Source organism: Yeosuana aromativorans (assembly GCF_014646655.1).
GTDB classification, from domain to species: Bacteria; Bacteroidota; Bacteroidia; order Flavobacteriales; family Flavobacteriaceae; genus Yeosuana; species Yeosuana aromativorans.
In genome coordinates, this window is the sequence record NZ_BMNR01000001.1 from 57,672 (window position 1) to 115,342 (window position 57,671).

The following is a 57,671-nucleotide window of genomic DNA, read 5'->3' on the forward strand; positions in this document are numbered from 1 at the left end:
AATCAACCAATTTATGATAGGTTTGATACCCTACATAAGAAATATAAAGATTAGCAGACGCATCATTTGTTTTGTCTTCCAATTTAATTTTTCCGTCTCTGTCAGTTATAGTATAAGCAATCAAAGAACTATCTTTTACCCGTTGCAAATAAACCGTTGCGGCCTCAAGAGGCGTTTGGTCATCTTCAGATATAAGTTTTCCAGAAATTTCAAAAGGATTGTTTTGAGCAAAAAGGTTGGTAAAAAATAGCAATAAAATAACTCCAAAATAATATTTCTTCATTGGTTTTTTGGCTTAGCTTGTTTGACCAATTAAAAATTAAATGGTTTAATGCTAATATTCGTTTTATGAAAATATTAACATTTACAACTAAAAAATATAAAGTTTAGGGAAACCTATTTTTTTCGCATATAAACACTTATGGGCACTCCCGTAAAATCAAAATGCTCTCGTAGTTTGTTTTCCAAAAAGCGCTTATATGGGTCTTTTACATATTGTGGTAAGTTACAGAAGAATGCAAACTGTGGCTGTGGTGTAGGCAATTGCATGATGTATTTTATTTTAACATATTTTGCTTTATACGCCGGTGGCGGATAATTTTCAATAATAGGCAACAAAATTTCATTGAGTTTGCTGGTCTTTATTTTTTTTGTTCGATTTTTATATACCTCAACAGCTGTTTCAATGGCTTTATAAATACGCTGTTTTGTAAGTGCCGACATAAATATAATTGGCACATCGGTAAACGGTTCCATTTGCTTTTTGATGGCTTTCTCATATTCTTTGACAGACTTATGGTCTTTTTCAACCAAATCCCATTTATTGACCAAAACTACAATGCCCTTACGATTGCGTTCTGCCAGCCAAAATATATTTTGCACCTGTCCGTCAAAACCCCTGTTGGCATCTAATACAATCAAGCAGACATCGCAATGCTCAATGGCACGGACACTGCGCATCACAGAATAAAACTCCAAATCTTCTTTAACCTTGGCTTTTCGTCTAATTCCAGCTGTATCAACTAAATTAAACTCAAAACCAAAACTGCTGTACTTGGTGTCAATGGAATCACGTGTGGTTCCTGCAATATCTGTTACAATATATCTATCCTCACCCATCAACGCATTGATAAAAGATGATTTTCCGGCATTAGGTCTACCTACAACTGCAAATCGCGGCAAAGCTTCTTCAACCACAGTTTCTTTTTCCGGTAAAGCTTTCACCAAATCATCCAGTAATTCTCCCGTACCACTTCCACTTATACTGGCAATAGAGTAATAATCTCCCAATCCCAGTGAATAAAACTCAACGGCATCTTCGGCTCGTTTGGCATTATCAACTTTGTTGACTACCAAAAAGACTGGTTTATTGACCTTTCTCAATAAATTAGCAACATCCTCATCCATGCCGGTAACTCCTGATTCCACGTCTACCATAAAGATAATGGCATCGGCTTCATCAATGGCCAGTTCTACTTGCTTATCTATTTCAGCTTCAAAAACATCATCACTACCCAACACATAGCCACCGGTGTCAATAAGGGAAAACTCCTTGCCGTTCCAATCGCTTTTTCCGTAATGCCTATCTCTAGTAACGCCGCTAACAGCATCTACAATAGCTTCCCGCCGTTGGATTAAGCGGTTGAAAAACGTTGACTTACCTACATTGGGACGTCCTACTATGGCAACTATATTACTCATAATCATTAAATTGTTTGCAAACAGTTTAAAACTGATTTATTGAAAACTGTATTCTAGGATATTTTGCAAAAATAGGAAATATACCTAACGAATCATCTTTTTTAATAAAGATTAGTTCTGTTTACAATTTGAAGAAAAAATACTATTTTACTGTTCGCTAAACAAACTTGTATGTCAACTACTAATACCATCGTATTGCGACCTCGTTTTAAAATGGAACTTAAACGGGATAATGAATCGGTCTTAAAGGAATTTGAAATGGCCAAATTCACACAAAACAATTTTATAATCACGAGAATAGACGACCACGTTTTTATTAAATATCCAAAACACAAACAGCACTTTTGGTCACCCCAACTTCATCTTGAAATCAATGAAATATCAAGTAATTCATGTTTGGTGTATGGGTTGTTTGGCCCAAACCCTACGGTATGGACACTGTTTATGTTTTTACACTTTATGGTTGCAGGGTTGTTTATAGCCTTTAGTATTTGGGCCTATACAAATTGGAGGTTACATTCCAACTATGCCTTACAAGTAAGTTTAATGCTTTTTATGGTGATTGCTTGGTTTGTACTGTATTTTGCGGGAAGTATTGGCAAGGCATCCAGCAAAAAAGACATGCATGAACTACAAGAATTTATGGACAGTATCATAAAAAATAAACCCCAATTTGAACAATCAGGGTTTATAGACTAATTCAAAAAAGTTAAATATTTTTTGGTAATTAAAAACAGTACCAAGCACCAAACTTATTTTGTACTGCAAACATTTTATAAATTACACACAAAAGTGAGGTATGGATTTTAACTGAATGTTACCTAATTAAGAAATTTATATTAGGAATTACTTTTGATTGTAACCAAAACGTTTTAGCTGATTTGCATTAGAGCGCCAGTTCTTATTTACCTTAACATACAATTCTATATGGATTTGTTTGCCAAAAAACGTTTCCAAATCTTTTCTGGCCTCAACACCTACTCGTTTTAAAGCCGTTCCTTTATGGCCAATGATGATGCCTTTTTGCGTATCGCGCTCAACCATAATCACAGAACGAACGCGGATAATGTTTTCTTCCTCAAAAAATTCTTCTGTATCCACCTCTACAGCATAAGGGATTTCCTTTTTATAGTGAAGCAATATTTTTTCGCGAATGGTTTCATTGATAAAAAAACGCTCTGGCTTATCTGTTAATTGGTCTTTTGGATAAAACGGAGGTGACTCTGGAAGCAACTCAATGATTCTGTTTAACACTTCCTTTACATTAAATCCTTCCAAAGCAGAAATAGGAAAAATTTCGGCATTAGGCACTTTTTCTGTCCAAAGCTGTACTTGATTTTCCAATTGTTCTTGATTAGACTTATCAATTTTATTCAACAATAACAACACCGGTATTTTTGAATGTGTGATTTTATTGAAAAACGCTTCGTCTTTTAATTCCTGCTCGCCTATTTCAACTATATATAACAATACATCGGCATCCTCAAAGGCAGATTTTACAAAATCCATCATGGATTCCTGAAGTTCATAAGCGGGTTTTATGATACCTGGCGTATCAGACAAAACCACTTGAAAATCATCACCATTTACAATACCTAAAATACGATGCCTGGTGGTCTGCGCTTTAGATGTAATGATAGATAGCTTCTCTCCAACAAATGCATTCATAAGGGTAGACTTACCCACATTTGGATTTCCTATGATATTAACAAAACCTGCTTTATGCATACCAACTTAAATTAAATGACAAATATAGCACTAATAGATTTGCAACTAAAAAGTAAATTGTCTTATTGAATATTCTTTGTTTAGGACAACTTTTATTTTTTAGAATTATAGTAACTTGTTAACCTAATTTTTATCAATCAAAATGTTTCTTATGAAAAATTTATCCTTTTTACTTACATTTTTATTTTTGGGGTCAATGCACGCCCAAATAAATGGGAAATTAATGCAATATCCTGATGTTTCAGATACTCATATTACTTTTGTTTATGGCGATGATGTTTGGATCATGCCAAAATTAGGAGGAATAGCTAATAGATTAAGTTCTCCAGAAGGCGCTGAAAGTTTTCCAAGATTTTCTCCCGATGGAAAAATGATAGCTTACACAGCTAATTATCAAGGTAATGATGATGTGTATGTCATTGACATAAATGGAGGAATCCCCAAAAGACTGACCTATCACGGCATGCCAGACCGAGTTTTAGGATGGTCACCAGATGGCAAGTCTGTTCTATTTGCTTCTTCAAGAGAAAGCGGGCGCCAGCGCTACAACCAGTTTTATACAATTTCCATAACAGATGGCACGCTTACCAAGCTACCAGTACCATATGGAGAGTATGCCTCATTTTCTCCTAATGGACAAAAAATTGCTTATACAGACAAAACGAGAGTACATAGAAATTGGAAACGATATCGGGGCGGTACAGCTCCAGATATTACTGTTTTTGATCTAAAAACTTACAAGTGCGAAAATATCACCAATAATATTGCCAATGATGAGTTACCAATGTGGATTGGAAACACTATATATTACATGTCTGATAACGGGCCTAATAAAAGAAACAATCTTTGGAAGCGTGACAACGAAACAAAAACCAATACGCAATTGACGCATTTTGTTGATTATGATATTACTTATCCAGAAAACGGTTCTTCAGACATTATTTTTGAAGCTGGTGGAAAATTGTATCTCTTCAATTTAGAAACCGAAAAAACCAGTGAAGTTAATGTTCAAATAATTTCAGATCAAAAAAATCTTATTTCCCAACAAAAAAATGTTGCCGCCTATATGCATAGTGCCACCCTTTCCCCTGATGGAAACAGGGTTGTTGTTGAAGCAAGAGGAGACTTGTTTAATTTACCTGCTACCGAAGGATTTGTGTCTGATCTAACAACGTCATCGGGAACTGCCGAAAGAGAGCCTTCTTGGTCTCCTGACGGAAAGCATTTGGCTTATTGGAGTGATGCCTCTGGCGAATATCAATTGGTTTTGTACGACATTAATGGCACTCAAAAACCAAAGACTGTAACTAATTTTAAAACTGGGTTTTACTATTCCATTTTTTGGTCTCCTGATAGTAAAAAAATCATGTATGTTGACCAAGCAATGAATATCAACTGTATTGATATAAATACGGGAGATGTTATAAAAGTTGATAAAGGAAATTACATGTTTGAGGGTAACTTACAAAACTTTAAAGTCAGTTGGTCCCCAGACAGTAATTGGGCCGTATATTCCAAAGGCACAGAAAATCGTTCTAAATCGGCACTCTTCCTTTATGATTTTCAAAATAAAAAAACGACTCAGTTAACTTCAGGTTATTATAGTGACAGTAATCCTACTTTTAGTACTGATGGTAAATATCTCTTCTTTACAACCAGCAGAACGTTTAATCCGGTTTATTCAGATTTAGATAATACGTTTATTTATCCAAATTCAACCACTATTGCTGTTGGCACCTTAAGTGCAAAAGAAAAGTCTTTGTTAGAAGTTAAGAATGATGCCTTAGAGGATTTGAAAAAAGAAGATGACAAAGAAAAAGACACAGACAAGAAGAAAAAAGATTCTAATAAAGAAACTAAAAAAGAAATAGCCAAAACAGTTATTGACATTGACGGCTTTGAAAATAGAGTAGAAATGTTGGACATCCCCGCTGGTAGGCTATCTAATTTACAGGCAGTTGAAGGCAAATTATTGTTTTCAAGAATTCCAAATTCTGGATCAAGTGAGGAAGAATCACCCAAATTAAATTATTATGATTTTAAGGAACGGGAAGTCAAAACAATAATTAACAAAGTTTTCAATTATAAAGTTTCTGCTAATGGCAAGAAACTATTGGTAATGCAAGATAAAACACTAGCTGTTATTGATATTAAGGCAGATCAAAAAATAGACAAAACCGTTCCTACAGATAAAATGGTAATGAATGTGGTTCCCAAAGAAGAATGGAAACAAATTTTTAATGACGTGTGGCGCTTTGAACGTGATTTCTTCTATGATCCTGGCATGCATGGCGTGGACTGGAACACTATGAGAACTCGATATGGCGACTTAATTGACCAAGCAAACTCCAGAAACGATGTAAATATTATTATTGGTGATTTAATTGCTGAATTGAATGCCTCACACACCTACAATGGTGGCGGTGATATAGAGCATGCACCACATATGAACGTTGGTTATTTAGGGGCTGATATTAGCTTGGTAAATGGACATTATCAAATTAAAAAAATCATTTCCGGAGCACCCTGGGATGTTGAAGAAAGATCCCCTTTATCCAAGCCAGGGATTGACCTTAAAGAAGGAGATTATATTTTAGAGGTAAATGGTGTTATTGTTGATACCACTAAACCCTTTTCATCCTCGCTACAAGGATTAGGGGATGCAACTGTACAATTAACAGTTAACGACAAACCAACGCTAATAAATTCCAAAAAAATCATTGTTAAAACCATGTCTTCCGAAACAAGATTACGCCATTTAGCATGGATAGAGAATAATAGAAAACGAGTAGATGAAGCAACAAATGGTAAAATAGGATATGTTTATGTAAGAAGCACTGGAATTGATGGTCAAAATGAATTAGTCAGACAATTTTATGCACAGATGAACAAAGAAGGTTTGATTATAGATGAAAGATTCAACAGTGGAGGTCAAATTCCTGATAGGTTTATAGAATTATTGGATAGAGATCCGTTAGCTTTCTGGGCGGTTAGAGATGGAAAAGATTGGGCATGGCCACCTTCAGGCAGCTTTGGCCCAAAAGTTATGCTCATTAATGGGTTTAGCGGATCTGGCGGTGATGCTTTTCCTGATTATTTTAGAGAAAGAGGTTTGGGCCCTTTAATTGGAACACGTACTTGGGGCGGCTTAATTGGTATTTCAGGAGCACCTGGATTAGTTGATAATGGCAGTGTAACTGTACCTACCTTTAGAATGTATGACCCTAACGGCAAATGGTTTAAAGAAGGTCACGGCGTAGACCCGGACATAGAAGTTGTAGAAGATTTTCAAAAACTAGCAAACGGAACTGATGCTCAACTTGAGGCTGGCATTAAAGAAGTCTTAAAACTACTTAACAGTAGTAATGCCTTTAAAAAACCTAAAAGACCTGAATACGAAAACCGAAACTAAAGTCTTTAAACAAAAAAAGCAGGAAGCTGAGCTTCCTGCTTTTTAAATAACTTAACTTTTATATATTATTTTACTATATCCAAAAGTTCTACTTCAAAAATCAAGGTAGAAAATGGTTTTATTGGGCCTCCTTGACGTGGAAAAGCACCGTAAGCCAATTCTTGAGGAATAAAGAATTTATATTTTGAACCTACAGGCATTAATTGCAGTCCTTCGGTCCATCCTTTAATAACTTGACCAACACCAAATTCAGCAGGTTTTCCTCTATCAACTGAACTGTCAAACACAGTTCCATCAATTAAAGTACCAGTATAATGAACTTTTACTTTAGAAGTAGCTGTTGGTTTTTCACCTGTTCCTTCTTTCTCAACTATGTATTGCAAACCGCTTTCAGTTGTTTTAACACCTGGTTTTGTTTTGTTTTCTTCTAAAAATTTTTCCCCAGCTAGTTTGTTGTCTGCATATTGTTCTTCGGCTTTAGCTAATGCTTCAGCTTGTTGTTTTTCTCTTTGAGCGTCTTGTTTTTTTCTAAAATAAGAACTTAACAACCCTTGTACTTTGTCTTGTTCAATTAATAGATCGGTAGAATCCAAGGCATTTTGAAATCCTTGCATAAATAAATCGGTATCCATTTCAGAAACACTTGTTTTTACGTTTCTCGCAACATCCATTCCAATGGCATAACTTACAGAATCAATTTCTGTCTTTAATGATTTTTTACTTACTCCTTGGCTATTGCATGAAGATACCACGGTAATTAAAAACACTACCGCTAAAAGTTTAATTATTTTCATTTGTTTTGTTTGATTTAAAATTCCAAGCAAAAGTAACAAATTTAAAATGAGAATAGAAGATGGATTTGTTACAATTTTCATAAATAAAGCATTAAACAACGTTTTTCTTTTAATAAAATCTACCTTTTGAATACAATGATCTCTTTTTAACTGGTTCTGTTCAAGCTATCATTTACTAACAAAAGTCATTTTAATGCCCATAGATAATCTTTATTTTTAATGAACAAACCATCTTGAAATTATGATAACTCAAAACATTGCGCTTTACAGTTGGACAAATGGCACAGTAATGATTGCCGTTTTTGGAATAGTTTGCCTGTCATTAATTGGATTTCTTATAGCTTTTATGCTTAGTGGAAAGAAAAAAGAAGACCCTGAAAAATAAAAGAGAGGTATTTTACCTCTCTTTTATTTTTTTAAAATTTCTTTTCAAGAAAGAATGTAAAATTTCTTCCGGGCTCAGTAATTGGGACGGTGCCAAAATCTGCTTGGTTGTTAAATGAAAAATTTAAATGATCATGATAGGTCTCGTCAAACACATTTAAAACGGCAACCCCTAGAGATATATTTCTATAGGGTTTGATTCCAAATCTACAATCCAAAGTTTGATAACCAGGCGTTTCCATTTCACCAAAGCTTTTGGAAATATGGGTCTGTTTACTGTTGATCTTATATGTGGCATTGGCCCAAACTTTATTTTGTTCAAGCCCTAATATTAGTGTCATATTAAACGGTGGCACAAGAGGTAAGGACTCCTTTAAATCTTTGTTTTTGGCATACACATAGGCAGCCTCTGCCTTAACGTAATAATCCTTTAAAAAGTCCAATTGTCCCATGATCTCAAAACCTGTCTTATAGGCATTATCTAAATTTTGGAAGACCTTAGGATGGGTAGGTTGTAAAGAAGGCATATACTTTCTGTTTAAACTTGAATCTTCAACCGCTACAATGTAGTTTTTAAAAAACGAATAGTAAAACGACGTCTCATAGCTGAATTTATCAAACCCATTATTTAGATTTTCATGCCCTTTAAATCCTATCTCAAACTGATTATTAATCTCTGCTTTTAAATTAGGATTTCCAATATATTCATACGAATCTTGTCCAACTGTAAAATGATTAATAAATCGTTCAATCATATTGGCTGAACGAACGCCTCTACCAAAAGCCGCTTCAATCATAAATTTATCCGATACTATTTTTTTAACCGAAACCGTTCCGCTTACGTTTTGTTCGGTTCGTTTTCTTAAATAGTACATAGCATTAAAATCTGCTTCGGGGTCTTTGATGTCAGACGTGACTATATCAGTTCGCATTCCTGCCGTTATAATTGCAGATGGAGTGACAGACCATTTGGCCTCTGTAAACAACCCAATATCACCAATATAAGAATCTTGCCAAACCTTATCGTTAAACTGCATTGGCATTGGCAGCATCATTCCATTCATCATTTTTACCAATCGGTTTCTGCCACCATCCCTGGCCACGTGCATAACATCAACCCCAGAAAAAACATTCAGTTTTGTTGCAGGTTTCCAGTTTAACTCAAATTTACCGCCCAAAGTGGTTGCATTAACTGAAGAAGAAGCCTCTGTCATCTTAAAAGTTGGTCTGCCCCTATTGGTCATTAAATGACCCACATAGCTATAATAGGCTTTTGCTGTAAAACCCTTTACAACATCACCAATATTTGACCATTTATAATCCAAAGACAGAATACTGCTGTTGGCATAGTCTGTGTCCATTGGCAAACCGGCATGTAGCACATCCCTGCCAAAAGACTGACTCCAACGCGCTTGTAAACGTTGATTATCTGTGAGATTATACCCGAATTTTAGTCCGTAATCTGTACTTCGGAATGCGGATGGGATTTCGGTGTTACTCCCGTCTTTATAGTTACCAAAATCCCTATAATCTACGTTACCTACAAGATCATATTTATCTGTTACTTGTTGCAATTGCAACATGGTTACAAATGAATTTCCGTTGGATTCATAGCCGCCTGAGGCTTTTCCGTGAAAACCAGCATTACCAAATCGCGGTTTATTGGTCACAATATTTACCACACCTCCAAAAGTAGCACCATAACGTACAGTATAAGGGCCTTTGATGATTTCTATCTTGGAAACTTCTTCTGGAATGACATGCGTGGTAATAGGGTCCATTCTATTAGGGCATGCATACATGGCTTTGGTACCGCCATCATATTGAATATTCAATTGTTCGTATTGTGACGCCCTAAACGAAGGTTCTATTGCATAATTTCCTCGTTTTATTAGTGAAAAGCCATTTATCTCATCAAATAAATCGGCTATATTTTTTGGTTGAACAATATTTTTTTGATAGTCATTTGATACGTTGGTTAAGACAGGATCTGTTATGGCATTTCCTGTTACTAAAACCTCATCCAGTTGTACTGTTTTTTGGGTAATTGTATCTTGGGCCTTATCTGTTTTCTCTTGGGAAAAAGACATAGCATAAATAAGTGCACAAAAAAGTACACTATAAAATGTTCTCATTTTTTGTTGTTTAAAAAATTGAAATAAATAGGTTTCCAAAAGACTAGTCGGTCTTTTGGTTTAAAAAAATAAAAAATGGAACTATGCTTGCGGAGGATGGTCTAAAACGGACATTGCTGAAAATGCATATAGATTATTATAATATCCTTTTTCAGATTTTTCAAGCGGGTTGTTTAAAAAAGCATAAGTGGTTTGTTCAACAACAAACAAAATGACTTCTTTTAAATTAAAGTTCTTAGTTGGAACCTTATCTGTATTTGCATTATTGTTTTGAGCAACTTTCATTAATTGGCACTTACCATCACAATGCATTTCGGGTTTGTCCTTGTTTACGCAAAGCATCGCAATAAAATCGGTTTTGTCCAAATAATAATATGCATACGTAAACGACAGTTGTAAGCTATTGAACAACATGGTTATTGTTAGCACAAAAGGTAATATGGTAGTAGCTATTTTCAACGGCGCAAAGTTAAATCTTTTAACTAAAAAAAGTGATATCATACAATATGAATTTCAACTTTTTCATGCCCAAAGTAACAGAGGTTACTTACCACTAAAAACTATAGAATTACATTTACTAAATAAAAAACAATTAAACCGAAAAGTCATGAACATATTCACCTTTAGAACAACTGTCATCTTTTCTCTCGTACTATCAATAAAAATTTTTAGCCAAGACAACATGCCCTCAAATCAAGAAGTTGCAGACATGAAATACATGCTTGAGGAAGAAAAAATGGCTCGTGATGTTTATGAATTTTTAGACAGCACGTGGAATTTAAGAGTCTTTAACAATATCAAGCAAAGTGAGCAACACCATATGGATATGATGGAATATTTACTTAATTCCAATAAAATAAGCTATCAATTAAGTGATGAACAAGGCGTTTTTTATAATAAAGATTTACAAAAACTGTATAATGATTTAATTGAAAAAGGTTCTAAATCAAGACAAGACGCTTTAGAAGTAGGCAAATTGATAGAAGTCACTGACATAGAGGATTTGGAGAAAGCTTTAAAAAACACATCTAACACTGAAATTAAAGATGTGTATTCCAAACTGATTTTTGCTTCTAATAATCATTTGAGGGCCTTTAACAGAAACTTATCTCGATTTTAATTCTAACCATTTTACTATTTAGTAATTTTGTATTTATTAACAACAAAGTAAGCTATGGTTCTTACTTAAAACCAAGATCAGTTAGTTGTTCTTAAAAAATCTCTATGGATACTGAAATTTTAGCAAGAATACAGTTTGCTTTCACAATTGCCTTTCACTACATATACCCGCCTTTAAGTATTGGCATTGGATTGATCATGGTAATTATGGAAGGCCTGTACTTGAAAACAGGCAACAAAGCCTATGAAATATTAACCCGTTTTTGGTTAAAAATATTCGCTATTACTTTTGGAATTGGTGTGGCAACTGGCATCATCATGGAATTTGAATTTGGCACCAACTGGGCTGTGTATTCAAAATATGTAGGTGATATTTTTGGAAGCGCACTTGCTGCCGAAGGCTTGTTTGCTTTTGGACTGGAAAGTACCTTTCTGGGCATTTTAATTTTTGGGTGGAACAGAGTATCACCTAAAGTCCATTTTATCTCAACTGTTGGCGTGTTTTTAGGCTCTATGTTTTCAGCCGTTTGGATTGTAGTTGCCAATAGTTGGCAACAAACCCCTGCCGGGTATCATATTGTTGGTGAAGGTTTAAGTGCGAGAGCTGAGGTCACCGATTTTTGGGCTATGATTTTTAATCCATCAAGCGTTGACAGAATCATTCACACATGGCAAGGTGCTTTTTTAGCCGGAGCCTTTTTGGTCTTGAGTGTGCATGCCTATTATATTAGAAAAGGCAGGTATATTGAAATCTCTAAAAAAGCCTTTAAAATTGCATTGGTTGTAGCTACCATTATTTCATTAACTCAACTTGTTTCTGGACATAGTTCAGCCGATGGTGTTGCCAAAAATCAACCGGCAAAATTAGCCGCCATGGAAGGGCATTACGAAAAATCTTCACCTGCAGATTTATATCTTTTTGGTTGGGTTGACAATGAAAACCAAAAAGTAACCGGATTATCAGTTCCCGGCGGATTATCATTTTTAGTACATCAAGATTTTGAAGCGCCCATAACAGGTTTAAATGCATTTCCAAAAGAAGACAGACCAGGACAAGTGAATGCGGTATTTCAGTTTTATCATATTATGATTGCTATCGGTTTATTTTTAATTGCACTAACATTATATGCCAGTTTTTTATGGTGGAAAGGCAAACTGTTTGATAAAAAATGGCTTATGTGGATTTTCTCTTTTTCGGTTATTTTGCCACAAATTGCCAACCAAGTTGGTTGGTTTACCGCCGAGATTGGCAGACAACCTTGGATTGTTTATGGGCATTTAAGAACAAGTCAGGGGTTTTCCCAAGAAGTGTCATCCAATCAAATTATGTTTTCATTAGTGTTATTTGCTGTAGTATACTCTTTATTATTAGTGTTATTTTTATATTCTTTGAATAAAAAAATAAAACATGGTCCTTATGATGAAGCCGAAAATCCATTAGAAATTATTTAAAAAACATCACATGGAAACGTTTTTAGGCATAGATTATCCCACACTTTGGTATTTAGTAGTTGGGTTACTGTTTTCTGGTTATGCTATTTTAGAAGGCTTTGATTATGGTGCGGGTGCATGGCATTTATTTTTAAGAAAAGATTTAAGCAGACGCATAGCAATCAATGCCATTGGCCCCATTTGGGATGCCAATCAAGTATGGCTTATTATCGGCGGTGGTGCCTTATTTGCTGGATTTCCAGTCATGTATGCTACCATGCTGTCTGCTATGTATATCCCTTTTATGCTGTTTTTAATGTTACTTGTTTTACGTTCTGCAGCTATTAAATTTAGAAGTGCCGAAGAAATGCTCTGGTGGCGAAAAACGTGGGACATCATTTATTTTGCGTCCAATACCTTGATTGCTTTTTTGTTGGGCGTTGTACTTGGAAACGTGTTGCAAGGCTTTGATATTGGTCCAGGTTTTACTTATGAAGGAGGCATCTTTTTTTCTTTTTTAAATCCTTATGCCATCATGGTAGGATTTACCACATTATCGTTATTTATGACACAAGGTGCTATTTTCTTATTACTAAAAACTGAAGGACGTTTATATGCAAGAATAACCTTTCTATTAAAAAAAGGAATGATCTTTTTCATAATAAGTTTTTCCATAACATCCTTATACACATTAATATTCATTCCTGGGGTGACCGATAATTTTAAAGAAACACCAGAGTTTTTTATACTTCCCATATTAGCTTTTTTAGCGGTTGCTAATGTTCCAAGATTAGTTTCAAAAAAGAAATATTTATATGCGCTTATTTTTTCATCCTTAACAATGGCATTTTTGCTTATGTTGGTTGCATTTCAATTATACCCAGTATTACTGCCTTCTACAATTCATCCAGAGCATAGTGTAACCATTTATAATGCTGCGTCCTCTCAAAAATCATTAGGAATTATGCTAACCATTGTACTTATTGGTTCCCCCTTACTTGCTGGCTATTTTATTTTTCTATACAAGACCTTTTATGGAAAAGTAAAACTGGATGATACCAGTTATTAATTTCCTAATGGAACAATAGCAATAAGATAAATTCTTTATTAAAAAGTTGAAACTAATGAAGCGAATCGGTGTTTCAAACTAAAAATGGTCATTATAGTCGGCTAAAATTAAAACATCTGAAAAGCACTTCAACCTCCATAATCGTTTGATTTTTTGTTGTTTATATTTTAAAAACGCCATAATTCTAATGCTCAAAAAACACGCTTTACAGCTAACAAAAGTCATGTTTAAATCCACCTTCAACTGTTATATTTAGTTCTTACTAAATCAAAATATAAAAACACTCAAATGTGTTTTTTAAAGTGAAAATGAATACACTAGAGTTTGAAATAGAGAATAGTAAACATCCTTTGAAAACTCAAAAAATTGAGCGAATTTTGAGTCAAGAAAAAGGCATAAACCATGTTTCTGTTTCAAAGTTAGGACTCGTACAATTGGAATGGGATGGTAATGAGACTAATCAATCTGAGATAATTGAATCCGTAAAAAAAATAGGCTTGACTATTCATAAACCAAAAAACAGTGAGCAGAAGCTAAATAAAGAAACTCGTCAACCAGAGTCTAACAGCCTAATGTTTTTTGGCGAAAATACTGAGCTCTATTTTGCTATACTCAGTGGTATATTCTGGATATTAGGCGTTATTTTCTCCTTTATAAACATGACACCAGATTACCTTTCAACTGGTCTTTACATTATAGGAGGTGTTTTTGGGGGTGTTTTTACTTTAATCACAGCCAGCAAGGATTTACTTAAGGGAAAATTTGAAATCGATTTTCTCATGCTCTTTGCTGCAATTGGAGCCGCCATACTTGGAAAATGGGCAGAAGCAGCTTTGCTACTTTTTTTGTTCAGTTTAGGCCATGCGCTAGAACATTATGCTATGAAACGGGCCAGAAAGTCCATTACGGCACTTTCTGATTTAACTCCTCCAATGGCTTTATTAAAACGTGATGGAGAATTGATTGAAATACATATTGAACAGCTCAAACTGGGAGATATTATTGTAGTAAAACCAAATTCAAAAATTGCAGCCGATGGAGTTGTTATAAAAGGAACGAGCGCTGTGAACCAAGCCTCCATTACCGGTGAAAGCATACCTGTTGATAAACAACCTAACCAAAATTGGCAAAATGAAAATGACATCAATAAACTGCTTCCAGAGCATCGTGTTTTTGCCGGCACGATTAATGGTAGTGGCGCACTGGAAATTAAAGTATTAAAAGAAGCCAAGGATAGTACACTTTCAAAACTGATTACTCTGGTTAAAGAAGCGGAAACACAAAAATCACCAACACAACTACTTACCGATAAATTTGAAAGATATTATGTGCCTTCAGTTTTAGTTTTAGTGATTTTTTTAATATTCGGTTTTCTGGTTTTAAACGAAACCTTTCAACAAAGTTTTTACCGAGCAATGTCTGTATTAATTGCAGCCTCACCTTGTGCACTGGCCATTTCTACACCAAGTGCCGTATTGGCCGGAATTGCCCGTGCTGCACGCCATGGGGTGTTAATTAAAGGTGGTCGTCCTCTCGAGGATTTAGGCGGATTAAAAGCAATAGCCTTTGACAAAACAGGAACGCTCACAACAGGCAAACCAACATTAACGCATGCCATTCCATGTGGGAACACTACCAAATCGCAACTATTGCAAATTGCCGTGGCGGTGGAAGCCTTAAGTGACCATCCTCTGGCTGAAGCCATAGTTGAAGGTGGGAAAAAACAACTGGGAAACACACCCATTCCAAAAGCCGAAAACCTAAAATCTTTAACTGCCAGAGGAATTCAAGCTAACTTTGAAAATAGTTTAATCCACATTGGCAACAGAAGACTTTTTGAAGGATTGACAGGAAACAAAGTTCCCGATGAAATTGACATGAAAATGTCTGAACTGGAATCTGGAGGACACACCGCCATGATCGTTTATCAAAACAACACGTATTTAGGAATTGTATCGGCTATGGATATTGCTCGTCCAGAAACTATTTCAACCCTTGCTACTTTGAAAAAAATGGGCATTAAGCGAATGATTATGCTAACTGGAGACAATCAAAAAGTAGCCGATGCAATCGCCAAACATATTGGAATCACTGACCCAATGGGCAGTTTATTGCCTGAAAACAAAGTAACAGCCATAGAACAATTAAAACAAGAGGAAGGAAATGTTGCCATGGTTGGTGACGGTGTAAACGATGCGCCTGCTATGGCCAAAAGCACCGTAGGTATTGCAATGGGAGCAGCCGGTTCAGACGTTGCTTTGGAAACGGCCGATATTGCCTTAATGGCTGATAAGCTAAGCAACCTTCCATTTGCAATTGGTTTAAGCAGAAAAGCAAAACAGATCATAAAACAAAACCTGGTTATCAGTTTGGGAATGGTGGCAATTTTAGTCCCAATGACCATTATGGGAACAATAGCCATCGGCCCTGCCGTAGTAGGCCATGAAGGATCCACGTTACTGGTGGTATTAAATGCCTTAAGGTTGTTAAAATATGATATTCAAGACACTTAATAATTCAAAAAAGAAAGGCTTTTAGGCTGATGTGTTGTATTTTTAGATTATTATTTTTATCAAAATTGAATCTAATGACTATCAAAGCTTACAAACTCGCCTTTTTGCTGCTTTTTGCACTGTTCAGCAATTTAACATCGAATGCTCAAGTTAGGGAAACAATCAATCTTCAAAACGATTGGAAATTCATAAAAGGAAATCCAGAGAATGCTTCTCAAATAACTTTCGATGACACCCAATGGAAAACCGTAAAAATCCCACATGATTGGGCTATAGGCGAACCTTTTATTAAAGATGGCGATGGCAATACAGGCAAATTACCTTGGAAAGCAGAAGGCTGGTACAGAAAGATTTTAGATATAAAACCATCTTATAAAAACAAACGAGTCATTCTGGTATTTGATGGTGTCATGGCATTTCCAAAAGTTTACATCAACGGTAACTTAGCTGGTGAATGGGATTACGGCTATAATTCATTTTATATTGATATTACCAATTTTTTGAATTTCGACAAAAAAAACATCCTTGCCGTTCATGCCGATACACATCAGCATGACAGCAGATGGTATCCTGGCGGTGGCATTTATAGAAAAGTCCAAATGATTGTAACAAATCCCGTTCATGTTAATATCTGGGGAACTTACATTACAACACCAATTATTAAAGAAAATTTGGCAGATGTTAGAATCAGTTCAATTATTTTAAACCAGTCAAAGAGCGACCAAGAGGTCAAGATAGAGCACATTATTGTAAACAGCAATGGTAACGAAATTGATAGAGATAGCATTTCAAGAACCGTTTTATCAGGAAAAGATAAAAACCTAGAAGTAACCCTTCAAGTGCCCAACCCTGAAATGTGGGATATTAAAAACCCCGTATTGTATTCAGTTAAAACCAACGTGTTCATTGACAATAAATTGTCCGATAGTGAAATAACAAAATTTGGAATTAGGAACATTAAATTTACTGCAGATGACGGGTTTCACTTAAATGGAAGACGTGTACAATTAAAAGGCGTTAATCTGCACAGTGATTTAGGGCCTTTAGGCATGGCTTTCAATAAACGAGCTCTGCAAAGAGAACTAGAAATCATGAAATCAATGGGAGTGAATGCCGTGAGAAACAGTCATAATGTTGCAGCACCAGAGCTATTGGATCTTTGTGATGAAATGGGCTTATTATTGTTTGATGAGGCTTTTGATAAATACGATGCTAAAATAGATATTACAGACGATACTAATTTTGAAGATTTTGCACACAGAAATATCAAAAACTTTGTTGTTAGGGACCGTAACCATCCTTGTGTTTTTATTTGGAGTGTTGGCAACGAAATTGGAGATGTTCAAAACAACATCAATAATGGATTCCAACGCTTGCACACCATGGTCAACTATGTAGACAAATATGACCCCACAAGACCTGTAACTTTGGTGAATGACAATATGCAAAGTGCCGCTTTAAGACATTTTGACTATTATGATGTGCACAGTTGGAACTATGGCAGACGGTATCGCTTGGCCAGAGAATTGGAGCCTAATAAATCCGTTATCATTAGTGAATCTGCTTCAACGGTCAGTACACGCGGGTTTTATGAATTTCCTTTACCTGATAAAAAAACAGACTTCACCAAGTCCTTACAAGTAAGTTCGTATGATTTAAATGCTCCAGCATGGGCCGAAATATCTGATGACGATTTTATGTGGCAACAAGATGAACCGTATGTTGCCGGCGAATTTGTTTGGACAGGATTTGATTATTTAGGCGAACCTACACCGTATTCCAACCAAGAAGTCAAAAAAATGGGCATGACTGATAAAGATGCTTCCAGAAGTTCATATTTTGGCATTGTTGATCTGGTAGGCATTCCTAAAGATCGATATTATTTGTACAAAAGCTATTGGAAACCAGAAGAGACTACCGTCCATATCTTGCCACATTGGAATTGGGAAGGAAAAGAAGGTGACACCATTCCGGTGTTTGTATATACAAATGGTAATAGCGCCGAGCTTTTTGTCAATGGAAAATCACAAGGCAAGCAATATAAAAAACCAGATTCCAAAAACTCAGTTGAGAGATTTAGGTTAATGTGGAAAGATGTTGTTTATCAACCAGGCGAAGTAAAAGCCGTAGCCTATAAAAACGGCGTTGAAATTGAAACCAACGTTGTCAAAACAGCTGGCAAACCTTATCAATTAAAACTAACAGCAGACAGAACAGAACTAGATGCGAATGGCAAAGACCTGTCTTATATCTTAATTGAGGCCGTTGATAAACAAGGAAACTTATGTCCGCTGGCTGACAACAACATTAATATTTCAATTAAAGGTGATGCTCATATTGCTGGCGTAGGAAACGGTAATCCGCAATCATTTGCTCCATTTCAATCAAACACCATAAAACTTTTTTATGGAAAAGCGATGGTAATTGTAGGTTCAAACAACAACCAAAGCGACTTGTTGGTTAAAGCGACATCAAAAGGATTAAAAAGTCATGCTATAAAACTTGAAATTAAATAAAAGCATTAACCAAACAAGATATTATTTTTGAAGGTTTAAATAAGCTTTCAAAATAAAAACCCATACTCAATTTAAAAGCAATCTTAACATTAAAGATTACTTTTTTTGTTAAGTAACATTAGTTACTAACAAACATTTTCTACAGTTATACTTTTGCCGTGTTAAATAATTCATCTATGAAAAATAACATAAGCATATTAACCTTTTATTTTTTTAGTGTTGTTTCTTTAATTCATGCACAAGAGGTCGTTCCTATATCTAAGGACGATGTTCTAAGCCAGGTATTGGAAAACAACCAAACCATAAAAATTTCAGAGTCAGATTTTAATCAAGCCAAAGCAGACTACAGACAGACCAATGCTATTTTTCTGCCTAACATAACGGTATCGCATACGGCCATTTCAACAACCAATCCTTTAATGGCTTTTGGCTCTAAATTAAACCAAGAGATATTGACTGCCAATGATTTTAATCCGGCCTTGTTGAACGACCCCAATAAAACCCAAAATTTTGCAACGCGTTTTGAAGTTAAACAACCACTAATAAACCTTGATGGTTTGTACCAACGTAAAGCCGCGAAAAATAAAATGGAGGCCATGAATTTACAAACAGAAAGAACCAGTGATTATTTGGTGTTTGAAGTCAATAAAGCCTATATGCAACTGCAATTGGCTTACAAAGCGCAAGATGTAATTGAAAAAGCTCTTAAAGCTGCTGAATCCAATCAGCAATTGGCCGACAACAGCTATAAGCAAGGGTATTTGCAACGTGCCGATGTATTGGCGGTTGAAGTTCGGGTTTCCGAAGTTAAAAATCAGTTACAAATGGCCAAAAGTAATATTGAGAACGCTTCAAACTATTTGTCATTTCTAATGAATAACTATACAAGCTCCGTTCTAAAACCAACCGACAGCTTAACGGTAAACACGTTGGGTTTAATTACGGCATCTCAAGTTTCTGAAGATCGTGCCGATATCAAAGCCATGCAACTAGCTTCAAACGCATACCAAAGCATGCATAAAGCAGATAATGTGGCGTTTCTTCCAACGTTGAATGCCTTTGGAAGTTATGAGCTTTATGATGATCAAGTATTTCAGGGCAATGCCAATGGCTATTTAATTGGTGCACAGCTTAGCTGGACTATTTTAGATGGCACTAAGCGCTTTGGAAAAGCTCAAAAAAGTAAAGCGGAATATGAAAAATCAAAACTTCAATATGAGCAATACGTATCTCAAAGCCAGTTAGAACTCAATAAAGCCAAACGAATGTTTATTGATGCGGAAAACAAATTAAAGCTATCAAAACTAGCTATGGAACAATCGCATGAATCCTTACGGATTAGAACAAACCGCTTTAAGGAAGGCTTGGAAAAAACATCCGACCTATTGATGGCCGAAACACAATTTGCCCAAAAACAACTAGAATACTACCAAACCATTTTTGAATACAACTATGCGCAAGCATACTTACAATTTTTAACCAAAGAATAACATAACCATGAAAAAGATATATACAATAACACTTTTAGCACTTAGTTTTTTAACAGTAAGCTGTGGCAGTGATGACAAAAAAACGATGGAAGACAACACACCCATTCCGGTTAAAGTTCGTGCCGTAAATGAAAACAGCAACCATTCATTTTTAACGGCCAGTGGAACCATCCAAGCCGTTAACAGTGCCAATTTAAGCACCCGTATGATGGGATTTGTTACCAACTTGCCCGTAAACATTGGCGACAAAGTAAAAAAAGGACAGCTTTTGATAGCTATTAACAATGCAGACTTGCAGGCCAAACTATCCCAAGTGAACGCTAGTATTATGGAAGCCACTGCTGCTTTTAATAATGCTGAAAAAGATTATAACCGTTACAAAAATCTGTTTGCCGAAAACAGTGCTTCGCAAAAAGAGTTGGACGACATGACGGCGCATTACAATATGGCAAAAGCCAGGTTGGAAGGTGCCAAACAAATGAAAAATGAAGTAGAAGCCCAATTTGCCTATGCCAACATAAGAGCACCTTTTGACGGTGTCATTACAGGAAAATTCATCAAAGACGGCGATATGGCCAATCCAGGCATGCCATTACTTGCCATGGAATCTCCAGGCAATTTTGAGGTAACTGCAATGGTTCCTGAAAGTGAGATTTCAAAAATAACTTCAGGCACAGCGGTTAAGATTTTTGTAAAATCCATTAACGAGATAATAGCTGGAACCGTAACTGAAATAAGTACATCTGCCAAAAATACCGGTGGACAATATGTGGTTAAAATAGCTTTGGACAAAACCAAAACATCCATTTTGTCGGGCATGTTCGTAACGGTTCAATTTCCTTTGGAAAAGCAACAACAAACAGACATGGTTTTAATACCTAGCGAAGCTTTGGTAACCAAAGGTCAGCTTTATGGAATTTATACCGTTAGTGAAAGCAACACCGCCCTGTTGCGTTGGCTGCGCTTAGGAAAAACCTTTGGTGATCAAGTAGAGGTGTTATCTGGTTTGTCGGCCAATGAATCGTACATTATTTCTGCTGAAGGAAAATTGTATAACGGTGCTAAAGTAAGTATTCAATAATTAAAAAACGCGTTAAGGATTGAACCATTGTTGGAGCTCTTTTTTGCTGAAAGCATAAAAAGCGACTGGTGAAAGCCTATTAAAACGCCAAAAAATAAATAACCATGCAAGAAGGAATTTCAGGTAAGATTGCCCATTTTTTTATCAATTCAAAGCTTACCATTTTATTGATGATTGGCTTAATGGTAATTGGTATATATAGTTCGTTCCTCATCCCCCGCGAGGAGGAACCTCAAATTAATGTGCCCATGGCCGATGTGATGGTTGGCTATCCGGGTGCCAATCCAACCGAGGTTGAAAACCGGGTGGTTCAGCCTTTGGAAAAAGTTATTTCAAACATTAAAGGTGTTGAGCATATACACAGTATGGCCATGAACGGTCAGGCCGTGATGGTGGTACAGTTTTATGTTGGCGAGGACACCGAACGGTCTTATGTTAAGTTGTATGACGAGTTGATGAAGCATGAAAACATGTTTCCTGAGGGCGTTTACAAACCTATGGTAAAAACGCGCTCTATTGATGATGTGCCCATGCTTGGTCTCACACTCTGGAGTTCAACCTATGACGATTACCAATTGCGCCAAATAGCTGAAGAGGTTACCTCGGAAATTGAAAAAGTAAAAGACGTATCCATTACCAAGGTTATTGGTGGCCGAAACCGGGAATTAAAACTAATTCTTGATAAGGATAAAATGGCTGGTAATGGTGTTGATGCATTGGGAATCATGCAAATGGTAAAAGCCAACAATAGCAGTTCTCAATCTGGAAGTTTTATTAATAATGATACGGAGTATTTAATCACTACAGGACGTTTTTTGGAAACGGCTGAAGACGTTGAGAATTTGGTGGTTGGCGTCAATCAAAACATGCCCGTGTATTTAAAACAGGTAGCAACGGTTCAAGACGGACCATCATCACCTAATAGTTATGTGTCTTTTGGTTATGGAAAAGCCAATACCAACTTTAAAGAGCATAAATCTGACTATCCTGCTGTAACCATTTCGGTTTCAAAAGTAAAAGGTGCCGATGCCATGAAAATATCTGAAAAGATACTAGAGCATATTGACCGCTTAAAATCAACTTTAATTCCAGATGATGTCCATATTGATGTCACCAGAAATTATGGTGAAACAGCTTCTGATAAAGTTGGGGAGTTGTTATTGCACCTTGGTGTTGCCATATTGGCCGTAACCTTATTGGTTATGTTGGCCATGGGCTGGCGTGGTGGTTTGGTGGTATTCTTTTCAGTGCCATTAACCTTTGCATTGACTTTGTTTGCTTATTATATGCTTGGGTATACCTTGAACAGAATTACCTTGTTTGCATTGGTTTTTGTGGTTGGTATAGTGGTAGATGACAGTATTATTATTGCCGAAAACATGCACCGGCATTTTAAAATGAAGCGCTTACCATTTAAGCAAGCAGCTATTTATGCCATTAATGAAGTTGGAAACCCCACCATTTTGGCAACCTTTACCGTTATTGCAGCTATTTTACCAATGGCCTTTGTATCGGGTATGATGGGGCCTTATATGAGCCCGATGCCCATTGGTGCATCTATTGCCATGATATTATCATTGTTTGTGGCTCTTACCGTAACCCCATATTTGGGGTATCACTTATTACGTGAAAAAGACACACAGGCACATAAAGAAGAGGAAGGTTTAGATACCAGCTGGATTTACAAACTATACAAAAAGATTGAACAACCGCTTTTGGACAACTCCAAAAAACGCAACATCATGTTTATCGTCACATTGGTATTGCTACTAGGTTCTGTATTGATGTTCTTTACCAAATCGGTTGCTGTAAAAATGTTGCCTTTTGACAACAAAAATGAGTTTCAGGTCGTGATAGATATGCCCGAAGGGACTACCTTAGAGCGCACAGCAGTTGTTACCAAGGAAATTGCCCAATATATCACAACCATTCCAGAGGTAGTAGATTATCAAAACTATATTGGTACTTCATCGCCTATTACCTTTAACGGATTGGTGCGTCATTACGATTTACGTGGCGGTAGTAATATGGCTGATATACAAGTAAATTTATTGCACAAAGGAGACAGGGATCTACAGAGTCATGACGTTGCCAAGATAGTACGGCCAAACATTCAAAAAATAGCCAAACAATATGGTGCCAACGTAAAAATTGTTGAAGTTCCACCAGGACCTCCTGTACTGTCTACATTAGTTGCCGAAGTGTATGGTGGCCCCAATTATGAAGAACAGATTAAAGTAGCTGACCAGGTTAAAGCTATTTTAGAAAACACAACAGATGTTGTAGATACCGATTGGATGGTAGAGGACAATCAAACCGAATACAAATTGGAAGTGGATAAAGAAAAAGCCATGCTAAACGGCATTGCGCCCCAACAGGTAGTAGGCAATTTAACTTATTTATTAAAAGAATATCCTATTGCCAATCTATATGATGAAACCTCAGATGACAATGTAAGTATAGTCATGTCTTTAGATGACAAAGACAAAACATCATTACAGGATATTCAAAATTTAAAAATAAAAGGGCAAAAAGGAAACTTGGTTCCAGTAAGTGATATTGTTACCGTTAAAAAAGAAACCTTAGAAAAAACCATTTACAGAAAGGACCAAAAACGGGTTGTTTACGTCTTGGCTGATATGGCTGGCGAATTAGAAAGTCCTGTGTATGCCATTTTGGGAATGAACGAAAAACTTCAAAAAATAAATCTGCCAAAAGGTTATAAAATCAACGAACTGTATATGGGTTCACCTTCTGAAGAAACCGATTTTACCGTAAAATGGGATGGTGAATGGCAAATAACCTTGGAAGTATTCCGTGATTTAGGAACCGCCTTTTTAATAGTGATAGTCATTATTTACATGCTCATAGTTGGTTGGTTTCAAAACTTTAAAACCCCATTGGTCATGATGGTAGCCATTCCGTTGTCATTAGTAGGTATCGTATTGGGCCATTGGCTTTTGGGTGCCTTTTTCACGGCAACCTCATTTATAGGCATGATTGCATTGGCTGGCGTTATGGTACGGAACTCAGTATTGCTAATTGACTTTATTGAAATCAGGCTTAATGACGGCATCCCTTTAAAACAAGCTATTATTGATGCCGGAGCTGTAAGGACAACCCCCATTTTACTCACAACAGGTGCAGTGGTTATTGGTGCTTCCATCATTTTATTTGATCCAATTTTCCAAGGATTAGCCATCTCATTGGTTGCAGGCGCCATTGTATCTACATTGCTCACTTTAATTGTGGTGCCACTAATCTATTATATCGTTGAACGTAAAAAGTGGGAAAAACAAGAGCAAGATGAACCTAAAGAAAACGAAACTATTTAAACATATGAAACTAGTTATTATAACGGCCATCAAGGAGTTTGAAAAAGATATTAAGCTCCAGTTAAAAAAAGCGGACGTAAAAACATTCTCCTTTAGAGAAGTTACAGGCTATAGAGACAGTACTGAAGATGCTGTGGAATCCAATTGGTTTTCATACGAAATGAACCAAACAGAATCCATTTTGTTTTATGCATTTGTCAAAAAAGAAAATGTTGATTTATTGTTTGAGCTCATCAATAATTTTAATGAACAACAAAAAACACTGTCACATATTCATATGGCAGTTTTGAACATAGAAAAATCAAATTAAAATATTCATATCATGAAAAACAGAATTGTAAGAGGTGTAGCCGGAAGTTTTATCTTAATAAGCCTAATATTGTCCGTTTACGTCAACCAAAACTGGCTTTGGTTTACAGCATTTGTAGGTGCCAATTTATTACAATCATCATTAACCAAGTGGTGCTTGATGGATACCATTTTGGAAAAAGTTTTCAAAGTAAATGATTAATGGTTGGTTAGTAGAAAAGAAACAATAAGCATCTTATAAAAGGGCTTGTCTTAAAAACACTTATAGGGTGCTTTGCGTTTCTTTTAGTCCCATCTTTAATTTGATGAATTTACTTTGCTTTTTTAACCAATATCAATCCAAAACCTGTCAATAGGGCATTGACTGCAATACTGACAAACCCAAAATCAAAATTATGAGTGGTTTTGAAATACACACTTAATCCGTAGGTTACCAACGGTGCCAATACACAAATTACTGGGACCCATACATCCTTAACATTTATTTTGGAGAACATTCCGAACAGATAAAGGCCCAATAAAGGCCCATATGTATAGCCAGCCACTTTAAATATGAGTGAAATAACATCACCTCTACTATTTGAAAACACCATGATGATGATAAAAACAACCGTTGAAAATCCAAAAAGAACTCTGTTTTTTAATATTTTCTTTTCCTTGCTTGATTTGTGTGAGATATCTAAAAAATCATAGGTGAAAGACGTGGTTAATGCTGTTAATGCTGAGTCTACACTTGAAAATGATGCGGCTATGATTCCTATCAAAAAACTGATTCCGGCTATTTGACCCAAATAATTAAGTGCCAAATTGGGAAATAAGGTATCGGTATTTAAAAACGTTCCGTTAGCATCAACCGGCAATGAAATGCCTTGTTCTTTCGCATACACATATAGTAAAACGCCTAAGCCCAAAAACAAAAACTGGGTAATTGCCAGTATTAAAGAATAAACCAACGTATTTTTTTGGGCGTCCCAAAGGTTTTTGCAGGTCAGCGTTTTTTGCATCATATTTTGGTCCAGACCTATCATGGCAATGGCAATCAAAATTCCTGAAATGAACTGCTTGTAAAAATTATTCCCAGATTTGTTGTCCCAGTTAAACACCTTAAAATATTTATGATTTACAACTTCATGAATACTATCGGCAAATGATAAGTGCAACGATGTAGTAATGGAATAAATAGTTACCACTGCTCCTAAAATCAAAAATGTGGTTTGCAAAGTGTCTGTCCAAACAATTGTTTTAATACCCGATTTATTGGAATAGAGCCAAACCAATACCAATATAATAATGACGCTTAAAAAAAACGGAATATGATACGTGTCAAACAAAGCAAACTGCAGGATTTTTGCTGCCAACAACAACCTTAAGGCAGCCCCAAAAGATTGTGAGACCAAAAAAAACAACGAACCAGTCTTATAGGTTTTTATCCCAAATCGTTCCTTTAAATAGCCATAAATGGAAACCAATTTCAACTTGTAATACAGTGGAATTAAAACAAAGGTTATAAATACAAACCCAACTACATTTCCCAAGATAAATTGAAAAAAATAAAAATTGTTGTTTCCAACCATCCCCGGGATTGACACAAACGTAACACCAGACAGTGCCGCACCAACCATACCGAATGACACCAAAAACCAAGGTGATTTTCTATCACCCGTAAAAAATGTTTCATCGCTTCTGTTTTTTGATGTGAAATGTGATATCAACATTAAAACACCAAAATATGATGCTACAATGACTAAAATTAAAGTTGCGTTCATAAATATATCTTACATTGAGATTTTCTATAAAATTATAAATATAATTATGATTATAACTTTAATTGGAGTTTTGGTGCTTTTTCAGAAAATTAGTTTTCATTCATGAATACCTTATATTTCGAATAGTCCTTTACAACTGAAAAAATATTTTTGACTAATTTTTAAAAGCATCTAAAGCCAGTGAAGGCTTTCCGTTGGATTGCCAAGCATTTAATTGATAACCACTCCAACTTTTCTCACCTTCCGGTTCCCAATAAACAACGCCCAAGCCCTTGTTGTTGGGCACATTTTTAACAGCTTTAATAACAGCAACCAACATGTTATACGTGTTATCCACCAAGGTATAATCCCCTCCTACTTCAACAACCATAACCTCTTTGTTATATCTTGAAGCCATATCCTTTAAATTGTTTTCTAAATCTGCAATGGTAGCCGTGTAATCACTTTTTATCCAATACGGATAATAAGACATACCAATAACGTCATATTTTACACCATTGTTTTTAGCGGCATCAAAAAACCATCTAAACAGTGCATTGTCATTCCCTCGGTCAATGTGTACAATTACTTTAATAGAACTGTTTATCGCCTTAGTTGCCTCATAACCTTTGTTCAACAACTGGGCCAACTGACCAAAATTTGAGGAACTACCGTCTGGCCACAGCATACCACCGGGAATTTCGTTACCTATCTGAACCCACTCCGGTGTTACGCCGGCTGTCTTCAAGGCTCTCAAAACATCATAGGTATGGTTATAAACATCCGTTTTCAACTCCTCAAACGAATGGCTTGCCCAAGCAGCCGGTTTGTTCTGCTTTCCTGGATCTGCCCATGAATCACTGTAATGGAAATCAATCATGATTCGCATTCCCATGTTATGTGCCCTAACGGCCATGTCCACTGTTTCTTCTTTACTGCAATGCCCACTCACTTTGTCGTTGGATGGATTTACCCATACACGAAGGCGTATGGTGTTAATACCCCTGTCTTTTAACAATTGCAGGCAATCTTTCTGCGAGTCATCAGCATCATAAAATTTGTAGCCTGTTGCTTCCATTTGCGAAAGCCATCCCACATCTGCACCTTTAGCAAACAAATTTTCTGTTGGAGTTAGTATTATGGGTTCTGGTTTGCTTGAATCTTGGGCACTGCAGGAATTTAAAATTAAGAGTAAAAAAATAAAACTAAAGTTTATTAATGTTTTTTTCATGGTGTGTAATCTATTGCACAATAAATATAATGATTTCAAATTGACTTAAATTCAAATATTCCAAATATTGGATTATAATCATTTTTTTTAATAACTACAATTATGTGCTCTTATGGAGGCAGAGTATTTTTTAGTTCAACGTCGAATTGATTGATTATAACGTTTTTATTGTTAAAATAAACACCATGTCAAAAAAATACATATATTTGTGTAATCGATTACATTTATTTGTTTATTTAAATAATTACAATAAAAGTAAGAGAATTGTCAAACTAAACTTAAAACTAAATGCCTATTTAAAATGCTTAAAAAATTACTTGTTTGCTTAACCATACTGTTTGCCACTTTAAATATGAATGCGCAATCGGTTACCATTACGGAAAGTGGTGGTTGGTTTGAATCGGCTTATGTAAAATGGGAACCCATCTCAGGAGCTGAAAGTTACAATGTATATTACACTGGTGAAGGTGTTACCAACCAAAAAATTGATAATCAACTTATCCGTTGTTATGATGGATATAGCCGTGCGGATATACTGGGCCTTAAAGCTGGCACATACACCATCAAAATAGTTCCAGTGATATCAGGTGTTGAAGGCACTGAAGCAACAACTGGTACAATAACCGTTTTAGCACATGACCGTAATGGCTTTGCATTTGCAAATGGACGAATTCCTGGAGCTTACAATGCAGACGGGACACCAAAATCAGGTGCTGTAATTTTATACATAACAGAAAATAACAAAAACACGATTTCATTAAACGTTACGGGTGCCAATTCCAATCCATGTGTTGGCTTACAAACCATTTTGGATGGTTTTAAGAAGGGCAATGACAATCGCCCATTGATAGTTAGGCTGGTTGGACAAATCACGGATCTTGATTATATGCTCAACGGGGATATCGTTATTGAAAACAAAAATAATACTTCAAGCTATATTACTTTTGAAGGTGTTGGTGATGATGCCGTTGCTGATGGCTGGGGAATTAGAATTAAGAACGCAAGCAATATTGAAATCCGTAATATTGGAACCATGAACTGTAACAGTGCCGAAGGTGATAATATTGGATTACAACAAGACAATGATTATATATGGGTACACAATTGCGACTTTTTTTATGGTGATGCAGGCAGTGATGCTGATCAAATAAAAGGTGATGGCGCATTGGATTGCAAAAGATCAACCTATGTTACATTTTCTTATAACCATTTCTGGGATTCAGGCAAGTGTAACCTTTTGGGCTTAAGCGAAAACTCAACTACTGGACTTTACATAACTTACCACCACAATTGGTATGACCACTCAGATTCACGTCACCCTCGAGTGCGTTTTTACTCTGCTCACGTTTATAATAATTATTATGATGGAAATGCCAAGTATGGAGTGGGTTCTACCATGGGTTCATCTGTTTTTGTGGAAAACAATTATTTCAGACATTGTAAATACCCTATGTTGACCTCTATGCAAGGCACTGATATTTTTTATGGCACTGGCGGTACATTTTCAAGTGAAGATGGCGGAACCATTAAAGCATATAATAATTCCATAACTGGCGAAACCAGATTTGTTTCTTATAACGCAACCAACTATCCTGTTGAATTTGATGCGTATGTAGCATCTACCAGAGGTGAAACTGTCAGCAGCAGCATTAGCTCAAAACAAGGCGGAAACACTTATAACAACTTTGATACAGATCCTGCTTTATATGTTAAAAATCTGGTTGTTGATACTCCAGAAGTGGCAAAAACCAATGTCATGCAATATGCTGGACGTATGAACGGTGGTGATTTTAATTGGACCTTTGATAATAGTGTTGACGACACCTCCTATACTGTAAATGCGCCTCTTAAAGCAGCTCTTTCTGGTTATCAAACAACCTTGGTTTGTGTTCAGGGTGATGCCGGACCAGATCCAGACGTAGCATTGTCAGCTAGTGCTGGTGATGGCATGGTCAGTTTAAGTTGGACAGTAAATAATTTTTCAGCTTCATCATTCGAAGTATTTAGAGATACAGATTCTGACCCTTCTGGAAGAACAAGTATAACAACCATATCAGATCCTAGCACTTTGAGTTATGTGGACAACTCTGTAACTAACGATAACACCTATTACTATTGGGTCGTAGCAGATGGTTCTGTTGAATCTAATGTAGATTCTGCAACCCCAACAGAAGGCGCTGTTGGTTCTGGGGACGAAATTCAAAACTTTACAGAATCCGGCTTAAATAGTACATTTTTCAGTTTTAATATTGAAGCAAGTCTTTCTACTAGCAAAGGAACTGTAATTTACAACAGCTTGACATTAACGCAATGTTTAAAAATTGAATCCACTACAAACATCTCGTTTAGCACAACAGCTGAAAGCACGTTGACACTGGTATTTAATGATGGATTTTCTGGACGTATTAAAATAGATGGTACAAGTTACAACGCCACTAACGGTTTACTCACTTTAACAATTCCAAGTGGTTCCCATAGCATTACAAAAACCGATGTAGCTAACTTATATTACATGAGTGTTGTGTATGCGTCCTTAGGTTTGGAAGATATTGGTAAGCTAGCTGCAAAACTATATCCAAATCCAGTTAAAGATTATCTACATATATCCTCAAAAGTTAAAATAGAAAAGGTAACAATCTATAACTTGTTAGGTGTTATGGTGAAATCGATTGATAACCATACAGAAGCTATTGATTTGTCTAATTTAAGCCAAGGCACGTATTTGATAAAAGCGTTTACCGCGCAAGGTGTTGTTGATAAAATAATTGTCAAAAATTAAGCTTATTTTTGGAGTATAAAAAAACAAAGACTGCATGAAACCAATTAATACCGCTTTATGTTCTTACGGAATGAGTGGCAAATTGTTTCATGCGCCTTTTATTTCAGCAAATCCCAAATTTAATTTGTATGGTGTTCTTGAAAGAACAAATAACCATGCCCAAAAACAATATCCTGGGATAAAAACATTTCGTTCTTTGGAACATTTGCTCGCTGACGAAAACATTGAGTTGGTTATAGTAAATACGCCCAACATTACACACTATGACTTTTCTAAAAAAGTCATACAAGCTGGCAAACACCTGATCGTTGAAAAACCATTTACGGCAACTGTTAAGGAAGCTAAAGAATTAATTCAACTGGCTAAAGAACACAATGTTGTTATTTCCGTATACCATAACCGGCGTTATGATAGCGATTTTAAAACCGTTCAAAAAATACTCAAGGAAGACTTATTGGGAGAAATCATTGAAGCAGAGTTCCATTACGACCGATATGACCCAAAATTAAGCTATAAAATCCATAAGGAAACACCAACAGCTGCTGTAGGAAGCTTATATGATTTAGGTTCACATATTATTGATCAAGCATTGGTATTGTTTGGGATGCCTGTTGCCGTGTTTGCAGATTTGGATTCTTATCGCCCAAACTCACAAGTGGGTGACTATTTTGATTTGAAATTATTTTATCCATCCCATCGTGTTATACTTAAATCCAGTTATTATGTTCGTGAACCACTTCCTGGTTATATCTTGCATGGAAAAAAAGGTTCCTTTATAAAGTCAAAGGCAGATGTTCAGGAAGCAGACCTTCAAGCTGGCAAAAGTCCAGATTCAAAAAACTGGGGCAAGGAGCCCGTTACAGAACAAGGGTTGTTGCATATTGAGAAAGACGGAAAAACCATCAAGGAATCCATACCTACCTTAACCGGAAACTATATGGAATATTTTGACACTATTTTTGATGCTATCAGACATAATACCCGCTTATCAGTTAAAGCAGAGGATGCCATGATGGTCATTGCAATAATTGAAGCTGCCTTAAAAAGTAATGAAGAACACAAAGTAATTGAGCTGTAAAAAGCCCAATTACTTAATATATTCCTTTAAACTTGGCACTTTTACTTTTAATTCACCCACAGCAAGTCCCGCTACAGTCGTTGCACCCAATTTAGACAAATGTGTATCATCATCTTTTCCATCAGGATAATATGCTACTTCTCCTGGCTTATAGTGTAAGTGTAGTTTTTTTGAGCCTTCAACCCCATAGGATTCTTCCATTTGTTCCGTTAAATACTGGAGGTCAATAAAGGGGACATCATAATGTTGGGCTACCAATCTGGTTTCCAAAGGATAGTCTCCATGTGTATCAACCAAGGTTCCTTGTTCATTAAAATTTCTCCTGACAATGGACGATAGCAAAATAGGAGTAGCTCCTTTTTCCCTAGTTTCTGTCACAAAACGGATTAAATTATGACGATACGCCGTATGCGGATTGGTGTAACGCTTAGGGTCATTTTCCTTTTGATCATTATGTCCAAACTGAATGAGAACATAATCCCCCTTTTTTAAGGTTTTGAGCACAGCATCCCAGCGTCCTTCATCAATGAAGCTTCTAGTACTTCTTCCATTGACGGCTCTGTTATCAATGGTGACTGTATTTTTAAAAAACTGCGGAAGAACCTGTGCCCAACCATGTTCTGGGTTTTCATCAGTATTTTTTTTGTTGGCCATAGTGGAATCGCCAATACAGTAAATAGTTGATTTTTGAGCTGTACATGCTGTTGCTATACATAATGCAATACCTAAAATAATGTTTGTTTTAATTGTCATTTTTAATACCAGTTTTTATATGTGTTTTTAGAATTTGATTTAAGAATATTCTCCGTGGTGTATTTTTTGGCTTCTCGCTTGGTTAATTGGTGCGACCACCCAACTCTACTTTGAGGTCTATACCCCGCTCCTTTATTATTGTACTCAGCATAAAACGTTGTGGATTCTGCTTCTTTGTTGGACCAATTGTTCCAGCCTTCAGGCCTAATATGAGACCCCATATCACAATCCATAAACACGGTTTTAGCATAGATACGCCAAGGTCTTCCAAGGTAAACATCCGCTACGTCTTCATCTGCTGTAAGCTTGCAGTTCTTAAAAATATACCCGAATTCTTGATTTTGAGGTGTTGAAGCTGCTGTAATAAATGAATTTGTTTTACTGTGAATTTCGCAAGTATCAAATAATACCGTTGCCTCCCCGAAAATAAAATCCGTGCTACCTTCTATATAGCAATTTTTAAAATACTGCTTAAATCCTTCTCCAGCTGTATAGACGGTATCTTGGAACCCAAGAAAAGAGCAATTTTCAAAATAACAACGTGTGGCATTAACCGATAACGCTACCGCTTGTCCAACTTCTCCCGAACTGTTTTCAACAGTTAGATTTTTACCTACAAAATCATTGCCCTCTACTAATAATGTCGATGTGTGAAAGGTGCTGTTTCTGCCTAAATCAATTTTATCAAAATAGTCATCAAAGGTTATAATGGTTTTCGCTTTGCTCTCCCCTATTAATGACACCTGTGTATTCCAAGCATAGACGTGAACTTTCTCTTTATAAGTGCCATTTTTTATGTTGATGATAACGCGCTGATAGGGAAACGCCTTGGCGCTGTTAATAGCCTCTTGGATACTGGTAAAATCACCCGTACCATCTTTGGCAACAACCATATTGTAGTCGTCTTTTGGTGATTTGAGCGTATTGTTTTCAGAAGAAACCATGCCGTATTTCTCTACCCATTTTTTATACTCTTCCAATACTTTACTAGGAGCATCTGTGTACCACTTGTATCCGTTTCTGCGTTCGGGGCCTATTTCATCCAATGAATATTTTTTGATGCCATCACGATCACAAAAAAATGGCTTGTTATCATCCAATTCCATAAAACGTGCCCATATTGGAGGAGCTGTGTCATCTTTAACTATTTTTTTATCAATGATACGTCCTTTCTCATTAAACTGTCTTAACTCCCTGATTCCAGTTATTTTGACCTTATCAAACCAGTTAACGGCACTTTCAATTGATTTTTTAATAGCTTCCGAAGGGTTTTCAATAGACATCAACAACAAAACAATATTTGCAGATTCCGCACCACTTAATGAAGGTAATTCATAGGCTCTTGCCTTAGCTGGTTCAAAGGTGTTTTCGTCATGCTGTGCACACCACGCCGTTAAAACACCATCTTGTTTGTATTGGGTTTTTAAAATGCAATCAATACCTTTATCAAAAGCAAGCTTGATTTTATCAATGGTTTCTTGTGTTGGCTTTATGGAATATGCTCCTGTATTTTCTTTTAAGTTTTTAAAAAGACTCAAAATATTAAACATGGAATCATCATTATAGGTAATATGTGTGTAATACCCCTTTTTTAGAGGATAAAATTGAGGCCAGCCACCATTATCATATTGAGCTTCTAAAAGATAGTCAACCCCTTTAAGAAAAGCGGTTTTATAACGTTCATCTGGTATTTGACGATATATTTTTGAAAGAAAAATCATTTCTTGAACCGTAGCGCCATTATCTGTTGTAACATCCTGGGTGCTGCTTTTTAAAGCTATTAAATCCTGCCTTTGCTTGCTGGTCAATGGCTCTTGCATTTGGATATTCTTGGGCCAGCCACCAATATCCCGTTGATACAACAATACATTTTCAGCTATATCCTTTGCTTCTTGTGAGGCAAACCAACTGCCTTCTTTTTTTAGGGTTATACTATGCCAGGACTTATCATGAACTTGAGCATTTACATGAGTACATACCATTAATGTAACTAGCAAAAGACATTTAAAAAACTTCATCTTTATTTTATTATTGAATTATTTATGTTGTTAAGATTATTAAAATGCTAGCATTACTTCTTTTCGTATTTTTTTATTACCAAATACTTTAGTTCAGTATCCCCAACATTTTTGATACCATGCTCAACATTCGAAGGGCAATAAAAACTGGTATACGGTCCCGAAACAACTGTTTGACCATCCAGATAAAATTCAGCTGTACCTTCCAACACAAAAAAGAATTCATCTTCAGGATGCTTGTGAGGTGCATGTGTGGCTTCATGTGGTTTCACAACACTCATTTTAAGTGTTCTGCCATCCAAAAAATCTTTGTCAGCAAACCAATATTGATACCCTACTTTGGTTTTAACTACCGAGCTCCCATTAAAATGATTGACACAATTTTGTATGGTATATTTTTTATCAATGCTATCATTATCCATATTTTGTGCTTGAGAACAAGTAGGGAAAACGATTAAAGCAAAAGCGATTACAGAATAGTTTAAAAGTTTCATGTCACAAAAATATTTTTTATAATAAAAAAGGATATCCGAAATAATATGGATATCCTTTTTAAACTAATATTAATACTATTTATTTTTCTAGAGTTAATGAGTCAATAATTTAACTGATTTTTGGCCATCAACTGTTTTTAAGGTTGCTATCCATAATCCTGATCTAAAAGTGAAATCCGTATCTGAATTTGTTTTAAAGGATTTAACCAATGCACCTGTAATACTATAAATATTAACCTCGGTTTTTGTTTTTACGTTTGACACATAAATTCTATTACCTACGGCTCTCATGTTTGTTGAAACTTGCGATTTAAAATCATCAGCACTCAGAACAAGACCAGTAGTTCCTATTGAGCTTGCAGGAGAAACAACCATTTTACATAAATAAACAGCAGCATCATCATAAATATAAATATTCCCAGAGCCTCCTGTGTAATTGACAGTTTCAATGACATATCCTGAAGCAGGAATTAGTACTGAACCAAATGGAACAAAAGAGTCATCAGACAAATAAACAGTTCGCCCAGAGCTGCCCCTTAACCATAATTTTACTGTGCAGGCACCAGTAACAGCAAAATAAATATACCTTTTTGATGGTTGTAAAACTCCACCTCCAAGATCAGAAATACCAGAATCCCCATTGAATTTAAAACGGGTAGTTGAACTGTAACCATCAATATCACCAGCGGTTTGCCAATTACTTACAGATCCATTAGAACTATCAATTATACCAATATTTGAAGTTGAAGTAGTACCCATATATATACCCAGGTTATCCCTTACTTCGTTATCAGCAACACCTGTTGCATCTGGACCCCAATTAACAGTATCAGAACCACCGAAGTCCCAAACCTTATCTTGAGCTTGTAAAGTTGCCGCAAAAAACAGTATCGGCAAAATAATTAAAAGTAATTTTTGTTTCATGTTTTTTAGTTTTAGTTAAAATAATGTAATCGATTACCAAATATATACAATTTTTTATACAGTCAGTATAGTTTTGTCATATTTTTTTCATTGACAGAAAATTAACAGATATTTATAATAGTTTTAAAGTATACTCATGTAAAACAAAAAAAGCTATAATTGTGTTTTACATTAGGTAGATTATTGAAAATAAATTTTGTAATAAAAAAAAAACTTTTATATTTGTGTAATCGATTGCACTTTATTATAACAATAAAACAAATTTAAACAAGAAATTATACTAGGTGCAAGTTGGTTACAAAAAATTAATAACTAAACTATACTATTTTATGACAAACAATTGTACTGATTATTTGTTTCTCAAATCCAAAGTAAGAGAAATGAAGAAATCCTTTTCAAAAAAGACTTATTTAATTTTACTATTTGGAATATTTGTGTTCAGCAGTACTAATATGCTAGCTCAAAGTAAAATTATAAGTGGGACAGTAATTGATGGTGATTTAGGAGGGCCTTTACCTGGTGTAACAGTTCTTGTTAAAGGAACATCCAATGGTGCTGCAACAGATTTTGATGGAAATTTCACGGTGAGCGTTGATAACCCAAACGCCATTTTAGTGTTTTCCTACATTGGGTATCAAACCCAAGAAGTTAATGTGTCCGGCAAAACTACCTTAAATGTTTCCCTTCAACCTAGTTTGGAATCATTGGATCAAGTTGTGGTTATAGGTTATGGTACAGCTAAAAAATCGGATTTGACCGGTTCAGTGGTTACTATAGGTGGTGATGATTTAAAAAAACAATCTATATCAAACGTTGCTGAAGCTTTAACCGGGCGTTTGGCAGGTGTGCAAGTCACATCATCTGAAGGGTCACCTGATTCAGAAATCAAAATTAGAGTTCGTGGTGGTGGTTCATTAACCCAAGATGCTTCTCCATTAATTATTGTTGATGGGTTTCCCGTAAACAGTATGAGCGATGTATCGCCTGCCGATATTGAAAATATTTCGGTTTTAAAAGATGCCTCATCAACTGCCATTTACGGTTCCAGAGGTGCCAATGGTGTTGTAATTATAACCACTAAAAGTGGTAAAGACGGTAAAATATCTACCAATTTCAATATGTTTTATGGTGTTAGTAAAATTGCTAACACAATTGACGTATTAGAACCTCAAGACTTTGTGAAATGGCAATATGAATATGCTCTACTTGACAACCCAGATGATTTAAGTTCATACGAAAAGTATTTTGGCCAATGGCAAGATTATGATCAATATATTGGCATGAAAGGGAACAACTGGCAAAAACAAATTTATGGCAGAATGGGAGAGGTACAAAGCCGCGATCTAGCCGTAAGAGGGGGTTCTGAAAAAATGAACTTCAACTTTAATTATGCTCATTACGATCAAAAAGCGATTATGATAGGCTCAAATTTCAAAAGAGACAACTTATCCTTGGCATTAAAAAGCAAAGCTGGTGAAAAGGTTGACTTATCATTCACATTCCGTTATTCCAATACAGAAATCAACGGAGGTGGCGCTAATGAACAAAATGAAGTGTCATCAGCAGATGCCCGTTTAAGACATAGTGTAGGGTATTCTCCTATTCCACTTCCCGGACTAACTACCACCAATACAGATGAAGCACTCTCAAGTTATTTGGTGAATCCATTTGTTGCCGTTGACGATAATCAGCGTAAACAGCTTAGAAAAAATTTCAACTTGTTAGGGAGCATGACTTGGGAAATAATAGATAACCTAAGTTACAAAACAGAATTAGGTCTTGATAACCGTAATGATTTAGACTATCGTTTTTATGGTCGCTCAACATATTATGCAAGCAATAGGCCTCCTGCCGAATTACAAGGTTTACCTTCTTTATTATCTACCGATGAAAAACGAGTTAAATTTAGAAATGCCAATACATTCAATTATGATTTTAAAAATGTTTTGGGAGATAACCACGCTTTAAAATTACTTTTAGGAGAAGAGATGATTGTTGAGCGCCGTAATGAGGTTGAAAGTGAAATTCAAGGATTTCCAAAGTTTTTTGACTTTGATACATCTAGACACTTAACAACTCAAGGAACCCCTTTAACTGTTGATGATTTTTATAGTCCAGATGATAAATTATTATCATTTTTTGGTCGAGTTAATTATGACTTTAAAAACAGATACTTATTTACTGCCACTTATAGGGCAGATGGTTCCAGTAAGTTTTTAGGTAGCAATCAATGGGGTTACTTCCCTTCTGCTGCAGTTGCTTGGAAATTGTCTGAAGAAAATTTCTTAAAAAATGCTTCTTGGATTAACACTCTTAAACTTAGATTAAGTTATGGTGAGGCTGGTAACAACAATATACCATCAGGACAAACCGTACAGAGTTTCCAATCTAAAACGACATCTTATATCAATGGGGTTTCTAGTTATTGGGCTGCTTCAAACACATTAGCAAACCCAGACTTAAAATGGGAAACTACCGTAACTAAAAACCTTGGTTTGGACTTTGACTTTTTCAAAGGACGTATTAGTGGGTCTGTTGAGGCCTATAAAAACGTAACTACAGACCTATTAATAAATTTCCCTGTACCAGGTTCTGGTTATGATACTCAATACAGAAATATGGGAGAAGTTCAAAATACAGGGATTGATGCTTCATTAAATGTGGTTGCTATAAGTAAACTGGATTATGGTTTAAGTTTCTCGTTTAATATGGGCTTCAACAAAAACAAAATAAATTCACTAGGTGTGATGGATGATTTTGGAATCAATACAAACTGGGCATCAACTCAAATAGGAAATGATTATGTTGTAAATGTTGGAGAATCTGTGGGTGCTATGTACGGTTACCAGAATGACGGACGTTATGAGGTATCTGATTTTGATTACGATGTTTCTTCTGGAACCTACACTTTAAAAGCTGGTGTTGCAGACAACTCTGCCGTTATAGGACAGGTTATGCCAGGTAGCATTAAATTAAAAGACATCAACGGCGACGGTGTTGTAGATGTCAATGATAACACTATTATTGGTGATGCCAATCCAAAGTTTACAGGCGGTTTTACATTAAATGCCAATGCCTATGGATTTGATTTGTCCGCTGCATTCAATTTTAGCGTTGGAAACGATATATACAATGCCAATAAAATTGAGTTTACAACATCAAACCAAAATGGACAATATAGAAATTTAAGCACAATTATGGCTGATGGAAAACGCTGGACAAATTTAGATCCAGCTACAGGCCAATTAGTAACAGACCCTACACAGTTGTCTGCACTTAATGCCAATACCACTATGTGGTCTCCGTTTATGTCCCGTTATTTATTTAGCGACTGGGCCGTTGAAGACGGTTCTTTCTTAAGATTGAATACACTTACTTTAGGGTATACAGTTCCTGAATCATTGCTTACTGACGTTGGTGTTTCTAAACTAAGGTTTTACCTTACCGCTAATAATGTTTTCATTATTACAAACTATTCAGGTCTTGACCCTGAAGTTAATACAAGAAGAAAAACACCGCTAACTCCTGGAGTGGATTATTCTCCATACCCAAGAAGTAGGTCATTGGTTTTTGGTTTAAACCTTAATTTTTAATTAAATATTACTTAGAAGATGAAACATATACTAATAATTTATGGAATACTAATAGCAGGGCTTTTTACTTCTTGTCAAGAAACACAAGGCGACTTTTTAGATGCTCCTGCTAAATCTACCTTAGATGAGTCCCTTATTTTTTCCACACCGGGATTAGCTAGAGGTGCTATAAATGGTATTTTAGAGCCCATGGGGCAAACAAACTCCTACAGAGGGCGTTTTATACCATTTTACGGATTCAATACAGATGCCGAATACAACTACAGTTCTGATGACGCTGGAAGTTCACAAGGAGAACTTATGATTTATGACACCAAGCCAAATAATTCACAAATGAATTCTACAAACAATGCTTGGGCCATGATGTATTCGGGCATAGAACGTGCCAATATTGCCATTCGTGGTATACGTACCTATGGTAATCCAGAGCCTGGAAATGAATTGGGTCAATTACTGGGTGAAGCCCTTACGTTGAGAGCCATCTATTATGCTGACCTTATGAAAGCTTGGGGAGACGTTCCAGCTCGTTTTGAACCGATCAACTCTGAAACTATTTATTTACCAAAATCAAGCCGTGATGTTATCTACAAACAAATTATAGCAGATCTTGGCGAAGCAGAAACATTGGTTCCATGGCCAAATGAATCTCCAGAGACTTCTACCGTAGAGACTGTCAACAAAGCTTTTATAAAAAGCTTTAGAGCGCGTTTGGCAATGGTTGCCAGTGGTTACCAACAATATCCTGATGGTATCCACAGAAGTACCGATCCTGATCTTTCTGTAGCAAACATGTACAAACTAGCACTAGATGAATGCCGTGATGTAATAAACAGTGGTAAAGCACATTTAGAACCATCGTTTAAAACATTATGGGAAAAATATAACCAAGAAGATATATCTGCAGGTGGCGAACCGCTTTGGCAAATTCCATTTGCTGATGGTCGTGGACGTGTATTATTCTCATTTGCCGTACGTCACCGTAGCGTTGACCAATATACTGGCCAAGGTCGTGGCGGAATTGCAGGACCACTTCCAACCGTTTTTTATGATTATGACGAAGCTGATAACCGTAGGGATGTAACCTGTGTTCCTTATCAATGGGGAACAGCAGTTAATGGCGTTTCCCAACAAGAATTAGTAGGATTGGATACCTGGTATTTTGGAAAGTATCGTTATGAGTGGATGACACGTTATGTAACGTCAACCAATGATGATGGTGTGAATTTTATGTACATGCGTTACGCAGAAGTACTTTTAATAGCTGCTGAAGCAGCCAATGAACTTGAAGGACCAGCTGCAGCTGCACCATATCTAAAACAAGTTCGTAGCAGAGCGTTTAATGCTGCTGATCAAGCCCAAAAAGTAGATGCCTATGTTAATAGCTTATCAAGTAAAGAAGCTATGTTCAATGCTATTGTAAAAGAACACATGTTTGAATTTACTGGCGAGATGGTTCGCAAACAATCACTTATTCGTTGGAATTTATTGAAAACCAATTTAGATGAAGCAATAGCTAAAATGGAGGATTTAAAAAATCGTACGGGTGACTATGCAGATGTTCCAACAACACTTTACTATAAATACGAAGCTGATAACGAAACACTTGATATTTATGGATTAAACAGAGGAGAGAATGTTGATCCGGGAGTAGAATACTCTGCTAAAAGCTGGGACGCTCTAGATGATACTATGATCAACTCTTTGTATAAATCAGGCGTAAATCCTGATGACAGACAATTCTGGCCTATATGGCAAGTATTTATTGATGGAAGTAATGGCAAATTGGTCAATGACTATAACTATTAGAAAACCACAAAAATTAATAACAAGTTTTTAAGATTATGAAAAAATATAAATATATATTAAAAGTATTGTTTACAGTGTCTTTGGCATTTATTGTTACCAATTGTGGTTATAATGAAGATGTTATAGAAGAGTTGGCTGTAAACAGAGAATTTGCCCCTGTAGCGTTAACGGCGCGCGTTAGAAATCAAACCATTGTGGAGTTGAATTGGACCGTAGATCCCAATGTAGACCATTATGTGGTAGAATTCAGTGCCGATGATCCAAATTTTACCACCGTTTTCAAATCTGTTGATGTTACAGGTGATCAGTTACCTGTTCAGATTGCTTTGGAGGGTGAAACAGTTTATTCAATTAGAGTAAAAGCTATAAGCGCAAGAGGGCTGGATGAATCTAAGTGGTCACTTACAGAAGCAACAACGCTAACCGAACAGATTTTTATAGCTGGTGAACCTGGTGATATTGAGGCCACTCAGGCTACATTAAGATGGGTTGCAAATAGTAATGTGACTAAAATTGTTGTACAACCGGGTGATATTACCCATGACATTACACCTCAAGAAAAAATAGATGGCGTTGCTGTGATTACCGGATTAACTGGTGAAACAGATTATACAGCAACTTTGTACAATAATACAAAAGTAAGAGGCATCACAACGTTTACCACTGGAATTGATGTAGGCGATAATACTTTGGTTTTACCCACTGATGATTTATTCCAAATGATTGCTGATGCCGCTCCTGGAGATATTTTACTCTTGGAACAGGGTGATTATACGTCTCAAATTGGAACAATAACATTAGATAAATCAATTACCATTCAAGGTTTAAGGACAGATTTTAAACCACAGTTAAAAGTTAGCTTTTCAATTGTTGATGGTGCTACTGATGTAAATTTAATCGATTTAGATCTTACAGGTGATACAGTTACACAATTAACTGATGTTGTAAGATATACCGGAGCTGGTAATTATAATTCCCTTTTAGTTAGTGGTTGTAACATCCATGACTATGACCGTTCGTTCATAGCTGGCAACCAAACCGATGCCATTGTACAATCAGTAACAGTTGAAAATTGTGTGGTAACCAATATTCTCACAAGTGGTGGTGATTTTATTGACTTCAGAAATTCTGATGTATTAAACGTTAGTGTTTCCACCAGTACTTTTAATAATTGTGCACCTGGTCGTGACTTTTTCCGACTTGATGATGCAGGAACTTCTACCCAAACGGGTTTAACATGTAATGTTCTTTTAGATCAGTGTACCTTGTATGGTTGTTCAAATACTACTGATAGAATTTTATATGTAAGATTCCAATTAAATAAAATAACGGTAACCAATAACTTGTTTGCAGAAACAACCGCTTATTATTCAAACCAAAGTAGAACGGATCCAAATCCAACTTTTGATAATAATAATTATTTCAACGCACCAGGATTCTATACAACCAATACCGTATATGACGCAACTACATCATATACAACCTTGGATCCAGGATTTACTGATGCTGCCAGCGGAGATTTTACGGTAACAAATCAAACATTGTTGGATAACCAAGTTGGAGACCCTCGTTGGAGACAATAATAGTTTTTAACTTAAAAAAGTTAGTTATAACATAAAAAAAAAGAGGTATGCATCATTAGTTGTATACCTCTTTTTAATATAATCTTAAATTGTTGTTCCTTTTTATTTAAGGTAAACAACATTTTAAACCAAAAAAATTATAATGATAAAAAAAACGTTTCTTCTCATCTACAGCCTTTTGTTGGTTCATAACTTATCCTACTCACAGCAATTAGCATTCCCCTCAGCAGAAGGCTTTGGGCAATATGCAAGTGGCGGTAGAGGTGGCATTATTTATAAAGTGACCAATTTAAATGATGATGGCGAAGGAAGTCTTAGGAAAGGTATTTTAAAAAGTGGTCCTAGAATCATCGTCTTTGATGTATCTGGAACCATTGAGCTTCAAAGAGATTTAGACATAAATAAGGGCGATTTAACCATACTAGGCCAAACGGCGCCTGGAGAAGGTATAACCCTTAAAGGCTATCCTGTGACCATTAAAGACAGTAATGTTATCATAAGATATCTAAGATTTAGAATGGGAGACATTAATAAAATTGAAGGTGATGCCCTTGGCTGTCGAGATTCCAAAAACGTCATCATTGACCATTGTTCCATAAGCTGGTCAACGGATGAGGCCGGGTCTTTCTACAATAATACCAATTTTACACTGCAATGGTGCATCATTTCCGAAGCATTAAACAATTCTGTTCACCATAAAGGGCCACACGGCTATGGTGGTATTTGGGGCGGTGTGAAAGCATCATTTCACCACAACTTAATTGCTAACAATAATAGCAGAAACCCAAGATTCAGTGGGTCATCCACTACATTAAATTCTGTAAACGAATTTGTGGATTTTAGAAACAATGTTATTTATAATTGGGGAAATAACAGTATTTATGGGGGCGAAAAAGGCGAATACAACATTGTAAATAACTATTTTAAACCAGGTCCAGCAACAGAATCTTCAAAACGTTCCAGAATTGTTGAGCCCTATGAACCTTATGGTAAATTCTATGTTGACGGCAACTATATGGAAGGCTCTAAACAGGTTACAAAGAATAATTGGGATGATGGTGTACAATGCGATAATCCTCAAGCAGCTAAAATAAATGAGCCTATTGGTATATCAAATAACGTAAAAACTACATGTGCAGTTCAAGCTTATAAAGATGTTCTTATGAAAGCTGGCGACAACCTATTTAGAGATGCAGTAGATTCAAGAATAATAAGAGACACCAAAGAAGGACGTGCCGATTATAAAAATGGCATCATAGATTCGCAAGACAATGTTGGCGGTTGGCCAATTCTAAAAACAGAAGACCCACCAAAAGATCTAGATGAAGATGGCATGCCCGATATCTGGGAAGAAAAAAATGGTTTAGATCCAAAAACAAACGATTCTAATTTATATACTTTAGATACAAAATATACAAACATTGAAGTTTACGCCAATTCTTTAATCCATTCCGTGTAAAATCTCTGTGAATTTTAGAAATTGTAGATACTTAAAACTAATTATAACGCTCATGAAAATCATAAAATCAAATTTATTTTACAATTTAATATGTTTCTTAGCAATAGGAATTGTATTCTCTTCATGTAAAGAAAATAAAAAAACAACAGTAGCTACGTCAGCCTTTGCTGCTGCTGATACAATCATTGCTTCCATTAAAAACCCTGAGTTTCCGGATAAAACTTTTAACATCATGGATTTTGGTGCTGTGGCGGATGGCGTTACAAACAATACCGAAGCTATCAACAAAGCCATTGACTCGTGCAGTAACTCTGGTGGTGGTAAAGTCATCATCCCATCCGGTGACTTTTTAACAGGACCAATCGTTTTAAAGAGCAATGTAAACCTTCACTTGGAAGAAGGGGCTACGGTACTTTTTTCAAAAGACAAAAACGATTACCTCCCAGTTGTTCTCACCTCTTATGAAGGCACTGAAATGATGAACTATTCGCCATTGGTTCGTGCCTATAAACAAAAAAACATAGCGGTGACCGGTAAAGGTGTTTTTGATGGCCAGGCAGGTAATGATAATTGGTGGCCTATGAACGGCAATAAAAGATTTGGTTATCAAGAGGGAGAACCCAGTCAACGTGATGACCACAACTTACCCAGATTGCGTAAAATGAATGAAAATAACACACCAGTTGCTGAGCGCGTGTTTGGTGAAGGTCACCAATTTAGGCCTTCCTTTTTTGAGCCGTTTGAATGCGAAAATGTGCTTGTTCAAGGAGTGACGTTTACAAATGCACCGTTTTGGATTTTACATCCCATGAAATGCAATTATGTAAGGGTTGACGGTGTAACAGTAAGAAGCCATGGCCCAAACAATGATGGCTGTGACCCAGAATTTTCTAAAAATGTACACATTGACAATTGTGTATTTGATACGGGCGACGATTGTATTGCCATCAAATCCGGGAGAAATGATGAAGGCAGAAGAATTAATATCCCCAGTGAAAATATAGTGGTTGAAAACTGCAACATGAAAGACGGCCACGGAGGTGTGGTCATTGGAAGTGAGATTTCAGCAGGCGTTAGAAACGTGTATGTGCGTAATTGTAAAATGGACAGCCCAGAACTGGAACGAGCCATTCGGATAAAAACCAACACGATACGTGGTGGTTTTGTAGAAAATGTATTTGTCAAGAACATCCAGGTGGGGCAAGTAAAAGAAGCTGTCTTAAAAATAAACACATACTATGCCATTTATGACAATCAAGAGGGGCATTTTATCCCCTCCATAAAAAATATCCATTTAGAGGATGTTCAGGTTGAAAATAGTGGCGAGTATGGTATTTTAATAAAAGGACGATCAGACAATCCCGTTAAAAATGTTACCCTGACCAATGTAACCATCAAAGGTGCCAAAACGCCTGTATCTGTTGAGAACTCAGAACCCATTGTGTTTAAAAACACAACCATAAACGGAAAACAATATTAAAAACACTAAAAAAAATATATCATGAAAAAACTGGCTTTCTTATCCCTTATCATTTTAAGTTTGGTTTCCTGTAAAGAAAAAAAATCTGAAAGTAATTCTGAAGCTAAAGCAGAACAGAAAAGTGAAATGAGATCTTCATCAAAATCCTATGCGGAACTTTCCATTGCACAAGGTGGAAAATGGATTGATGGTTCAAGAGGACACAAAGAATATGATGGTGGAACGTCTTTTAAAAATGTTGATTCCTTAACGGTTCCCAAAGAACATACCGATCATTCCTGGTATATACGCTATGAGGGACCAGGCTGGGAAAACAGCCAAATTGGGTATCGCCTATATCTGGATTGGAGAAATGCCATAGATATATTTGGAAAAAAAGTAGACACGTTGGTATTGCCGTATGTTGGTCAAGATGGTTTTGATTCCTATCACGAACCATCGCCTTGGGGGCAGGACATCCTAAAGGCTGGAAAATCAATGGGAATTGGTGGTTATGGCCGCATGGTAGCCGATACAGTAGCTCATTTTAGAAGTGTAAAAAATACGTTTGCCACAGTTAAAAATTCAGACGGTTACTCAACAATTAATATTTCTTATGAAGATTGGAAAACTGGGGATGACAGCATCAATTTACATGCACAACTTACTATGTATCCCAATGACCGATTTACAAAAGCAGAATTAACGCCTTCAAAAGCGATTACTGGTATTTGTACAGGAATTGTAGATCATGGCGTTGCCTTTCATAAAAAGGAAGGTGAAAAATGGGCATACATAGCTACTTACGGATTGCAAACTTTAGCAAGTCCACCTGACAATTTGGGTATGGCTCTCTTTTATAAATTAGATGAAGTCGCCGAACAAAAGAAAGGTCAATATGAACATTTAGTGATTTTTAAACCTAGTACCGAAACCATTACCTATTACTTTTTAGGTGCTTGGGAGCAAGAACCTGATGGTATCAAAACAGAAGAAGCATTTATTCAAGATTTGAATAAAAAATTAGAAGTGCTAGATAAAACCAATGTATTAAAATAAGGTCTCCATGAAAAACTTAACTAGACATATAGTGTTGTTTTCTATTGTGGTAGGTTTATCAGCTACGGCCTGCAAAGACTCAAAAAAAGAAAACGCACAAGAAACTGCCTCTGTTGAAAAAATTGTTCCAGAAAACCTGAAATGGTCAGAGCGCATGATGCTCTCAGAGATTGAGCGCTTCCCGGAAGCAACAAAACTGGACTTTTCGGAGGAGCCCCGCTGGACCTATACTCCAGGATTGGTTTTATCGGCTTGTAGTAGGGTTTACGAACAAACAAAGAACCAAAAATATTATGATTACATCTATGATTATGCCAATACATTGATTGACAGTACAGGTAACATTGATACCTATAAACTGTCCAATCAAAACCTGGACATGATCAAGTCCGGTGACGTGCTGTTGTATTTATATCCAAAAACAAAGGAAGAGCGTTTTTTGATAGCCATGCAAACCTTAAACAAGCAACTGGAATCACAGCCCAAAACATCTGATGGCGGTTATTGGCACAAAAAAAGATATCCCTACCAAATGTGGCTGGACGGACTGTATATGGCAGAACCGTTCCATGCTCATTATGCAAAGGATTATATAGAGGATGACGCAAAAAGACAACAGGTATACAACGACGTTGTTTTACAATTTGATCTGATACAAAAACACAGTCGTGATGAAAAAACAGGGCTCCTGTACCACGGATGGGATGAAAGCAAGGAACAACAATGGGCCAATAAAAAAACCGGCAACTCACAAAACTTTTGGTCAAGGGGCATGGGCTGGTACGGTATGGCCATGGTAGATGTGTTGGACTTTTTACCTGAAAACCATCCAGGACGAGCAAGAATCATTACCTATTTAAACCAATATGCTGAGGCCATTAGCAAAGTCCAGGACCAGTCTGGTTTGTGGTGGCAAGTTTTGGACCAAGGAAAACGGGAAGGAAACTATCTGGAAGCCACAGGAACAGCCATGTTTACCTATACGTTGGCAAAAGGAGTTCGCAAAGGCTATTTGCCAGAAAAATTTCTGGATGTAGCCAATAAAGGCTATAATGGTATATTGGAAAATTTAATTTCTGTTGAAGACAACGGCGTTGTAAACCTAAACAAATGCTGTGCCGTTGCTGGTTTGGGCGGTAATCCATACAGGGACGGCTCCTTTGAATACTACATTAATGAACCCATACGCTCTAACGACCCAAAAGGAACGGGCCCATTTATCATGGCCAGCCTAGAACTGAACAAATAAAAGCCTCATTTATGAAACTGTGTTCCATTGTAGTTTTTGCTTTTTTATCAAATGTGCTATTGGCACAAAACAAACCCTATGTTTCAGAGGTTTGGGTAGCCGATAATGGTAATGGCACCTATAAAAACCCAATCATTTATGCAGACTACTCCGATCCTGATGTGGTTCGGGTTGGAGACGATTATTATATGACAGCCTCAAGTTTTAACGCAGCACCGGGATTGCCCATTTTGCATTCCAAAGACATGGTAAACTGGACCTTAATCAACCATGCCTTACCAGAACAAGTTCCTACCGAAGTATTTAAAATACCACAACATGGCAATGGTGTTTGGGCGCCGAGTATTCGTTACCACAACAATGAACTCTACATCTATTGGGGCGATCCAGATTTTGGTGTTTATATGGTAAAAACAAAAGACCCCTATGGTAAATGGGATGAACCCGTTCTTGTCATGGAAGGCAAGGGCATCATTGATACCTGTCCGCTTTGGGACGACAATGGTAATGCCTACTTGGTACACGCTTATGCTGGAAGCAGGGCTGGTGTAAAAAGTTTGTTATCGGTAAACAGAATGAATCCTGAAGGCACAAAGGTAATTGGCAAAGGCATCCATGTATATGATGGGCATGATCTAGATGATACCATTGAAGGGTCAAAGTTCTACAAACGTAACGGCTACTATTATATTTTTGCTCCTGCAGGTGGTGTTCCCACGGGTTGGCAAGTGGTTTTAAGGTCTAAGAATATTTATGGCCCTTATGAAAGAAAAGTTGTGCTAGAGCAAGGAAGTACCAAGATCAACGGTCCGCATCAAGGAGCCTGGGTGGACACGCCAAATGGCGAATCGTGGTTTTATCATTTTCAGGATGTTGGTGCCTATGGACGCATTATTCATTTACAACCCATGACATGGAAAAACGATTGGCCCATTATGGGTGAAGATTTTGATGGCAATGGTATTGGAGAACCTGTAATGTCTCATAAAAAACCGAATGTTGGTAAAACCTATCCGATAGAAACACCAGCTGAAACCGATAATTTTGATGGAACAGATATTGGCCTTCAATGGCAATGGAACGCCAATCCTGATGTGGTATGGCATGCTAAATTGCCTGGTAATGGTTATTTAAGACTGTTTTGCATTATAACTCCAGAAGATGCCCCTAACCTTTGGATGGCCCCTAATTTATTACTTCAAAAATTCCCGGCTCCTAATTTTACCGCTTCAACAAAAATCACTTTGATCCCAGAGGAAGCAACCAGTGGCAAAACCGCCGGATTGATCATCATGGGCATGGATTACGCAACCTTAAGCATTTCAGTGGATGAAAACGGTTATTTTATCAAACAAACCGAGGCCATTAATGCCATAAACGGTGCTGAAGAAAAAATAAATGAAGAAGTGCGTCTAAAAACAAATTCAGCGTATTTTAGGGTGGATGTATCGGCACCTGATGCCATGTGTCAATTTAGTTACTCTGAAAACGGAAAAACATATAAAAAAATAGGAAAGCCTTTTAAAGCCAAAGAAGGCAAATGGATTGGAGCTAAAGTTGGCCTGTTTAGCGTTAGCACAAAAGAAGCAAAACGATACGGTTATGCTGATGTGGATTGGTTTAAAATCTCTAAATAAAATGAAACTTTTGAAGTTGAGCACAATCTCAGTTACTGTTTTATTCATTCTAAATCTCAAGGTTTATTCGCAAGAAAAAAAAACGTTTAAACCTTACACGATTGAAAGTACTTATCAAAAATTAAAAAAATACTACAATTTTATTACACCCATTGAACCATTGGTTTCTGATAAAATTGTTGCTAAAGAAAATATAACCTATAAGAAAATAAATAAAGAGAAGTTAAAGTTAGACATCTATTTGCCTATTGATAAAACAAAAAAAACATACCCAGTAGTTTTACTGATTCATGGTGGTGGGTGGCTTACAGGTCAAAAAGAAAATGAGCGTGTTATGGCACAACATCTGGCCTTAAATGGCTACGTGGCTGTAGCAGTCTCATACAGACTGGGGCTTGTTGCACCCTACCCAGCTGCAGTCATCGACTTGAAAGATGCTATTAGATGGATGCGAAAACATGCTAAAAAATATCACATAAACCCTAATAAATTTGCTGTTTTAGGAGCATCAGCTGGCGGTCAACTGGCAACGCTAATTGGTGTGACTCCAAATTCTGTGATTTATGGAAAAGACGCTACTGTTTCTGACGAAGTACAGGCTATTATCAATATTGACGGTATTGTATCGTTTATTCACCCTGAAGCCTCGGCAGAATCTAAACCTGGCAAAGTATCCATGGCAGGTATTTGGCTAAATGGTGAAAAAGAAAACAATTTTAAAAATTGGAAAGAGGCTTCACCATTAGAGTATGTTGATGAGCATACCCCTCCTACTCTTTTTATAAATAGTGCCCAGCCTAGATTTCATGCTGGACGCGACAATATGATTGCTACCCTCAATAAATACAAGATTTACAATGAGGTGCACACTATTCTGGATACACCGCACTCGTTTTGGCTCATGCATCCTTGGTTTGAAACCACGTTAAGCTATACTATTGCTTTTTTAGATAAAGTGTTTAAAAAGCCATAAATAAAATCCACTATCTGAATAATTAGTTTCAAAAAAGAAACAGATAGACAAATAACATATAAAAGAGATATGAATATTTGTTGAATTCAAATTTTTTAATATATTTATGCAATCGATTACAAATATTCATAATACTAAAAAACACTAACATATTAACTAGTTTGTCAATCATCGTTATTTTTAAAGTATTATTTATTTATTTTTTAATGCAATCGATTACTTAATAAAACTATTGAAATACTGACTAGAAAACTATAAACACTAACTAAACTTAAAAAAATGAAGAAAAAATTATCCTTTATTTTAATGATTCCATTGCTCTTTGTTGCTTTTATTTCACAAGGACAAATCTCAAATCCCATTACTTATGACTTTAGGGACGGATCCATTATCAGTAATCAACAAAGTGCTGATGGTAAATTAACACTAGGTGGAACTTATCTTTATAAAGACGGAACTTATGGCCTTGATTTAAAAGTGGATCAAGTGATAAGTTTACAAGTAGATGGTAGTTGCACCATTCGTTTTCTTGGATCCCAATATTCAGGATTAGATGTAAAGGGTACCGCTATAAATGATGGTGATTTAGGGACTCAAGTTGGGAAAGTCACTAATAATTTGTCTGATACATTTGATTTCGTGTATTCTGGATTGGCAACAACCTTAACTTTCACAACAGTAGCTGCCACTGGCAATGATTTATATTTACCATCTATTGAAGTCATTCCAGCCCAAGCGGGTAAAGATTTCTCTACTGCTGAAAAAAACATTGCCTACTATTTCGACCTTAGGGATGAAAGTATAATTACTAGCACTTATCAGGGTAATATTTATGAACAGGGGCTATTCAAAATAGATGCTGGTTGCTGCAATGCTTATGGCTACAAAGACACTCAGCATGGCATTATGTTCAAAGATGGCAACATGATTACATTACAGGTTGCCGGAAACAGTTATATAAGATTAGGAGGTGATCAATATTCTGGAGGTACTATTACTGCAACAAGTTCAACAGGTGCTTTTGATGTCACTTCTCAATCACACGCAACTTCAACCACATATCCACAAGGATCAGATGGTGGCCCATGGGTAGATTTTCTGTATGTAGGAACAGCTGGCACAGTAACCCTCACTAATAATGGTAGCACAAGCTATTTACCATACATTGAAATATCACCTGTTCCATATAGTGTCTCATTAAGTTCATATGTGCAAAAATCAGGAACGATTACTCTTAATGGTGTTGATATTAGCCTAACATCTGGAGCAACAGCTTCAGACAATGCAGTTATTAGCGTTAGTACAGGTATTGTTCTATCTGCATCAAAAGATGCTGGTTCAGTAGCAATTGACTTAGGCGGTCAAGATTTATCAACCCTTACTCCTTCACTTTCTGGAGATATTGCTTCGGCAGTGATTAATGGAAATAACTTAGACATTACCTTTACCGATAATAGTACAGACCCTAAAACCTATTCCATAGCTTTATACGATAACAGTTATTTACATGGTATAACAACTTATGATTTTAGAGGAACAGAAGGGGCTACTTTGATAGCTGCAGGTCAAAGTACCGATGGTTTCTTAACATTGTCAGGCACCTACGCCCAGCATAATAACGACCCTAATAGTGCTTATGGCCTTAATATGAAAGTTGATTCTCAAATCAATATTCAACTTACCGGAAGCAATTCTGTACGTCTTCTTGGATCAAAATATTCAGGACTGAATATGGAAGGGACCGAAACAACGGCAGGTGATTTAGGTACCGTTAGCACTACAGTAACAAATGATTTATTGGATACTTACTCGTTGGTTTATTCAGATCCAGCGCTAAAAAAAGGAAGCCCATCCATTGCTTTTAAAGCTATTGCTGGCACAAACAATGATATTTATTTACCCAAACTAGATGTTATCCCAGCTCAATTAGGTGCTGCTTATACATCGCCTGTTAAAAATATACCTTATTATTTTGACTTTAGAGATGGCAGTATCATACCTACAGCAACGAATGGCCAATCAGATATATCAAAAGGTCTAGTAGATGTTATAGTTGGTTCAAGCAATGCCTATGGTTATAATGGGACACAACATGGTTCTATCTTAAAACCAGGAAATCAAATTATACTGAAGGTTGCTGGAAATTCTCATATTAAGATAGGCGGTAGTATTTATTCTTCCGGAAATATTTCAGTTTCAAGTACAACGGGAAGTTTTGATACGCCGTCTAAATCGGCAACCACTGGTGGTAACTTTGGTAATGACGGTGATACCATAGACTTTGTTTATGCAGGAACCGCCGGGACTGTTGTACTTGACTTTAGTGGCACTACCTATGTTCCATACATTGAAGTTTCTCCAATTCCATACGATGTAAACTTAACACCTTGGATACAAAAATCAGGTACTATTACGCTTAATGGAACCCAAATTGATTTTACTTCAGGTGCTGATGCCAGTGAAGCAGCAACCGTTTCAGTAAGTGCTGGAACCGTATTCAGTGCCACCAACACATCCGCTTCCATTGAAATTGATTTAGGTGGGGCAGACCTATCATCCTTCTCACCAACAGTATCAGGAGATATTGCTTCTACTTCAGTTAACGGAAACGAGCTTACTATTACTTTTACCGACACCTCTACTGATCCAACATCATATGTGTTAAATATTTCTGACAGTGCCAATGTTGTTACTGCTAACCCAGGAGAAACGTATATTTATAATTTTGCAGATGGTTCAGTGCTACCTCAAACCAGTTACTCCTCTTTACGATATGAAACATTCAAAACTAGCGATGGTATTGTTACCATAAACAGTAATACAACCGATCAAGCAGGTCAATTTGGTTTTCATGATGGCACTCATGGTGGTGTATTTTTTCCTGGCAATTCATTTAACATGATAGTAGCAGGTAATGCCACTATTACATTTATAGTATGTCAATATGGTCAAGCTACTGATGCTGTATTAGAGTTTAAAGACATCAATGGAAATGTAATTGGCTCAATACCTGCACAAAACATTGCCGCTGCTGTAGATGGCGTTCCAATGAATTTTAGCTATACTGGTCCTGCTGGCACTATTTCAGCAACTTTAGTAAGTGCTGGATATCCAACAGCAGAAATTTATTTACATGGTATGTCTATTGAAAATGCAGCAGCCATTGAACCATCAAATGGTAAAATTGACGTTTGGGATTTTGGTGCTGAACAATTGGATGCAACTGTATATAATAACAAATTAGATGCTGCAACCATAAATGCATGGTATGATGCTTCCATCACTCCAGGTAGTGCGAGTACATCTAACACACTGCCATCATTTTCCGCTGGCGTTTTGAATTGGGTTGGCGGTAGTAATGACCGTTTAAGGACCTCTAACACAAGCCTTACACGATATGATGACAATCTTGGTGGTGTTTCTGATTATAGCGGTAGGATATATGTTAATGGAGCTGGCGCAACTGGAAGATACATGGGTTTAACACTAAGTGAGGATGATGAAGTAACGTTAGCCATGACCGCCCAAAATTCAAGTGGTAATATTCACTTTACTTATGTTGCTGATCCTGCTTTACAAGACGATGTAAAAATTGTTCCCACAAGTGGTTCAGTTACTTTAGTTAAATTCGTGGCAAAATATGCAGGCTCTTATCGAATTTATGATAGTGCAGATAAACCAAGCTATTATAGAATTGAAAGAAAAGACGCAACATACAAAACATTAACTGGAACTGTAGATGTCAGTCAAGCATCTGGTATTCCCAATGGATATTCAATAATCTTTACAAACGAGGCCGGTAAAGAATGGGCAGTAACACCTTCTGGTGGAACCTACAGTATCAATCTTCCGCAAGATTATACTTACAAATTAAGTTTAGCCAATGCTAATGGTTACGTTATAAGTAGCACAAAAACCAAACTTGTTGATGCCTCTTCAACAGCATTTGATATCACCATAATTCAAGTTGAGCTATATACTGTTTCTGGTAATATCACTGGATTAGGCTCTGATATTTCTAATGTAATGTTAACTTATACATCAGATCCTGCGGCAAATAAAATATTTGTTCCAGAACCTGTTATTGATACTAACACCTCTACATACACAGTTCAATTGGAGCCAAATGTAGAGTATACCATTTCTGCAGAAGGTGTCAATGATTTTGAGATTCCTGCCAACACTCTTACCATAGGAAATGCAGCCCAATCTGCTGATATTGACTTTACACTAAAACCTGTATTTAATGTAACCATTAATGCTATAGGGCTAGATGCTACTCAGTTAAATGATTTAGAAATAACCTTTTCTAATTTAAATGAGCCTGATTATAGTTATCATTTTACCGATATAACTTCGGTTGCCCTTAGAGATGGCGTTTACACGATGAATCTTACAGGTTTGGATAAATATCCATTGGAATTAGCGTTAACATCAAACTTGGTAGTTGCTGGTGCAGATACTTCAAAAGATTTAATGTTCAATCCTGTGACCAATTGGAGTTTTGATGATCAAGTTATATCCAATACAGATTTATATTATAAAGGGTTAGGTCTTGATGGCGCTAAAAATGAAATTGCCAAAGGTCATCTTGTCTGTTCGCCAGGGAATACAATTACAGTGCCTATAAACCCAGGTGAAAAAATGATAGTAACCTATTATTATTCAGCCGAGTTTTCTATAGATGGTGGAAACCCTGTTACTACTAGTAGTGGAAGCACATCAACTCTAGAAACCGCTACCTACATATATCCTGGTAGCACCCCTGGTAATGCAATAATAACCTGTTCTGGTTCAGGCACAACTTATATAACAAATATAGCTGTAAAAGCAATTGTGCCTTTTTCTGCAATAGTTACTGTTGGAACAGATAAAGATTATCAAACAATCAATAAGGCTTTAAATGCAATTGCAGAGATGGATAGACCAAATGATGAACGCGTAACCGTAATGATAGACCCTGGTAATTACGAAGAAATGCTCGTGATTAACAGTCCTAATATCTCATTGAAAAATGCTGGAGCCATGCCAAGTATTGCGCTTTTAAACAAAGGTGTAGATATAGATGCCAATGCCGTTAGAATCACTTCATATTATGGTCACGGTTACAACTATTACAGTATGGGACCAGATCAAAAATGGCATGAAGATGTATTAGCTGTAAATAAAGCAAATGGGTATTTAAGCTATGAAAATAAAGGTTCCGGAACTACAAATGGTTCCTATTGGAATGCAACCGTTGTAGTAACTGCTCCTGGTTTTGAAGCTGAAGACGTGATTTTTGAAAACTCTTTTAACCAGTACATTTCCAAAAAAGAATCTGAAGACATTGTTGTACCAAATAATGGCGCACCAACTGGTGGTGAAAGACCTAATACCTTAGGAGACACATCTGTACAAAACAGGGATTTAGGTTTTGTAGAAAGAGCTGCAGCCATTGCATTCACCAGCAGTGCAGACAAAGCCATATTAAACAATTGCCGTGTAGTAGGCCGTCAAGACTCTTTTTATGGTAGTGAGGGCGCGAGAGTGGTTATTTACAAAGGAGCCATGATGGGAGCTGTTGACTATATTTTTGGTGGTATGACAGCCGTATTTTATAAATCTGATCTTGTTTTAAACACTAGTGATTCAGGTAATGATACGTCTTACATTACTGCTGCCCAACAAGGCAGTAGCAGAGGTTATCTTATGTACCAATGTAATGTAAAATCTCCAATCCCCGGAGTTGAAACAGCTTCTTCTGATTGGGGCAAACCAGGATACTTTGGCCGTCCTTGGGCAGCCACAACAAGTGAGGTTGTATTTTACCAAACTAATATTGATATGTCACAGAATCCTAATTTTTCTGGTCAGTCAATGATTTTTCCAGAAGGCTGGAGAAACACTTTAGGTGGAGAATCAAGTATGATGTACGAGCGCAGCACAAATGAGTTAGCTGGAGTGGATAATTCTGGCAGCCGAGCCTCTTGGTCCACTGTTTTATCAACAGATCAATTAACAGACGGAACTGATATAACCACCTTTAACTTTACCAAAGGAAATGATGGTTGGGACCCAATACCTACATTAGATGCAGATGAGGATTCAGATTATGACGGTGTTCCTGATGTTAATGACAACTGTCCGTTTACAGCTAATCCAGACCAAGCTGATTTTAATAATAATGGTATAGGGGATGTTTGTGAGGATAGTGATGGTGATGGCATTTTAGATAGCGAGGATGTTTGTCCTGAATCTGACCCAGGCGTAACTGTTGATGTTTTTGGGTGTGAGGTTTTTGAATTGCCTTCAGATAATTTTTCAATCACAACAACATCCGTTACCTGTAACGGAGAAAACAATGGATTTATCAGTATTAGTGCTGTTAACAACAACTATACTTATATTGTTTCTGTTGATGGAAATGAAGCTACTCGTTTTACCGAAACGACCACGATAGATGGTCTTGCCGCTGGCACTTATAAGGTCTGTATCACAATAGAAGGAAGGGATGATTATAAGCAGTGTTTCAACATAACTATTGAAGGCCCAACACCACTGGAAGCTTATTCAAAGGTAAATCGTACAAAAAATGAAGTTTCAATTACATTATCAGGCGCCGATAGTTATAACATCAATCATAATGGCAAGCTATCAACTACTTCAAAAAGTTCGGTGGTGATCAATCTTGAAAAAGGCAACAATTCAATTGTTATCACTACAGATAACAGTTGCCAGGGTAAGTATTCAGAAAATATATTTGTTTCGGAAGATGTTTTGGTGTTCCCTAACCCAACGCAAGGAAAAATTCAAGTTTATGTTAATGGCAAAG

General features: G+C 36.4%; 37 protein-coding genes (2 of these 37 cut by a window edge). 25 read left to right on the forward strand and 12 right to left on the reverse strand.

Translation table 11 applies throughout. The features are described 5' to 3' along the window. Positions 1-283, reverse strand: the 5' end (the start) of a protein-coding gene (locus tag IEW94_RS00255) for an outer membrane beta-barrel protein (protein WP_188649259.1). It extends 2,495 nt beyond the left edge of the window; the window shows 283 of its 2,778 coding nt (coding positions 1-283); the start codon lies at positions 281-283; its stop codon lies beyond the left edge, outside the window. A 113-nt stretch (positions 284-396) separates the two neighbouring features. Continuing rightward, entirely contained in the window at positions 397-1,701 is a 1,305-nt protein-coding gene (gene der, locus IEW94_RS00260; RefSeq protein WP_188649260.1) for a ribosome biogenesis GTPase Der, read from the reverse strand. Positions 1,702-1,872: 171 nt separating this feature from the next. Between der and IEW94_RS00265 the strand changes: the two genes are divergently transcribed. Then, on the forward strand, positions 1,873-2,400 hold the full coding sequence (locus IEW94_RS00265) for a GTP-binding protein (protein WP_188649261.1): 528 nt from the start codon (positions 1,873-1,875) through the stop codon (positions 2,398-2,400). Positions 2,401-2,547: 147 nt separating this feature from the next. On the opposite strand, the gene era is transcribed toward IEW94_RS00265, so the two are convergent. Next, positions 2,548-3,429 (reverse strand): GTPase Era, encoded by an 882-nt coding sequence (gene era / locus IEW94_RS00270; RefSeq protein ID WP_188649262.1) that lies wholly within the window; start codon positions 3,427-3,429, stop codon positions 2,548-2,550. 151 nt (positions 3,430-3,580) lie between these two features. Here era and IEW94_RS00275 point away from each other — a divergent pair, with 151 nt between their 5' ends. Further along, positions 3,581-6,841 carry a S41 family peptidase gene (locus IEW94_RS00275; RefSeq protein WP_188649263.1) on the forward strand — a complete coding sequence of 1,087 codons (3,261 nt, stop codon included), beginning with the start codon at positions 3,581-3,583 and terminating at the stop codon, positions 6,839-6,841. Between the two features lie 65 nt (positions 6,842-6,906). Here IEW94_RS00275 and bamJ read toward each other — a convergent pair whose 3' ends face one another. After that, positions 6,907-7,635 (reverse strand): BamJ family beta-barrel-assembly machinery protein, encoded by a 729-nt coding sequence (gene bamJ / locus IEW94_RS00280; RefSeq protein WP_188649264.1) that lies wholly within the window; start codon positions 7,633-7,635, stop codon positions 6,907-6,909. Positions 7,636-7,876: 241 nt separating this feature from the next. Between bamJ and IEW94_RS00285 the strand changes: the two genes are divergently transcribed. Further along, positions 7,877-8,020 (forward strand): hypothetical protein, encoded by a 144-nt coding sequence (locus IEW94_RS00285; RefSeq protein ID WP_188649265.1) that lies wholly within the window; start codon positions 7,877-7,879, stop codon positions 8,018-8,020. Between the two features lie 31 nt (positions 8,021-8,051). On the opposite strand, the gene IEW94_RS00290 is transcribed toward IEW94_RS00285, so the two are convergent. Both IEW94_RS00290 and IEW94_RS00295 read right to left on the reverse strand, forming a co-directional pair. After that, positions 8,052-10,154 (reverse strand): TonB-dependent receptor, encoded by a 2,103-nt coding sequence (locus IEW94_RS00290; RefSeq protein WP_188649266.1) that lies wholly within the window; start codon positions 10,152-10,154, stop codon positions 8,052-8,054. Between the two features lie 81 nt (positions 10,155-10,235). Next, positions 10,236-10,655, reverse strand: a complete 420-nt coding sequence (locus IEW94_RS00295; RefSeq protein ID WP_188649267.1) for a hypothetical protein — start codon at positions 10,653-10,655, stop codon at positions 10,236-10,238. 106 nt (positions 10,656-10,761) lie between these two features. Here IEW94_RS00295 and IEW94_RS00300 point away from each other — a divergent pair, with 106 nt between their 5' ends. The 10 genes from IEW94_RS00300 (at position 10,762) to IEW94_RS00345 (ending at position 25,219) form a co-directional block, all read left to right on the forward strand. Next, positions 10,762-11,274 (forward strand): ferritin-like domain-containing protein, encoded by a 513-nt coding sequence (locus IEW94_RS00300; protein ID WP_188649268.1) that lies wholly within the window; start codon positions 10,762-10,764, stop codon positions 11,272-11,274. A gap of 104 nt (positions 11,275-11,378) precedes the next feature. Then, positions 11,379-12,725, forward strand: coding sequence for a cytochrome ubiquinol oxidase subunit I (locus IEW94_RS00305; RefSeq protein ID WP_188649269.1), 1,347 nt, complete (start codon positions 11,379-11,381; stop codon positions 12,723-12,725). 10 nt (positions 12,726-12,735) lie between these two features. Beyond that, positions 12,736-13,773 carry a cytochrome d ubiquinol oxidase subunit II gene (gene cydB / locus IEW94_RS00310; protein WP_188649270.1) on the forward strand — a complete coding sequence of 346 codons (1,038 nt, stop codon included), beginning with the start codon at positions 12,736-12,738 and terminating at the stop codon, positions 13,771-13,773. 308 nt (positions 13,774-14,081) lie between these two features. Beyond that, complete coding sequence (locus IEW94_RS00315; RefSeq protein ID WP_188649271.1) at positions 14,082-16,286, forward strand: heavy metal translocating P-type ATPase; 2,205 nt, start codon at positions 14,082-14,084, stop codon at positions 16,284-16,286. Positions 16,287-16,360: 74 nt separating this feature from the next. Continuing rightward, positions 16,361-18,802, forward strand: coding sequence for a glycoside hydrolase family 2 TIM barrel-domain containing protein (locus IEW94_RS00320; protein ID WP_188649272.1), 2,442 nt, complete (start codon positions 16,361-16,363; stop codon positions 18,800-18,802). A 176-nt stretch (positions 18,803-18,978) separates the two neighbouring features. After that, a complete protein-coding gene (locus tag IEW94_RS00325; RefSeq protein WP_188649273.1) occupies positions 18,979-20,292 on the forward strand; it encodes a TolC family protein in 1,314 nt (437 codons plus the stop codon). A 7-nt stretch (positions 20,293-20,299) separates the two neighbouring features. Further along, entirely contained in the window at positions 20,300-21,373 is a 1,074-nt protein-coding gene (locus IEW94_RS00330; RefSeq protein ID WP_188649274.1) for an efflux RND transporter periplasmic adaptor subunit, read from the forward strand. 104 nt (positions 21,374-21,477) lie between these two features. Beyond that, a complete protein-coding gene (locus IEW94_RS00335; RefSeq protein WP_188649275.1) occupies positions 21,478-24,708 on the forward strand; it encodes an efflux RND transporter permease subunit in 3,231 nt (1,076 codons plus the stop codon). A gap of 4 nt (positions 24,709-24,712) precedes the next feature. Further along, a complete protein-coding gene (locus IEW94_RS00340) occupies positions 24,713-25,018 on the forward strand; it encodes a hypothetical protein (RefSeq protein ID WP_188649276.1) in 306 nt (101 codons plus the stop codon). A 12-nt stretch (positions 25,019-25,030) separates the two neighbouring features. Further along, positions 25,031-25,219: a YgaP family membrane protein gene (locus IEW94_RS00345; protein WP_188649277.1), complete on the forward strand. Its 189-nt coding sequence runs from the start codon at positions 25,031-25,033 to the stop codon at positions 25,217-25,219. A 109-nt stretch (positions 25,220-25,328) separates the two neighbouring features. Here IEW94_RS00345 and IEW94_RS00350 read toward each other — a convergent pair whose 3' ends face one another. Together IEW94_RS00350 and IEW94_RS00355 are read right to left on the reverse strand one after the other, a co-directional pair. Beyond that, a complete protein-coding gene (locus IEW94_RS00350) occupies positions 25,329-26,783 on the reverse strand; it encodes a sodium:solute symporter (protein WP_188649278.1) in 1,455 nt (484 codons plus the stop codon). Positions 26,784-26,937: 154 nt separating this feature from the next. Further along, positions 26,938-27,993 (reverse strand): glycoside hydrolase family 53 protein, encoded by a 1,056-nt coding sequence (locus tag IEW94_RS00355; RefSeq protein WP_188649279.1) that lies wholly within the window; start codon positions 27,991-27,993, stop codon positions 26,938-26,940. Positions 27,994-28,294: 301 nt separating this feature from the next. Here IEW94_RS00355 and IEW94_RS00360 point away from each other — a divergent pair, with 301 nt between their 5' ends. Next, positions 28,295-30,772, forward strand: coding sequence for a pectate lyase family protein (locus IEW94_RS00360; RefSeq protein WP_188649280.1), 2,478 nt, complete (start codon positions 28,295-28,297; stop codon positions 30,770-30,772). Between the two features lie 34 nt (positions 30,773-30,806). Beyond that, on the forward strand, positions 30,807-31,850 hold the full coding sequence (locus IEW94_RS00365) for a Gfo/Idh/MocA family oxidoreductase (RefSeq protein WP_188649281.1): 1,044 nt from the start codon (positions 30,807-30,809) through the stop codon (positions 31,848-31,850). Positions 31,851-31,859: 9 nt separating this feature from the next. Here the strand turns inward: IEW94_RS00365 and IEW94_RS00370 are convergent, their stop codons facing one another. The 4 genes from IEW94_RS00370 to IEW94_RS00385 form a co-directional block, all read right to left on the reverse strand. After that, the gene (locus tag IEW94_RS00370; RefSeq protein WP_188649282.1) at positions 31,860-32,603 is read right to left on the reverse strand and encodes a rhamnogalacturonan acetylesterase; all 744 of its coding nucleotides are present in this window, start codon (positions 32,601-32,603) and stop codon (positions 31,860-31,862) included. Positions 32,604-32,605: 2 nt separating this feature from the next. Beyond that, positions 32,606-34,585, reverse strand: coding sequence for a pectate lyase (gene pelA, locus IEW94_RS00375; protein WP_229669404.1), 1,980 nt, complete (start codon positions 34,583-34,585; stop codon positions 32,606-32,608). Between the two features lie 89 nt (positions 34,586-34,674). Then, positions 34,675-35,115, reverse strand: a complete 441-nt coding sequence (locus tag IEW94_RS00380) for a cupin domain-containing protein (RefSeq protein WP_229669405.1) — start codon at positions 35,113-35,115, stop codon at positions 34,675-34,677. Positions 35,116-35,208: 93 nt separating this feature from the next. Further along, positions 35,209-36,039, reverse strand: coding sequence for a T9SS type A sorting domain-containing protein (locus tag IEW94_RS00385; RefSeq protein WP_188649284.1), 831 nt, complete (start codon positions 36,037-36,039; stop codon positions 35,209-35,211). Between the two features lie 329 nt (positions 36,040-36,368). Between IEW94_RS00385 and IEW94_RS00390 the strand changes: the two genes are divergently transcribed. The 10 genes from IEW94_RS00390 to IEW94_RS00435 all read left to right on the forward strand — a co-directional run. Then, a complete protein-coding gene (locus tag IEW94_RS00390) occupies positions 36,369-39,632 on the forward strand; it encodes a SusC/RagA family TonB-linked outer membrane protein (RefSeq protein WP_229669406.1) in 3,264 nt (1,087 codons plus the stop codon). An 18-nt stretch (positions 39,633-39,650) separates the two neighbouring features. Continuing rightward, a complete protein-coding gene (locus IEW94_RS00395; protein ID WP_188649285.1) occupies positions 39,651-41,438 on the forward strand; it encodes a RagB/SusD family nutrient uptake outer membrane protein in 1,788 nt (595 codons plus the stop codon). A 35-nt stretch (positions 41,439-41,473) separates the two neighbouring features. Beyond that, entirely contained in the window at positions 41,474-43,021 is a 1,548-nt protein-coding gene (locus IEW94_RS00400; RefSeq protein WP_188649286.1) for a DUF5123 domain-containing protein, read from the forward strand. Positions 43,022-43,163: 142 nt separating this feature from the next. After that, the gene (locus IEW94_RS00405) at positions 43,164-44,480 is read left to right on the forward strand and encodes a pectate lyase family protein (RefSeq protein ID WP_188649287.1); all 1,317 of its coding nucleotides are present in this window, start codon (positions 43,164-43,166) and stop codon (positions 44,478-44,480) included. Between the two features lie 52 nt (positions 44,481-44,532). Next, complete coding sequence (locus IEW94_RS00410) at positions 44,533-45,960, forward strand: glycoside hydrolase family 28 protein (protein WP_188649288.1); 1,428 nt, start codon at positions 44,533-44,535, stop codon at positions 45,958-45,960. Between the two features lie 21 nt (positions 45,961-45,981). Beyond that, entirely contained in the window at positions 45,982-46,998 is a 1,017-nt protein-coding gene (locus IEW94_RS00415; protein WP_188649289.1) for a DUF4861 family protein, read from the forward strand. A 7-nt stretch (positions 46,999-47,005) separates the two neighbouring features. Beyond that, complete coding sequence (locus IEW94_RS00420; protein WP_188649290.1) at positions 47,006-48,247, forward strand: glycoside hydrolase family 88/105 protein; 1,242 nt, start codon at positions 47,006-47,008, stop codon at positions 48,245-48,247. A gap of 11 nt (positions 48,248-48,258) precedes the next feature. Beyond that, complete coding sequence (locus tag IEW94_RS00425) at positions 48,259-49,884, forward strand: glycoside hydrolase family 43 protein (protein ID WP_188649291.1); 1,626 nt, start codon at positions 48,259-48,261, stop codon at positions 49,882-49,884. A gap of 1 nt (position 49,885) precedes the next feature. After that, positions 49,886-50,857, forward strand: a complete 972-nt coding sequence (locus IEW94_RS00430) for an alpha/beta hydrolase (RefSeq protein ID WP_229669407.1) — start codon at positions 49,886-49,888, stop codon at positions 50,855-50,857. A 279-nt stretch (positions 50,858-51,136) separates the two neighbouring features. Next, a protein-coding gene (locus IEW94_RS00435) for a pectinesterase family protein (RefSeq protein ID WP_188649293.1) crosses the window boundary here: on the forward strand, positions 51,137-57,671 show its 5' portion. 179 nt of this gene lie beyond the right edge of the window; the window shows 6,535 of its 6,714 coding nt (coding positions 1-6,535); it begins with the start codon at positions 51,137-51,139; its stop codon lies off the right edge, out of view.

What these genes read in the sequence shown, in the direction of transcription:
- der (WP_188649260.1), bottom strand. Translation starts at nt 1,701, where the DNA reads ATGAGTAATATAGTTGCCATAGTAGGACGTCCCAATGTAGGTAAGTCA.
- IEW94_RS00265 (WP_188649261.1), top strand. Translation starts at nt 1,873, where the DNA reads ATGTCAACTACTAATACCATCGTATTGCGACCTCGTTTTAAAATGGAA.
- era (WP_188649262.1), bottom strand. Translation starts at nt 3,429, where the DNA reads ATGCATAAAGCAGGTTTTGTTAATATCATAGGAAATCCAAATGTGGGT.
- IEW94_RS00275 (WP_188649263.1), top strand. Translation starts at nt 3,581, where the DNA reads ATGAAAAATTTATCCTTTTTACTTACATTTTTATTTTTGGGGTCAATG.
- bamJ (WP_188649264.1), bottom strand. Translation starts at nt 7,635, where the DNA reads ATGAAAATAATTAAACTTTTAGCGGTAGTGTTTTTAATTACCGTGGTA.
- IEW94_RS00285 (WP_188649265.1), top strand. Translation starts at nt 7,877, where the DNA reads ATGATAACTCAAAACATTGCGCTTTACAGTTGGACAAATGGCACAGTA.
- IEW94_RS00290 (WP_188649266.1), bottom strand. Translation starts at nt 10,154, where the DNA reads ATGAGAACATTTTATAGTGTACTTTTTTGTGCACTTATTTATGCTATG.
- IEW94_RS00295 (WP_188649267.1), bottom strand. Translation starts at nt 10,655, where the DNA reads ATGATATCACTTTTTTTAGTTAAAAGATTTAACTTTGCGCCGTTGAAA.
- IEW94_RS00300 (WP_188649268.1), top strand. Translation starts at nt 10,762, where the DNA reads ATGAACATATTCACCTTTAGAACAACTGTCATCTTTTCTCTCGTACTA.
- IEW94_RS00305 (WP_188649269.1), top strand. Translation starts at nt 11,379, where the DNA reads ATGGATACTGAAATTTTAGCAAGAATACAGTTTGCTTTCACAATTGCC.
- cydB (WP_188649270.1), top strand. Translation starts at nt 12,736, where the DNA reads ATGGAAACGTTTTTAGGCATAGATTATCCCACACTTTGGTATTTAGTA.
- IEW94_RS00315 (WP_188649271.1), top strand. Translation starts at nt 14,082, where the DNA reads ATGAATACACTAGAGTTTGAAATAGAGAATAGTAAACATCCTTTGAAA.
- IEW94_RS00320 (WP_188649272.1), top strand. Translation starts at nt 16,361, where the DNA reads ATGACTATCAAAGCTTACAAACTCGCCTTTTTGCTGCTTTTTGCACTG.
- IEW94_RS00325 (WP_188649273.1), top strand. Translation starts at nt 18,979, where the DNA reads ATGAAAAATAACATAAGCATATTAACCTTTTATTTTTTTAGTGTTGTT.
- IEW94_RS00330 (WP_188649274.1), top strand. Translation starts at nt 20,300, where the DNA reads ATGAAAAAGATATATACAATAACACTTTTAGCACTTAGTTTTTTAACA.
- IEW94_RS00335 (WP_188649275.1), top strand. Translation starts at nt 21,478, where the DNA reads ATGCAAGAAGGAATTTCAGGTAAGATTGCCCATTTTTTTATCAATTCA.
- IEW94_RS00340 (WP_188649276.1), top strand. Translation starts at nt 24,713, where the DNA reads ATGAAACTAGTTATTATAACGGCCATCAAGGAGTTTGAAAAAGATATT.
- IEW94_RS00345 (WP_188649277.1), top strand. Translation starts at nt 25,031, where the DNA reads ATGAAAAACAGAATTGTAAGAGGTGTAGCCGGAAGTTTTATCTTAATA.
- IEW94_RS00350 (WP_188649278.1), bottom strand. Translation starts at nt 26,783, where the DNA reads ATGAACGCAACTTTAATTTTAGTCATTGTAGCATCATATTTTGGTGTT.
- IEW94_RS00355 (WP_188649279.1), bottom strand. Translation starts at nt 27,993, where the DNA reads ATGAAAAAAACATTAATAAACTTTAGTTTTATTTTTTTACTCTTAATT.
- IEW94_RS00360 (WP_188649280.1), top strand. Translation starts at nt 28,295, where the DNA reads ATGCTTAAAAAATTACTTGTTTGCTTAACCATACTGTTTGCCACTTTA.
- IEW94_RS00365 (WP_188649281.1), top strand. Translation starts at nt 30,807, where the DNA reads ATGAAACCAATTAATACCGCTTTATGTTCTTACGGAATGAGTGGCAAA.
- IEW94_RS00370 (WP_188649282.1), bottom strand. Translation starts at nt 32,603, where the DNA reads ATGACAATTAAAACAAACATTATTTTAGGTATTGCATTATGTATAGCA.
- pelA (WP_229669404.1), bottom strand. Translation starts at nt 34,585, where the DNA reads ATGGTATGTACTCATGTAAATGCTCAAGTTCATGATAAGTCCTGGCAT.
- IEW94_RS00380 (WP_229669405.1), bottom strand. Translation starts at nt 35,115, where the DNA reads ATGAAACTTTTAAACTATTCTGTAATCGCTTTTGCTTTAATCGTTTTC.
- IEW94_RS00385 (WP_188649284.1), bottom strand. Translation starts at nt 36,039, where the DNA reads ATGAAACAAAAATTACTTTTAATTATTTTGCCGATACTGTTTTTTGCG.
- IEW94_RS00390 (WP_229669406.1), top strand. Translation starts at nt 36,369, where the DNA reads ATGACAAACAATTGTACTGATTATTTGTTTCTCAAATCCAAAGTAAGA.
- IEW94_RS00395 (WP_188649285.1), top strand. Translation starts at nt 39,651, where the DNA reads ATGAAACATATACTAATAATTTATGGAATACTAATAGCAGGGCTTTTT.
- IEW94_RS00400 (WP_188649286.1), top strand. Translation starts at nt 41,474, where the DNA reads ATGAAAAAATATAAATATATATTAAAAGTATTGTTTACAGTGTCTTTG.
- IEW94_RS00405 (WP_188649287.1), top strand. Translation starts at nt 43,164, where the DNA reads ATGATAAAAAAAACGTTTCTTCTCATCTACAGCCTTTTGTTGGTTCAT.
- IEW94_RS00410 (WP_188649288.1), top strand. Translation starts at nt 44,533, where the DNA reads ATGAAAATCATAAAATCAAATTTATTTTACAATTTAATATGTTTCTTA.
- IEW94_RS00415 (WP_188649289.1), top strand. Translation starts at nt 45,982, where the DNA reads ATGAAAAAACTGGCTTTCTTATCCCTTATCATTTTAAGTTTGGTTTCC.
- IEW94_RS00420 (WP_188649290.1), top strand. Translation starts at nt 47,006, where the DNA reads ATGAAAAACTTAACTAGACATATAGTGTTGTTTTCTATTGTGGTAGGT.
- IEW94_RS00425 (WP_188649291.1), top strand. Translation starts at nt 48,259, where the DNA reads ATGAAACTGTGTTCCATTGTAGTTTTTGCTTTTTTATCAAATGTGCTA.
- IEW94_RS00430 (WP_229669407.1), top strand. Translation starts at nt 49,886, where the DNA reads ATGAAACTTTTGAAGTTGAGCACAATCTCAGTTACTGTTTTATTCATT.